Annotated in this window: 59 protein-coding genes, 1 tRNA gene and 1 pseudogene (2 of these 61 cut by a window edge); 39 read left to right on the top strand and 22 right to left on the bottom strand. The window is 64.8% G+C overall.

Annotated elements, in window-relative coordinates:
- On the bottom strand, positions 1-150 hold the 5' end (the start) of the coding sequence (locus I6F36_RS03535) for a zinc-binding alcohol dehydrogenase family protein (RefSeq protein ID WP_225132592.1). Its footprint begins 864 nt before the window's first position; the window shows 150 of its 1014 coding nt (coding positions 1-150); its start codon is at positions 148-150; the stop codon falls past the left edge of the window.
- A 123-nt stretch (positions 151-273) separates the two neighbouring features.
- On the opposite strand from I6F36_RS03535, the gene I6F36_RS03530 reads away from it, so the two are divergent.
- The gene (locus tag I6F36_RS03530) at positions 274-648 is read left to right on the top strand and encodes a helix-turn-helix domain-containing protein (RefSeq protein WP_057029641.1); all 375 of its coding nucleotides are present in this window, start codon (positions 274-276) and stop codon (positions 646-648) included.
- A 159-nt stretch (positions 649-807) separates the two neighbouring features.
- On the opposite strand, the gene I6F36_RS03525 is transcribed toward I6F36_RS03530, so the two are convergent.
- A complete protein-coding gene (locus tag I6F36_RS03525; protein WP_074448164.1) occupies positions 808-2421 on the bottom strand; it encodes an OprO/OprP family phosphate-selective porin in 1614 nt (537 codons plus the stop codon).
- A gap of 312 nt (positions 2422-2733) precedes the next feature.
- On the opposite strand from I6F36_RS03525, the gene I6F36_RS03520 reads away from it, so the two are divergent.
- From I6F36_RS03520 to blaOXA, 8 genes are all read left to right on the top strand, one after another.
- Complete coding sequence (locus I6F36_RS03520; RefSeq protein ID WP_036027581.1) at positions 2734-4140, top strand: DegQ family serine endoprotease; 1407 nt, start codon at positions 2734-2736, stop codon at positions 4138-4140.
- Entirely contained in the window at positions 4137-5471 is a 1335-nt protein-coding gene (locus tag I6F36_RS03515; protein ID WP_057029642.1) for a replication-associated recombination protein A, read from the top strand. The genes I6F36_RS03520 and I6F36_RS03515 overlap by 4 nt, the downstream gene beginning before the upstream one ends.
- Before the next feature lie 66 nt (positions 5472-5537).
- On the top strand, positions 5538-5855 hold the full coding sequence (locus I6F36_RS03510) for a HigA family addiction module antitoxin (RefSeq protein WP_057029643.1): 318 nt from the start codon (positions 5538-5540) through the stop codon (positions 5853-5855).
- Positions 5852-7066: an RluA family pseudouridine synthase gene (locus I6F36_RS03505; RefSeq protein ID WP_225132591.1), complete on the top strand. Its 1215-nt coding sequence runs from the start codon at positions 5852-5854 to the stop codon at positions 7064-7066. The genes I6F36_RS03510 and I6F36_RS03505 overlap by 4 nt, the downstream gene beginning before the upstream one ends.
- A 414-nt stretch (positions 7067-7480) precedes the next feature.
- The gene (locus I6F36_RS03500; protein WP_225132590.1) at positions 7481-8272 is read left to right on the top strand and encodes an ATP12 family chaperone protein; all 792 of its coding nucleotides are present in this window, start codon (positions 7481-7483) and stop codon (positions 8270-8272) included.
- Between the two features lie 56 nt (positions 8273-8328).
- Positions 8329-9915, top strand: coding sequence for a flagellar hook-length control protein FliK (locus tag I6F36_RS03495; RefSeq protein ID WP_225171030.1), 1587 nt, complete (start codon positions 8329-8331; stop codon positions 9913-9915).
- Entirely contained in the window at positions 9912-10175 is a 264-nt protein-coding gene (locus tag I6F36_RS03490; protein ID WP_225132588.1) for an EscU/YscU/HrcU family type III secretion system export apparatus switch protein, read from the top strand. Before I6F36_RS03495 ends, I6F36_RS03490 begins: the two co-directional genes overlap by 4 nt.
- Positions 10176-10249: 74 nt before the next feature.
- A complete protein-coding gene (gene blaOXA, locus I6F36_RS03485; RefSeq protein WP_036041463.1) occupies positions 10250-11068 on the top strand; it encodes a class D beta-lactamase in 819 nt (272 codons plus the stop codon).
- Positions 11069-11116: 48 nt separating this feature from the next.
- On the opposite strand, the gene I6F36_RS03480 is transcribed toward blaOXA, so the two are convergent.
- The 3 genes from I6F36_RS03480 to I6F36_RS03470 form a co-directional block, all read right to left on the bottom strand.
- Positions 11117-11551, bottom strand: a complete 435-nt coding sequence (locus tag I6F36_RS03480; RefSeq protein WP_225171029.1) for a hypothetical protein — start codon at positions 11549-11551, stop codon at positions 11117-11119.
- Between the two features lie 191 nt (positions 11552-11742).
- Positions 11743-12333 (bottom strand): hypothetical protein, encoded by a 591-nt coding sequence (locus tag I6F36_RS03475; RefSeq protein WP_225132586.1) that lies wholly within the window; start codon positions 12331-12333, stop codon positions 11743-11745.
- Between the two features lie 149 nt (positions 12334-12482).
- A complete protein-coding gene (locus I6F36_RS03470) occupies positions 12483-12884 on the bottom strand; it encodes a DUF4260 domain-containing protein (protein ID WP_225171028.1) in 402 nt (133 codons plus the stop codon).
- A 140-nt stretch (positions 12885-13024) separates the two neighbouring features.
- Between I6F36_RS03470 and I6F36_RS03465 the strand changes: the two genes are divergently transcribed.
- Complete coding sequence (locus I6F36_RS03465; RefSeq protein WP_025036964.1) at positions 13025-14557, top strand: acyl-CoA carboxylase subunit beta; 1533 nt, start codon at positions 13025-13027, stop codon at positions 14555-14557.
- A gap of 109 nt (positions 14558-14666) precedes the next feature.
- On the top strand, positions 14667-15014 hold the full coding sequence (locus tag I6F36_RS03460) for a hypothetical protein (protein WP_036011086.1): 348 nt from the start codon (positions 14667-14669) through the stop codon (positions 15012-15014).
- Positions 15015-15134: 120 nt separating this feature from the next.
- Here I6F36_RS03460 and I6F36_RS03455 read toward each other — a convergent pair whose 3' ends face one another.
- Positions 15135-15287 (bottom strand): hypothetical protein, encoded by a 153-nt coding sequence (locus I6F36_RS03455; protein WP_193374987.1) that lies wholly within the window; start codon positions 15285-15287, stop codon positions 15135-15137.
- A gap of 75 nt (positions 15288-15362) precedes the next feature.
- Positions 15363-16016, bottom strand: coding sequence for a glutathione S-transferase family protein (locus tag I6F36_RS03450; RefSeq protein WP_036027559.1), 654 nt, complete (start codon positions 16014-16016; stop codon positions 15363-15365).
- Positions 16017-16146: 130 nt separating this feature from the next.
- On the opposite strand from I6F36_RS03450, the gene I6F36_RS03445 reads away from it, so the two are divergent.
- Entirely contained in the window at positions 16147-16461 is a 315-nt protein-coding gene (locus I6F36_RS03445; protein ID WP_225132584.1) for a hypothetical protein, read from the top strand.
- Positions 16462-16485: 24 nt separating this feature from the next.
- Here I6F36_RS03445 and I6F36_RS03440 read toward each other — a convergent pair whose 3' ends face one another.
- Positions 16486-16719: a hypothetical protein gene (locus I6F36_RS03440; RefSeq protein ID WP_057029655.1), complete on the bottom strand. Its 234-nt coding sequence runs from the start codon at positions 16717-16719 to the stop codon at positions 16486-16488.
- Here I6F36_RS03440 and I6F36_RS03435 point away from each other — a divergent pair.
- On the top strand, positions 16622-16891 hold the full coding sequence (locus I6F36_RS03435) for a twin-arginine translocation (Tat) (RefSeq protein WP_225132790.1): 270 nt from the start codon (positions 16622-16624) through the stop codon (positions 16889-16891). The two genes, I6F36_RS03440 and I6F36_RS03435, sit on opposite strands and share 98 nt — an antisense overlap.
- A 150-nt stretch (positions 16892-17041) precedes the next feature.
- Here the strand turns inward: I6F36_RS03435 and I6F36_RS03430 are convergent, their stop codons facing one another.
- The 3 genes from I6F36_RS03430 to I6F36_RS03420 form a co-directional block, all read right to left on the bottom strand.
- Entirely contained in the window at positions 17042-17293 is a 252-nt protein-coding gene (locus tag I6F36_RS03430) for a GCG_CRPN prefix-to-repeats domain-containing protein (RefSeq protein WP_036011098.1), read from the bottom strand.
- 195 nt (positions 17294-17488) lie between these two features.
- Entirely contained in the window at positions 17489-18499 is a 1011-nt protein-coding gene (locus tag I6F36_RS03425; protein ID WP_225171027.1) for an alpha/beta fold hydrolase, read from the bottom strand.
- Positions 18500-18678: 179 nt separating this feature from the next.
- Positions 18679-19377 (bottom strand): winged helix-turn-helix domain-containing protein, encoded by a 699-nt coding sequence (locus I6F36_RS03420; protein ID WP_225132582.1) that lies wholly within the window; start codon positions 19375-19377, stop codon positions 18679-18681.
- 161 nt (positions 19378-19538) lie between these two features.
- Between I6F36_RS03420 and I6F36_RS03415 the strand changes: the two genes are divergently transcribed.
- Genes I6F36_RS03415 through I6F36_RS03405 form a run of 3 tightly spaced genes read left to right on the top strand, consistent with a single transcriptional unit; the run spans position 19539 to position 21083 of the window.
- A complete protein-coding gene (locus I6F36_RS03415) occupies positions 19539-19847 on the top strand; it encodes an NIPSNAP family protein (protein WP_036011128.1) in 309 nt (102 codons plus the stop codon).
- A 24-nt stretch (positions 19848-19871) separates the two neighbouring features.
- The gene (locus I6F36_RS03410) at positions 19872-20222 is read left to right on the top strand and encodes an antibiotic biosynthesis monooxygenase (RefSeq protein ID WP_036011104.1); all 351 of its coding nucleotides are present in this window, start codon (positions 19872-19874) and stop codon (positions 20220-20222) included.
- A gap of 51 nt (positions 20223-20273) precedes the next feature.
- Complete coding sequence (locus tag I6F36_RS03405) at positions 20274-21083, top strand: oxaloacetate decarboxylase (RefSeq protein ID WP_057029659.1); 810 nt, start codon at positions 20274-20276, stop codon at positions 21081-21083.
- Between the two features lie 159 nt (positions 21084-21242).
- Here I6F36_RS03405 and I6F36_RS03400 read toward each other — a convergent pair whose 3' ends face one another.
- Positions 21243-21632, bottom strand: coding sequence for a hypothetical protein (locus I6F36_RS03400; protein WP_225171026.1), 390 nt, complete (start codon positions 21630-21632; stop codon positions 21243-21245).
- A 163-nt stretch (positions 21633-21795) separates the two neighbouring features.
- On the opposite strand from I6F36_RS03400, the gene I6F36_RS03395 reads away from it, so the two are divergent.
- Positions 21796-22440 carry a trimeric intracellular cation channel family protein gene (locus I6F36_RS03395; protein WP_225132581.1) on the top strand — a complete coding sequence of 215 codons (645 nt, stop codon included), beginning with the start codon at positions 21796-21798 and terminating at the stop codon, positions 22438-22440.
- Between the two features lie 123 nt (positions 22441-22563).
- Here the strand turns inward: I6F36_RS03395 and I6F36_RS03390 are convergent, their stop codons facing one another.
- Positions 22564-23799, bottom strand: coding sequence for a cytochrome c (locus I6F36_RS03390; protein WP_225132580.1), 1236 nt, complete (start codon positions 23797-23799; stop codon positions 22564-22566).
- 284 nt (positions 23800-24083) lie between these two features.
- On the opposite strand from I6F36_RS03390, the gene I6F36_RS03385 reads away from it, so the two are divergent.
- The 8 genes from I6F36_RS03385 (at position 24084) to I6F36_RS03350 (ending at position 36959) form a co-directional block, all read left to right on the top strand.
- Positions 24084-27575, top strand: a complete 3492-nt coding sequence (locus I6F36_RS03385; protein ID WP_225132579.1) for an indolepyruvate ferredoxin oxidoreductase family protein — start codon at positions 24084-24086, stop codon at positions 27573-27575.
- A 966-nt stretch (positions 27576-28541) separates the two neighbouring features.
- Positions 28542-29699 (top strand): thiolase domain-containing protein, encoded by a 1158-nt coding sequence (locus I6F36_RS03380; RefSeq protein WP_057029662.1) that lies wholly within the window; start codon positions 28542-28544, stop codon positions 29697-29699.
- A complete protein-coding gene (locus I6F36_RS03375) occupies positions 29699-30088 on the top strand; it encodes a Zn-ribbon domain-containing OB-fold protein (protein WP_036011139.1) in 390 nt (129 codons plus the stop codon). Before I6F36_RS03380 ends, I6F36_RS03375 begins: the two co-directional genes overlap by 1 nt.
- A gap of 197 nt (positions 30089-30285) precedes the next feature.
- Complete coding sequence (locus I6F36_RS03370) at positions 30286-31146, top strand: MaoC family dehydratase (protein ID WP_036011141.1); 861 nt, start codon at positions 30286-30288, stop codon at positions 31144-31146.
- Between the two features lie 181 nt (positions 31147-31327).
- On the top strand, positions 31328-32206 hold the full coding sequence (locus I6F36_RS03365; protein ID WP_036027537.1) for an SDR family oxidoreductase: 879 nt from the start codon (positions 31328-31330) through the stop codon (positions 32204-32206).
- Positions 32207-32331: 125 nt separating this feature from the next.
- Positions 32332-33285, top strand: a complete 954-nt coding sequence (locus I6F36_RS03360) for a dihydrodipicolinate synthase family protein (protein ID WP_036027535.1) — start codon at positions 32332-32334, stop codon at positions 33283-33285.
- 4 nt (positions 33286-33289) lie between these two features.
- Positions 33290-34084, top strand: coding sequence for an NUDIX hydrolase (locus I6F36_RS03355; protein ID WP_225132578.1), 795 nt, complete (start codon positions 33290-33292; stop codon positions 34082-34084).
- A gap of 187 nt (positions 34085-34271) precedes the next feature.
- Entirely contained in the window at positions 34272-36959 is a 2688-nt protein-coding gene (locus tag I6F36_RS03350) for a PAS domain S-box protein (protein WP_225132577.1), read from the top strand.
- Here the strand turns inward: I6F36_RS03350 and I6F36_RS03345 are convergent, their stop codons facing one another.
- Positions 36960-37313: a GrlR family regulatory protein gene (locus I6F36_RS03345; protein WP_036011154.1), complete on the bottom strand. Its 354-nt coding sequence runs from the start codon at positions 37311-37313 to the stop codon at positions 36960-36962. It abuts the gene before it with no gap.
- 254 nt (positions 37314-37567) lie between these two features.
- Between I6F36_RS03345 and I6F36_RS03340 the strand changes: the two are divergent.
- A pseudogene (locus I6F36_RS03340) lies at positions 37568-38064 on the top strand (hypothetical protein).
- A 59-nt stretch (positions 38065-38123) separates the two neighbouring features.
- On the opposite strand, the gene I6F36_RS03335 reads toward I6F36_RS03340, so the two are convergent.
- On the bottom strand, positions 38124-38510 hold the full coding sequence (locus tag I6F36_RS03335; protein ID WP_036011159.1) for a VOC family protein: 387 nt from the start codon (positions 38508-38510) through the stop codon (positions 38124-38126).
- 181 nt (positions 38511-38691) lie between these two features.
- On the opposite strand from I6F36_RS03335, the gene I6F36_RS03330 reads away from it, so the two are divergent.
- The 3 genes from I6F36_RS03330 (at position 38692) to I6F36_RS03320 (ending at position 40170) form a co-directional block, all read left to right on the top strand.
- Positions 38692-39264: a hypothetical protein gene (locus tag I6F36_RS03330; protein ID WP_225132576.1), complete on the top strand. Its 573-nt coding sequence runs from the start codon at positions 38692-38694 to the stop codon at positions 39262-39264.
- A 161-nt stretch (positions 39265-39425) separates the two neighbouring features.
- On the top strand, positions 39426-39944 hold the full coding sequence (locus I6F36_RS03325; protein WP_225171025.1) for a hypothetical protein: 519 nt from the start codon (positions 39426-39428) through the stop codon (positions 39942-39944).
- Between the two features lie 149 nt (positions 39945-40093).
- Positions 40094-40170 (top strand) — tRNA-Arg (locus I6F36_RS03320).
- Between the two features lie 73 nt (positions 40171-40243).
- On the opposite strand, the gene I6F36_RS03315 is transcribed toward I6F36_RS03320, so the two are convergent.
- On the bottom strand, positions 40244-41206 hold the full coding sequence (locus tag I6F36_RS03315) for an AraC family transcriptional regulator (RefSeq protein WP_225132574.1): 963 nt from the start codon (positions 41204-41206) through the stop codon (positions 40244-40246).
- 325 nt (positions 41207-41531) lie between these two features.
- Entirely contained in the window at positions 41532-41816 is a 285-nt protein-coding gene (locus I6F36_RS03310) for a hypothetical protein (protein ID WP_225132573.1), read from the bottom strand.
- A gap of 247 nt (positions 41817-42063) precedes the next feature.
- Here I6F36_RS03310 and I6F36_RS03305 point away from each other — a divergent pair, with 247 nt between their 5' ends.
- Positions 42064-42474, top strand: a complete 411-nt coding sequence (locus I6F36_RS03305) for a DUF3775 domain-containing protein (protein ID WP_225132572.1) — start codon at positions 42064-42066, stop codon at positions 42472-42474.
- Between the two features lie 38 nt (positions 42475-42512).
- Positions 42513-42974, top strand: coding sequence for a host attachment protein (locus I6F36_RS03300; RefSeq protein WP_225171024.1), 462 nt, complete (start codon positions 42513-42515; stop codon positions 42972-42974).
- A gap of 24 nt (positions 42975-42998) precedes the next feature.
- Here the strand turns inward: I6F36_RS03300 and I6F36_RS03295 are convergent, their stop codons facing one another.
- Entirely contained in the window at positions 42999-43262 is a 264-nt protein-coding gene (locus I6F36_RS03295; RefSeq protein WP_225113203.1) for a hypothetical protein, read from the bottom strand.
- A 298-nt stretch (positions 43263-43560) separates the two neighbouring features.
- Between I6F36_RS03295 and I6F36_RS03290 the strand changes: the two genes are divergently transcribed.
- Positions 43561-44007 carry a hypothetical protein gene (locus I6F36_RS03290; protein WP_036011182.1) on the top strand — a complete coding sequence of 149 codons (447 nt, stop codon included), beginning with the start codon at positions 43561-43563 and terminating at the stop codon, positions 44005-44007.
- Between the two features lie 99 nt (positions 44008-44106).
- Positions 44107-44979: a DMT family transporter gene (locus tag I6F36_RS03285; RefSeq protein WP_128266314.1), complete on the top strand. Its 873-nt coding sequence runs from the start codon at positions 44107-44109 to the stop codon at positions 44977-44979.
- 121 nt (positions 44980-45100) lie between these two features.
- Here I6F36_RS03285 and I6F36_RS03280 read toward each other — a convergent pair whose 3' ends face one another.
- Both I6F36_RS03280 and I6F36_RS03275 read right to left on the bottom strand, forming a co-directional pair.
- Positions 45101-45391: a histone gene (locus I6F36_RS03280; protein ID WP_225132570.1), complete on the bottom strand. Its 291-nt coding sequence runs from the start codon at positions 45389-45391 to the stop codon at positions 45101-45103.
- 66 nt (positions 45392-45457) lie between these two features.
- On the bottom strand, positions 45458-46849 hold the full coding sequence (locus tag I6F36_RS03275) for a deoxyribodipyrimidine photo-lyase (protein ID WP_249788928.1): 1392 nt from the start codon (positions 46847-46849) through the stop codon (positions 45458-45460).
- 158 nt (positions 46850-47007) lie between these two features.
- Here I6F36_RS03275 and I6F36_RS03270 point away from each other — a divergent pair, with 158 nt between their 5' ends.
- Positions 47008-48738, top strand: coding sequence for a methyl-accepting chemotaxis protein (locus I6F36_RS03270; protein WP_225171023.1), 1731 nt, complete (start codon positions 47008-47010; stop codon positions 48736-48738).
- Positions 48739-48860: 122 nt separating this feature from the next.
- Here I6F36_RS03270 and I6F36_RS03265 read toward each other — a convergent pair whose 3' ends face one another.
- On the bottom strand, positions 48861-49520 hold the full coding sequence (locus I6F36_RS03265) for a peroxiredoxin (RefSeq protein ID WP_036011192.1): 660 nt from the start codon (positions 49518-49520) through the stop codon (positions 48861-48863).
- 393 nt (positions 49521-49913) lie between these two features.
- Between I6F36_RS03265 and I6F36_RS03260 the strand changes: the two genes are divergently transcribed.
- Entirely contained in the window at positions 49914-50486 is a 573-nt protein-coding gene (locus I6F36_RS03260; protein ID WP_225132568.1) for a hypothetical protein, read from the top strand.
- A gap of 1279 nt (positions 50487-51765) precedes the next feature.
- Complete coding sequence (locus tag I6F36_RS03255; RefSeq protein WP_225132567.1) at positions 51766-52212, top strand: hypothetical protein; 447 nt, start codon at positions 51766-51768, stop codon at positions 52210-52212.
- 1 nt (position 52213) lies between these two features.
- On the opposite strand, the gene I6F36_RS03250 is transcribed toward I6F36_RS03255, so the two are convergent.
- Entirely contained in the window at positions 52214-53056 is an 843-nt protein-coding gene (locus I6F36_RS03250) for a GNAT family N-acetyltransferase (protein ID WP_225132566.1), read from the bottom strand.
- 116 nt (positions 53057-53172) lie between these two features.
- Here I6F36_RS03250 and I6F36_RS03245 point away from each other — a divergent pair, with 116 nt between their 5' ends.
- The 3 genes from I6F36_RS03245 to I6F36_RS03235 form a co-directional block, all read left to right on the top strand.
- Entirely contained in the window at positions 53173-53877 is a 705-nt protein-coding gene (locus I6F36_RS03245) for an SDR family oxidoreductase (protein ID WP_225171022.1), read from the top strand.
- 89 nt (positions 53878-53966) lie between these two features.
- Positions 53967-54353, top strand: a complete 387-nt coding sequence (locus I6F36_RS03240; protein WP_225171021.1) for a helix-turn-helix transcriptional regulator — start codon at positions 53967-53969, stop codon at positions 54351-54353.
- Positions 54354-54355: 2 nt separating this feature from the next.
- Positions 54356-54490, top strand: partial view of an SRPBCC family protein gene (locus I6F36_RS03235; protein WP_036013486.1) — the beginning only. It continues 357 nt past the right edge of the window; the window shows 135 of its 492 coding nt (coding positions 1-135); its start codon is at positions 54356-54358; its stop codon lies beyond the right edge, outside the window.

Here is a 54490-nt window from a genome sequence, read left to right as displayed (position 1 = left end):
GCGCACTTTGTAGTCGACCGGATTGGCCGAGATCGCTTTCACCGCGACGCGGATGTCGCGCCCTTTGGGGTCGGGTTTAGCGGTCTCGAAATCGAACAGTGATTCCGCGTCCTCGATCGGAAGCGATTTCTTGTAGCCGACGGCTTTCATGGCGTGTCTCCATCAGATGGCTTTGTTCGCCCGCTGCCCTAACTGTCGCTCTGGCTCCGATTTGGCAAGTACTGTAAATTTGGGGATATAGTCCCTGTTTGGATACTATTGGGAAAAGGCCGCATGAAACGCCGTAATTTCGCCCGCCGTCCAGGCTGCTCGGTCGAGGCGACGCTGGACCTGATCGACGGCAAGTGGAAGGGCGTGATCCTCTACCATCTGCAGAGCGGCACCCAGCGCTTCGGCGAATTGCGCCGCCGGATGCCTGGCATCACCCAGCGCATGCTGACGAAGCAGCTGCGCGCGCTGGAGGAAGACAAGCTCGTCATCCGCAAGGTCTATGCCGAGGTGCCGCCGCGCGTGGAGTATTGCCTGTCCGAGCTGGGCGAGAGCCTGAGGCCCGTGATCGACATCCTGAAGGCCTGGGGCGAGAGCCACCAGGAGCGGTTGTCCTGCGCGCCGCCGCCCGTGGTCGTGAAGAAGAAGCGCGCGGCGTGATTTGGAGAACACAGGCGGTGCGGTTCGTTACCTCTCCCCCACGGGGAGAGGTCGAATTGCGAAGCAATTCGGGTGAGGGGGCGCCGTCATCCTCGATGGAACGTAACCCCTCACCCGCGCCTTCGGCGCGACCTCTCCCAATGGGAGATGTGTAGAGTCTCAGAACGCGAACTGCGTACGCATCGCGACCGCGTCGAACTTCGAGCCGACGTCGGCGGTCGAGATCGGCGAGGCCTGTCGCGACACCGTGCCGTGCAGATAGTCGAGCATGAAGCGCACGTTGCCGTTGACGTACCAGTTGAGCGCGAGCGTATAGACGGTCTGCCGGCCGCCTGCGACGCCGCTCGCGGTCGCGAGCTGATCGTTGAGGTCGATCGTCGAGAACCGTCCTGCGATCTCCCACGCGCCCCAGCCGCCGCCGTCGAGCGAGAACGGGTGCGCCGGCTTGACGCCGCTATAGGCCGCGTTCGCCGCATTGTATGAGCGGCCTTCGCCGGTCAGCACATAGCCGGCCTGCGCGTAGCCGCCTTGGAATTTCAGGCTCGGTGCACCCGTCAGCGGCACGGCCGTGTTGGCGGTACGATCGACATTGTACCAGAAATACTCGCCCTGGACGATGAACGGACCGTAGGTCGCCGCCGCCTCGACGCTGTAGACCTGCGCGCCCGAGGCATTGGCGATAGCGCCGGTCGAGATCAGCGTGGTCGGGTCGAGACGCAATTCCGGACGATCGCTGAGCGTGACCGTCTGGGTGTTGGCGATGAGATTGCGCGGCGGCTGGATCAGCCATTGCGCATTGGCGCCGATATGCACCGAGTAGTCCTTGGTGCTGATCGGATTGCCGGCGACGCGCGCCACGGCACCATATTGCTCGCTGGTGCCGGGCGGCGCCGCGCTCGAGGCGGAATGGATCGCACCGGTCGTCGGTCCCGTGACATAGCCGCCGATCCAGAGCTGGTCGTTGAACCAGCGCGCACCGGCTGCGGAACGGAAGTCACCGGCGGCGATGTTGGTCGCGATCACGCCGGGCGAGGCGCGCTCCATGAACATGATGTCGTTGGAGCTCGTGGCTTCATCCATGGTGTAGGGCAGGTCCATGATGCCGGCCTCGATCGCCATCTTGCCGCCGAACGGCTTCAGGCCGGTATAGCTGATATAGGCGTTCTCGACGCCGGAGACGCCGCCGCCGGGCAGCGATCCCGGCGCGGCGCCGCCAAATCCGTCGGACGAGCCGCCGAAATCGTAGACCAGCGCGAAATTCCAATCGTGGAAGAACTTGCCGGTGACACCGATGCGCGCGCGGCGGACGTTCTGGCCGCTGTCGAGCTTTTGCGGCACGGTCGCCGCGGTGTTGGGACGATAGTCATAGCCGCCGACATCCCAATGCAGGCGGCTGGTGATGGCGACGCAGTTGGCCTGGTCGGCGGTGCAGATCGTCGGCCGGTTGTTCGGCATCGTCACGACGACGCCGGACGCCGGCGCCGGCCCCTTGACGGGGATTGCCGCGTTGGCATTGGCCACCGCGGCCTTTGCCTCCGCGCGCGCCTCGGCCTTTGCCTCTGCCTTGGCTTCGACTTTCGCCTTTGCTGCGGCTGCCGTGTTCGCCGCGGTCTGGCTCTGCAGCTTGTCGAGCTTCTGCTCGAGCATCTTCAACTGCTGCTTCAACAGCGCGATCTCCTGCTCGCTGCTGCTTGCCGACTGGGCCTGGGCCTGCGAGGCCGCCAGCGCGCCGGCGAGACCAATCGCGGTGGCCGCAATTCTTGTTCTGCTCACGTTACGCTCCATCATCTGACTGTTTTCCCCAAGTCGCGAACGGAGAGCCTAGGTGTGATCGATGACTGCCCCGCGACGCTGCGAGCGGTTGCGTCGGTTCCTACTGATGCAAATTCGCCGCAACCGAATCCGCCTCACACCACCATGCAAGATGACGCACATCATGCCAATCCGCCGCTGGGCAAATTGCCGATTCGCACGGCACCCTTGCATCCCGGACACGGCTTCGAGGCGGCCGAATATTGCCCTCCGGCGCTCTTCTATTGGGGGGCGAACGCGCCTATATTCCGGCGTCATTTCCAAGAGGTAGGAATGTTTCGAGCGACCTGGACTGCCGCCCTTACGGCGCTGTGCATAGCCTTTTCGGCCACCTTCAATCCGACTGCAGCGCAGGACCGTCGGGTCCCGTCGTCGCCGGCCGAGCTGCGGATGTCCTATGCGCCGATCGTGCAGCGGGTGCAGCCGGCGGTCGTCAACGTCTATGCCGCAAAGGTGGTGCAGAACCGCAATCCGCTACTGGACGATCCGATCTTCCGCCGCTTCTTCGGCGTGCCGGGCCAACAGCCCGAGCAGATGCAGCGCTCGCTCGGCTCCGGCGTCATCGTCGATGCCTCCGGCCTCGTCGTCACCAACGTCCACGTCATCGAGGGCGCCGACCAGGTGAAGGTGTCGCTGTCGGACAAGCGCGAGTTCGAGGCCGAGATCCTGCTCAAGGATTCCCGGACCGATCTCGCCGTGCTGCGCCTGAAGGACAGCAAGGAGAAGTTCCCGACGCTGGACTTCACCAATTCCGATGAGCTCTTGGTCGGCGACGTCGTGCTCGCGATCGGCAATCCGTTCGGCGTCGGCCAGACCGTGACCCAGGGTATCATTTCGGCGCTGGCGCGCACGCAAGTGGGCATCACCGACTATCAGTTCTTCATTCAGACCGATGCGGCGATCAACCCGGGCAATTCCGGCGGCGCGCTGGTCGACATGGGTGGCAAGCTCGCCGGCATCAATACCGCGATCTATTCGCGCTCCGGCGGCTCGCAAGGCATCGGCTTTGCGATTCCCGCCAACATGGTGCGCGTCGTCGTCGCCTCCGCCAAGAGCGGCGGCAAGGCGGTGAAGCGGCCCTGGCTCGGTGCGAAATTGCAGGCGGTGACGCCCGACATCGCCGAGAGCCTCGGCTTGCGCTCGCCGACCGGTGCGCTGGTCGCGAGCGTGGTGTCGAACGGTCCGGCGGCGAAAGCCGGCCTGAAATCCTCCGACCTCATCACCGGGATCGACGGCCAGATCGTGGATGATCCCAACGCCTTCGACTATCGCTTCGCAACCCGTCCGCTCGGCGGCACCGCGCAGCTCGACGTGCAGCGCGGCGGCAAGTCGGTGAAGCTCACGGTAGCGCTGGAGACCGCGCCCGACACCGGGCGCAACGAGCTCGTCGTCACCGCGCGTTCGCCGTTCCAGGGCGCGAAGGTTTCGACCATCACGCCGGCCGTCGCCGATGAGCTGCGTCTGGATGCCGACACCGAAGGCGTCGTGATCACCGATATCGGCGGCGATACCGCGGCTGCGAGTGTCGGCTTCCAGAAGGGCGACATCATCCTGGCCGTCAACAATCAGAAGATCAGCAAGACCGGCGACCTCGAGAAGGCTGCAGGTGAACGGGCACGGATCTGGCGCATCACGCTGGTGCGTGGTGGCCAGCAGATCAACGTCACGCTGGGCGGATGAGTCCGAAGCGACCAACGGAGACACCGACTCTCTTTGCTGCGGCGGGGCTCGATCACGATGCGCCGCATCCGCTGCCGGACCGGCTGCGCCCGCGTGCGCTGTCGGAGGTCGTCGGCCAGGATCACATCCTCGGCCCGGATGGTGCGCTGACGCGCATGCTGGAAACGCGCACGCTCGGCTCGCTGGTGTTCTGGGGCCCCCCCGGCACCGGCAAGACCACGGTGGCGCGGCTCCTGGCTGACGCGACGGATCTGCATTTTGAGCAGATCTCTGCGGTGTTCTCTGGCGTCGCCGACCTCAAGAAAGCGTTCGATGCCGCGCGCGCCCGTCGCGAGATGGGCAAGGGCACGCTGCTCTTCGTCGATGAGGTGCACAGATTCAACCGCGCCCAGCAGGACTCCTTTCTGCCGGTGATGGAAGACGGCACTGTCGTCATGGTCGGCGCCACCACCGAGAACCCGTCCTTCGAGCTCAATGCGGCGCTGCTCTCGCGTGCGCGCGTGCTGGTGTTTCGCTCGCTCGATGCCGCCGCGATCGAAAAGCTGTTCGTGCATGCCGAAGCCGTCGAGGGCAGGAAGCTGCCACTCGATGCGGAGGCGCGCGCGGTGCTGGTGCGCATGGCCGACGGCGATGGCCGTGCGTCGTTGACGCTCGCCGAAGAAGTCTGGCGTTCGGCGCGGGCGGACGAGATTTTCAATGCCGCGCAGCTGCAGGAGATTCTGCAGCGCCGCGCGCCGATCTACGACAAATCGGCCGACGGCCACTACAATCTCATCTCGGCGCTGCATAAATCGGTGCGCGGCTCCGATCCCGATGCCGCGCTGTATTACCTCGCGCGCATGCTGGACGCTGGCGAGGACCCGCTGTTCCTGGCCCGCCGCGTCGTGCGCATGGCGGTCGAGGACATCGGGCTGGCCGATCCGCAGGCGCTCGTCATCGCCAATGCCGCCAAGGACGCCTTCGACTTCCTCGGCCATCCCGAGGGCGAGCTCGCCATCGCCCAGGCCGTGGTCTATCTCGCCACCGCGCCGAAATCGAACGCGGTCTACACCGCCTTTGGCAGCGCGATGCAGGTCGCCAAGCAGGCCGGCTCGCTGCTACCGCCAAAGCACATCCTCAATTCCCCGACCAAGCTGATGAAGTCGGAAGGCTACGGCTCCGGCTACGCATACGACCACGACGCGCCGGACGCCTTCTCCGGCCAGGACTACTTCCCGGAGGCCCTGGGACGTCAGACCTTCTACGACCCGCCCGAGCGCGGTTTTGAACGCGAGATCAGGAAGCGGCTGGATTACTGGGCCAAGCTGCGCAAGGAGCGGGGCGGGACTTAGGGCTACAGGGCGTATATTTACGGTTTACGTAACGCGTAAATCTTGCTACTCGCCGGGGAAACTCCCATGGCTCATACACCAACACATCCCGGTGAGCATCTCGCCGAAGAACTGCGCGAACTCGGCATTTCGGCCGCAGAGCTGTCGCGTCAGATCGACGTACCTGTGAATCGCATCACCGGCATCATCAACGGGCAGCGCGGCATCACCGCCGACACGGCGTTGCGCCTGGGTCACTGGTTCGGCACCAGCCCGCAATTCTGGATGAACCTGCAACAGCAATATGAGCTGCGGCTGGCGGAGAAGGAGGTGGGCGCGCAGGTTGCGTCGCTGCCCCGCCGCGCCAATGCGCAGTCGACGCGAAAGCTTGGAAAAACCGCATGAGTCGCCGCATCAAGAGAATGAACCCAAAGCCGCGTTCGCGTGACGAGCGCGACGACTCGCGGGCGCATCAGGCGCGTGGCGCGAAGAAGGCCGGGCCGCGTCCGGGTGGCAAGCCCGGCGGGAAGCCGCCGCGCTTTGTCGGCGAGCGCGCCGAGCGGCGTCCGCCCAAAGCGGTCCAGGAGAGGCCTGCGCCTGAAAAGTCGGTCGAGGCGCTGCTGCCGACCAAGGTGCAGACCGTCACGGTCACGGCCGACGAGAACAACATGCGCGTTGACCGTTTCCTGGAAGCGCGCTTTCCCGGCCTGTCGTTCTCCCACATCCAGCGTGTCGTGCGCAAAGGCGAGCTGCGTGTCGACGGCAAGCGCGTCGACAGCAAAGACCGGCTGGAGGAGGGACAGAGCGTCCGCATCCCGCCGCTCAAGCTCGATGCGCCGAAGGTCGTCGGCGAGCTCTCGGAGGCCGCGCAGAAGACGCTGAAGGCGCTGAAGGAGATGACGATCTGGGAGGACGACGACGTCCTCGTCCTGAACAAGCCGGCCGGCCTTGCCGTGCAGGGTGGCTCGGGGATGACGCGGCACATCGACCAGATGCTGGAGGTGATGCGCGATGCCAAGGGCCAGAAGCCGCGTCTCGTCCACCGTATCGATCGCGAGACCTCGGGCTGTCTCCTGATCGCCAAGACGCGCTTCGCTGCCTCACACCTGACCGGCGCGTTCCGCTCGCGCTCGGCGCGAAAGGTCTATTGGGCCTTGGTGCCGGGCCTGCCGAAGCCGAAGCAGGGGCGCATCTCGACCTTCCTTGCGAAGGAGGAGGGCGAGGACGACACCATCATGCGCATCGCCCAGCATGGCGATGAGGGCGCCAGCCATGCGGTGACGTACTACGCCGTGGTCGAGACCGCCGGTAACAAGCTGACCTGGGTGTCGCTGAAGCCGGTGACGGGCCGCACCCACCAGCTGCGCGCCCACATGGCCCATATCGGTCATCCCATCGTCGGCGATCCCAAATATTTCAACATCGAGAACTGGCAGCTGCCCGGCGGCTTGCAGAACCGGCTGCATCTGCTCGCACGCCGGATCGTCATCCCGCATCCGCGCGGCGGCGTGATCGACGCCACCGCGCCGTTGCCGCCGCACATGCAGCAGTCGTGGAACCTGCTGGGTCTGGACGCAACCAGATTTGATCCGATCGAGAACGCGCCTGAAGAATAGTGAGGTTGAATAGGGGCGCCTGGCGCACGACATGTTCCCCCATGAGACGATTGTCGATCTGCTTTGCGCTCTTGGCTACTCTGTTGGTAGAGCCGGCCGCCCGCGCGCAATATGTCTCGCCGGACGCGCGCGGCTCGCTCCACCGCTGCCTGCGCCGCCACCGCCGCCGAAGATCGAGGTGCCCAAGGTTCCGCAGTTTGACGCGCCGCCGCGCTACAATTACCAGCCGCCCCCGCGCAATTCGTTCAGCGATCGCGTCACGAAATGTCTTCACGACGGCGCAGCCGCAGGACTGGGGCCGGCCGATCGCGGCACGTACGCGCGCATGTGTGCGAACTAGCAGCACTCCTGGTCCTACTGGCGAGGTCGTGACGACACTGGTAATTCGACTGACGACAGGAACAAAAAAACGACATGCGCGAATTGTTCGAAGAAGCAGCAAGGCAGCCTGCGCCTGATCCCCGGGAATCGGCGCGCGCGTCCGCGCGCACGCCGCTGCGCAAGCGCTTCTACAAGGAGGCCGGCGTCGTCGATGCCGAGGGCGGCTTCGCCATTACGCTCGACGGCAAGCCGATCCGTACGCCCTCCGGCCGCCAATTGGTGATCCCGACGCGCGCGCTCGCAGATAGTGTCGCCGCGGAATGGTCCGCCCAAGGCGAGGCGATCGATCCCGTGACCATGCCGTTGACGCGCATCGCCAACAGCGTGGTCGAGGGCGTTATCGATCGCGTCGAGCTCGTCAGCGACGACCTCGCCAAATATTTCGAGTCTGACCTGCTGTTCTATCGTGCCGGCCATCCTGAGGGACTGGTCGCCCGGGAGGCCGCGCATTGGGATCCTGTGCTGTCCTGGGCGGCGCAGACGCTGGGTGCGCATTTCATCCTGTCCGAAGGCGTCATGCACGTGAAGCAGCCGGACGAGGCGGTGAAGGCCGCACGGGCCGCGCTGCCCGGCGACCCCTGGTCGGTCGCCGCGCTCCACATGGTGACCACCCTGACCGGATCGGCGCTGCTCGCGCTGGCGCTGGACCAGGACGTGCGCGATGCCGACCAGGTCTGGGCCGCCGCCCATGTCGACGAGGACTGGAACGTCGAGCAATGGGGCTTGGACGAGGAGGCGGCCGCCCGCCGCGCCGCCCGCCTGAAGGATTTCCAGGCCGCTGCGACGGTTCTGGCGGCGGTGAAGCCGCCGGCCGTGCCAGGTTAACGAGAGGTTTACGAGGCAGCGGTTACGGTAGCCAGCATTCCCCTAGGGCTGCCGAGATGCCGACGCCGGTCACCCCCATCGCTCCCGTCAACGCTGCCAGCCGCCCGGCTGATGCGGCGACGCCGGATCTCGTGCTGCAAGCCGGCAGTGTCGTCGATGCCAGGGTGGTCAGCGTGCTCGCCGACAATCTGGTGCGGATCGCGATCGCCAACCTGGCGATGGACGTGATGTCGGAGGTGGCGTTGACGCCGGGGCAGAATCTCCAGCTCGGGGTCTCGCAGAGCAACGGCACCATTCGCCTCGCGGTCATGGGTGGGGCAGGCGAGGCGGCGGGAGATCAGGTCACGCTGACGCCGCGCGCGGCCTCGCTGGTGGAGAGCCCGCCGCTGGCGCCGTCGGTGGCCACGGCACGGAACACCCTCACTCCGTCCGAGCAGGTCGCCGTTCAGACGGCCTCTGCCGACGCCGCGACCAAACAGGGCAGCCAGGCAGCGCTGTTCGCCAACCTGGCCTCCGTCGTGACGAACAGCAAACTGCCCGCAGGGCTGAAGCAGGCGGTGCTCGATGTGCTGGCGCAGCAGACGCCGCTCAACACCGCCCTCGACGGCGGCGATATCGAATCCGCGTTCCAGAAGTCAGGGCTGTTTCTCGAGGCGTCATTGGCCGCAGGCACAACGCCGTCCTCCGGCACGATCCCGGATTTGAAGGCCGCTCTGCTGGTGTTGCGCCAGACCCTGGCATCGACCTCCGGCGCGCCGCAAGCAACTGCGCCAGGTGTGGCGCTGCCGGCGAGTGCTGCGGCAACGACGCAGACCGCAGCCTCCGCGCTGGCGGGCGAAACGGCCCAACTCGCCCAACCGGCGCAAGCGTCGCGCGGTGCGCTCGCTGTCGCCGTGCTGGCCCATGCGGCGGGGAACAATCCGCAAGCCTTGGTGTCGCGCACCATGTCCGGGGGCCTTGCCGCGAGCCTGCTGCAGGAGGTCACGGAAAACCTGCCGCGCCTGACCGGCAACGTGCCGGGCTCCAACAAGTCCGTGCCGGACGCCCATATCTTCGGGGCGGCCGCACACCCGACACCTCCACCGGTCCGCGGTGCGCTGCCGGCGCCTCAGTCCATCGCCGCGCCGTCGCTCGCACCGGATACGCCGCTGGCTGCGACCGTGCATCGTCTGCTCGATGACACCGATGCCGCGATCGCGCGGCAGACGCTGTTGCAAATTGCCTCGCTTCCCGATCGCACCGACGCCAGCGGCCACCGCATCGATCCGGCCGTGCCGCAGTGGAATTTCGAGATTCCGTTCGCGACCCCGCAAGGTACCGCGATGGCGCAGTTCGAGATCTCGCGCGACGGCGGCAATGAGTCGGACGATCCCGCCAAGCGCGCCTGGCGCGCGCGCTTCTCGCTCGATGTCGAGCCGGCCGGACCCGTGCATGCGCTGATTACGCTGAACGGCGACAAGACCTTCGTTCGGATGTGGGCGGAGCGGCCGGTCACGGCGCAGCAGCTCCGCGCCGGCATCGGTGAGCTCAGCCAGGCATTGACGAAGGCCGAGCTCAAGCCCGGCGATATCGTGGTCCGCGACGGCACGCCGCCGGCTCCGGCGCCCGCTCGCGCCGGCCACTTCCTGGATCGCGCCACATGAGCAATCCCTCCAAGCTCGCGATCGCGCTGCATTACGAGAAGGGATCTGGCGCGCCCGTCGTCGTCGCCAAGGGCAAGGGCACGATCGGCGAGAAGATCGTCGAGATCGCCAAGGCCCACGACATTCCGATCGAGGAGAACGAGGTTCTGGCCGGCGCGCTGTCGAGGGTCGAGCTCGGCGACGAGATCCCGCCAGATCTCTACAAGGCCGTCGCCGAGGTGCTGGTGTTCGTGCTGCGGCTGTCGGGCCGGGGGCGGTAAACACAACCTGTCATCGTTTCAACACTTAGCGGCTGCATGGTCGCGCTGGTTTTCGCTGCTCACGGATATCGCTTTTGCTGACCCGCCGTTCCACCCTCGGCCTCCTCGCCGCAACCGCGATCCTGCCTCGACGCGCGCGCGCCCATGTCGCGCCGCCGCGCAATGAAATCCGCGACGCTCTTGCAAAGCGCTTCACCGACCTCGGCACGTCGGGCACCTTCGTCGGCTACAAGGTCGAGGACTATCTGATCGTCGCCAGCGACAAGGAGCGCTCGGGCGAGGGCAAGTTGCCGGCCTCGACCTTCAAGATTCCCAACTCGCTGATTGCGCTCGAGGCCGGTGTCGTCACTGACCCCGACAAGGACGTGTTTGCCTGGGACGGCGTCAAGCGGCCGATCGAGACCTGGAACAAGGATCACACGCTGCGCAGCGCGATCGCGGTGAGCGCGGTGCCGGTCTATCAGGAGATCGCGCGCCGCATCGGCGAGGTGCGTATGCAGCAATATGTCGACGCGTTCGACTACGGCAATCGCGACATCGGCGGCGGCATCGACCAGTTCTGGCTCACCGGGGCCTTGCGCATCGATCCGGTCGAGCAAGTCGATTTCGTCGACCGGCTGCGCCGCCGCGCGCTGCCGATCTCGAAGCGCAGCCAGGATCTCGTCGCCGACATCCTGCCGGCGACCAAGGTCGGCGACGCCGTCATCCGCGCCAAATCTGGTCTCCTGGGCGCCGAGCGCGGCGAGCCGTCGCTCGGCTGGATGGTCGGCTGGGCCGAGAAGGGCGAGGCACATACCGTGTTCGCGCTCAACATGGATTGCAAAGAGCCACGGCACATCGAGGCTCGCATGACGCTGACGCAAGCCTGCCTTGCCGAGATCGGCGCGATCTAGCGCGACCGTGTGGTTGATGGAGAAGCAACCCGATCCCACACGGTCAGCTTAAGCGCGCGGTTGCAGATCAGCCGGCACCTGAACCTCGGTCGTCGCAATCAGGCGCCAATCGGCGAGCGCGGCCAAACGGTGGGGCTCGGCCTCACGCTGGTAATCGGAGCTCAAGACGATCGCTCGAAAGGTCGCGAAGTCAGGGTAACGGACGATTGCGGCGTCGTGCCAGGCTTCGCCTTGCGCGGCCACCAGCAGAGCTCCGACAGATCCAAGCCAAGTTGGCCTGACCCCTTGCGGAGTCGCGATCTTGCGAAATGCGGGGACATAGCGCGTAAAATAGGCTTCGCGGCCGCTACAGGCCGGAAGCTCGGACTTGTCCCGGTACAAGGCCTCATTCCGATAACGGAGAAGATTGATCATGAAGATAGGTTGATCTCCGGGCAGGCTCGAGCCTGCCATCGCGAGTGATGCATTAATATCGACGAACATTGTTCTCTCCGGTCGTGGGTTCTTGCTGCGCTGATATCGCTTTCGAACGCCCGGCCTTGTAGTGGATTCGGTGTCACCGCTATGATGACGTCATGGCAACACCACGCAGCCATCGGCAACTCCTCGGCTATTCTGAGCGCCAACCCGGCGGTCCAGCTCGAGCTGAAAGTCGACGATTTCGGGGACGGAGTTCAGGCGTTGTCGGGTTTTGCCGTGAGCGCCCGGTCAATCGCAAAGCCGCCGATCTCGCTCATGGCCTGCGAGATCGGATCACCGCGCCGGGCAAAGCCGCTGGAGAGATAATCGAACTGCGTCCGCGCCAGCCGCAGCACTTCGATCGGCACCGAGACCGCGGTCTCGTTGAGGCTGTCGACGGAGGCGCGCAAGCTGTCGAGCTCCGTCGTGAGCTTGCCGATATGTCTCTCGGCATGCTGCATCAGCTCGAGCAGCTTGCCGCGCTCGGCATCGAAGGCGGCGCGCTCGGCTGCGGTCGCGGCGGTGAGCTCGGCGAGCTGTGCCCGCAGCGCCGCGATCTGGCCGACCATGGCGTCGGAGGCGAGTTCGGCGGACTCGCGCAGCACGGCGCTGCGCGTGCTCTCTTCCTGCGCCTGATGATAGAGCCGCTCGGCCGACATCGCCCGCTGGCTCAGCGTCTCGATCATGCTGGCTGCGCGCAGCAGCATCTCGCCGTTCCGCCCCGACACCATGCCGGCCATGCGGCGCAGGAAGTCGATCGTTTCGGACGCTGGGTTCGGCGGCAAGGGGACGACCGTCGCGGACATCTCGGTGATGCCAGTAGGTAGACGCTGGAGCCAGGGCAGATGATCACCGCCGTACCGACTGGGCTCACGCAACATTCGGCGCCTGATCTGACTCGGAGCAAGCCTGAATCGGTCGGCCCGGTCAACCTGCCGGGCTGCCAAATGTGAGGTCAGGAATCCTTCCGCCCAATCCGCCCCAGGTGGGTGAAGCCGAACCCGGCGGAATATTTCAGGCCGTAGCCGAGCGCCCGGTCGATGCCGATATGGGCAAGCCAGATCAAGGCGATGGAGAGGGTGAGGGGCGAGGCGAGGGCGAAGCCCAGCGTCAGCAGCGCCACCGGCACCAAGTAGCTGTGGGCGGCGTTGTAGACCATCGCGCCGAACCTGGCGTCGGACAGGTAGGCCAGGAAGCTCAGATCGGGTACGAAGAACAGCAGCGCAAACACCAGCCACGACCCGTCCCAGGCCGCATAGAGCGTCACCATCCCTGCAAACAGGGTGAGGCCCTCCAGCCGCAGCAGGATGTTGACGCCGCCTGTTGCAGCGCCCGTCTGGGCCGTTCCTTCACTCACGCTCGCCTCCTGGGCAAAACTTTGTAATTCCTTGCGCTTTCCCGCTGCGGCAGGGCAGCCCTGCGACGGCGAAAGCGGCTTTCCGGGCCGCAAAATGCCGTGTTAGAACCCGCCCATCACTTAAGAACTGGCGGGAGCAAATGAAACACATCCTGGACGCCCTTGAAGATCGTCGTGCCGGCGCAAAGCTCGGCGGCGGGGAGAAGCGCATCGAGGCGCAGCACGCCCGCGGCAAGCTGACGGCCCGCGAGCGCATCGAGCTTCTGCTCGACAAGGGATCGTTCGAGGAGTTCGACATGTTCGTCGAGCACCGCTCCACCGAGTTCGGCATGGAGAAGACCAAGGTGCCGGGCGACGGCGTCGTCACCGGCTGGGGCACCGTCAACGGTCGCAAGACTTTTGTCTTTGCCAAAGACTTTACGGTGTTCGGCGGCTCGTTGTCCGAAACGCACGCGCTGAAAATTACAAAACTCCAGGACATGGCGATGAAGGCGAGGGCGCCCATCATCGGCCTGTATGACGCCGGCGGCGCCCGCATCCAGGAAGGCGTCGCTGCGCTCGCCGGCTATTCCTACGTCTTCCGCCGCAATGTGCTTGCCTCGGGCGTGATCCCGCAGATCTCCGTCATCATGGGCCCCTGCGCCGGCGGCGACGTCTATTCGCCTGCCATGACCGACTTCATCTTCATGGTGAAGAACACCAGTTACATGTTCGTCACCGGTCCCGACGTGGTGAAGACCGTGACCAACGAGGTCGTGACGGCCGAGGAGCTCGGCGGCGCCTCGGTGCACGCGACGCGCTCCTCGATCGCCGACGGCGCTTTCGAGAATGACGTCGAGACGCTGTTGCAGATGCGCCGCCTGATCGACTTCCTGCCCTCCAACAACACCGACGGCGTGCCGGAATGGCCGAGCTTCGATGACATCGAGCGGGTCGACATGTCGCTCGACACGCTGATCCCCGACAATCCGAACAAGCCCTACGACATGAAGGAGCTGATCCTGAAGGTCGTGGACGAGGGCGACTTCTTCGAGATCGCGGAAGCCTTCGCCAAGAACATCGTCACTGGCTTCGGCCGCATTGCGGGGCGCACGGTCGGGTTCGTCGCCAACCAGCCGATGGTGCTGGCCGGCGTGCTCGACAGCGACGCATCGCGCAAGGCGGCACGCTTTGTTCGTTTTTGTGATGCCTTCAACATCCCGATCGTCACCTTCGTCGATGTGCCGGGCTTCCTGCCGGGCACCGCCCAGGAATATGGCGGGCTGATCAAGCACGGCGCCAAGCTCCTGTTCGCCTACTCGCAATGCACCGTGCCGCTCGTCACCATCATCACCCGCAAGGCCTATGGCGGCGCCTTCGACGTCATGGCCTCCAAGGAGATCGGCGCCGACATGAACTACGCCTGGCCGACCGCCCAGATCGCGGTGATGGGTGCAAAGGGCGCGGTCGAGATCATCTTCCGCTCAGACATAGGCGACCCAGACAAGATCGCCGCCCGCACCAAGGAATACGAGGACCGCTTCCTGTCGCCGTTCATCGCCGCCGAGCGCGGCTATATCGACGACGTCATCATGCCGCACTCGACAAGAAAGCGCATCGCGCGGGCGCTGGCGATGCTGAAGGACAAAAAGACGGAAATGCCGGCGAAGAAGCATGACAATTTGCCGTTGTAATAGGAGGTAGCCCGGATGAGCGCAGCGAAATCCGGGTCTTTGCCGAGGTCCCGCATGTCCCTTTGCTCATGCGGGCGACAGCTCCTTCTGATTTGGCACGCTCGATCCAATGACCGAAGACGATCCGACCGATGAAATCTCCGATATCGAAGATCGGATCGAAGAGCTCGCCGAGATCGCTGAGCGGTGCCGCAAGTACATCCTCGCGTCCAAGATCGCGATCGGTGGCGGGGCGGCGCTGCTGCTGGTGACGATCCTCGGTCTGTTCGGATTTGATCAGACCGCGGCGCTCGGATCGATTGCGCTGGTGCTCGGCGGGATCGTCTCGCTCGGCTCGAATGTCTCGACGTTGCGGCAGACGGACGAGGCCATCAGTGCTGCGGAGGCGCGGCGTGCGGCGTTGATCGGCAGCATTGACCTCAGGGTCGTTGCCGATGCGCCGCTGAAGCTGGTGTGAGGTGTAGGGTGGATTAGCGAAGCGTAATCCACCAAGGTGTGCGTCATCGGATGGAGAAGTGGCGGATTACGCTATCGCTAATCCGCCCTACGCATCAGACGCCTCCAGCGCCAGCAAGCCTCACGCGGCCTGCTTGACTGTCAGCTCCGACAATTCGGCGCGGCATTCGGCGGCGTAGGCCTGGAGCCGGTCGGCGGTCTGCCGGTCGAGGATGGCCTTGGCCAACCGCTCGGCGCGGGCGATCTGTCGCTTGAGATATTCGATGCGGACCATGGGTCACCTGTCGAATTGAATCGTTCCGATGCCGGCGACTCTATGCCAAGCACAGCATCGATTATGTGAGGTGCATCACGCCCCACGCGCCTTATCCGCCGCGGCGAAATGCGCCAGCTGGTCGGCGTGGGCCTTGGCGAACGCCGGACGTCCGGTGGCGCGCGCGACGTAAGCGCGGCAGGCAGGACTATCCGTCAGCCCGTTGAAACCATCGACGACGCGCAGCACGTCCGCCATCAGGATGTCGGCGACGGAGAAGGAGCCCGCCAACCATTCGCGGCTGGCCAGCACCGCCTCGAGATGCTTGAGCCGAAGCTTGAGGAAGTCGTCCACGAATTTCCATGCTGCCGTGTCGGTCGGATGTCCCATGAATTTGGACATGCCCCAGGGCAGGCTGGCCATCTCCACCGAATTGAGCGCCGCGAACACCCACTCCGCCGCTTCAGTGCGGCCGCGCTGGTCCTTTGGCATCAGCCTCTCGCTGAGGCCGCCGAGATGCAGCAGGATCGCGCCGGTCTCGAAGATCGAGAGGTCGCCGTCGGTCAGCCACGGAACCTGGCCGAACGGCTGGTGGGCGAAGTGCGCGGGCCCGCGGTCGTCGAATGGCACGCTGGCGACGCGATAGGGCAAGGCGGCTTCTTCTAGGGCCCAGCGCACGCGGAAGTCGCGCACGAAGCCTCGCGGCGCTGCGGGAACCCAATCGAAGGTGGTCAGGGTGAGGTCGGCCATTTGCTGTCTCCGTGTGCCGGTTCAACGCAAAGGACGAACGAAGGGCGCCCATTCCGACACCGGCGGCGACTCCTTTTGTCGCCGGCGGCTTAACCGGCTAGGCTCGCGCCAAACAACAGGAGGAAATCCGATGCCAGCAGCCTTCTTCGTCGTTCGCGCCGTCGTCTCCGACGCCGCCAAGCGCGCTGCTTTCGACCGTTGGTACGAGACGGAACATCTGCCCGACGCGGTGCAGGCCTTCGGCGTGAGCAAGGCGTGGCGATTCTGGAGCCTCGACGATCCCTCACTGCACCAGGCGATGTATCAGTTCGACGACGAGGCCAAGCTGAACGCGATGCTGAAAGGTGATGCGCTGAAAAAGCTCGTCACCGACTTCAACCGCGACTGGCCCGACGTGAAGCGCTCGCGCGAGACGCTGGTGCTGGCGCAGGAGTTCGCGACGTAGCGAGATTCTGTAACCCGGACGGAGTTACGAATTCTTCATCTCGGCTCGCATGAATCTGAACGCCGGCTTCAGCTTCGGTTCATGGCGTTGCAGCGACATTCCTTCCGCATCACGGGTACGATGATCCAAGAAGGAAGAAACGATGGAGCGCCGGAACTTTTTGAAACTTGCCTTGGGATTGACGGCGGGCGCCGCTGCCTTCGCCGCGACCGCGGCACAGGCCGCGCCGCTGTCACCGCAGCCGCTCGCTGATCCCACTCACGCGCCGCAAGGCAATCCCGACGCTCATCCCGCTGTCACGACCAGTGAGGAAGCTGCGCAACTCGCTCCTGAGCAGGTTCACTGGCGTGGGCGTGGCCGCCACTGGGGCTGGCACCGCCGTCATTGGCGCCGGCATCGCCGGCGCTGGCGCCGCCGCCATTATTGGTAAGCTCGCGACCATTCGCGGACTCAACGGGGATCGCCGCTGGCGGTCCCCGTTTCGATTCTGGAGACGCCCGGCTCCGTGGGCGAAAGTCAGAGCCCCAAAAGAAAATGGCCGCAGCGGATGCCGCGCGGCCATTCTGGAGTGCGAAGAAGATCAGTAAGGACGGCAGCGGCCGGCGTACCAGCGGAAGCCGTAGGGGCAGACGCGCGCGCGGGGCACCACGACGACCGGCGGGGCGACCACCACGGGGGCGGGGCGCACGACGACTGCGCCACGCATCGGGCGGCACTGACCATAGGGGCCGCGATAAAACCCTCGGCCGCAGCCCTCGGCGGCGCTGGCCGCCTCGCTGAAACCGACGACGGCCGCGCTGGCGAGCATGACGGCGGCTAACAGGTATTTCATTTTTGATCTTCCTTCTCGTCCTGGGGGCAGGCTTAGGGGGATGGCGCTTGTGGCGCACAATGAATCAACAGACACGATTCGACACGTTAAAATTGGAGAAACGTGCCGGCACGTCGCGATCCAAACCTGCCAATCATGACCTGAATGCGGCATGAACGTTCCCCGCATCTGGTCCCGGACGACACGCTGGTGTCGCTAGCGGCCGAGAAAGCCCAGCACCAGTTCCTTGTACGTCTCCGGCGCCTCCAGGAACACGAGATGGCCGGTGCCGGGGATCACCTCGGCCCGCGCGTTCGGCATCTTCGCGGCGAGCTGCTTCGCAAGCTCTGGGTTCTGCCCCATCTTCGCCCGCAGCGCCTCCGGCGCGAGCGGCCGGCCCGGCGCGTTGTGGTCGTCCGCGCCCATGATGAACAGAGTCGGTGTCGCGATCAGCGGGATCTCGTGCGCCACCGGTTCACGATAGATCATCTGGCCGGAAGAGACGAAGGCGCGCAGCCAGCGCGGATAGTCCGGGCTGCCCTTGATATTGAAGCGGGCCTCGATGAACGGCGTGATCGCCTCGGCCGGCAGCTTGATTGCGTAATTGGTGTGGAGCTGCTTGCGATAGCCGTCGGCGGTGAGCTTGTCCTCGGTCTCGATCATCTCCTCGGTCGGCGTCGGCGGCACGTAGAGGCGGTAGTCCTCGAGCCCGATCGGCGCGGTCAGCACCAGATGGGCGAGGCGGTCCGGATAGGCGCGAGCGATGCGCACGCCGAGCATGCCGCCGAGCGAATGCGCGACGATCTCGGCCTTGTCGATTTTGAGGTGATCGAGCAGCGCAATGGTGTTGCGCGCCAGATTGTCGAAATGCAGCTCGCCCGCCGGCTTGGAAGACTTGCCGAAACCGACCTGGTCCGGCACCACGACACGAAAGCCGGCCTCGCTCAGCATCTTGATCACGGGCGCCCAATAGCTCGACGGAAAATTGCGCCCGTGCAGCAGCACGACGGTGCGGCCGTTCGGCCGTGCCGCGGCGACATCCATATAGGCCATGCTGAGCTGCTCGCCGTCGTTGACGACGGGGAGCAAGTGCACGGGGTAAGGATAGGCAAAGCCTTCGAGCGCGATGCCATAGGGCTCGCGGGGCGTGGCATCGGCGGCGCGGGTCGATGTCAGTTGGGAAACGAGAAGGGCGGCGGCAAGCGCGGCCAGGAAGATGCGGTTCATCACGGTCTCCGTCATGCCCCGGGCTTGTCCCGCCTGCGCGGCCGAAGCCGCTTCGGCGAGGCGAAGGCCCGGGCATCCACGTGCCAGCCGCAATAAAGACGTGGATGGCCGGGTCAAGCCCGGCCATGACGAGAGTGCACATTCACACGCAAACGTGCGATCTCACAGAGCTTGTGTGATCAGTCCTTCCCATTCGCGAACAGCGCAGCGAACTGCTTCTCGCCGGTACGGGTGAAATTCACGATACGGCTGCCGGGCGTGGGATCGCGCGCGGCCCACTTCAACTCGGCGAACCGTTGCATCATGGCCGCGCCCAACGTGCCGGCGAGATGGTGCCGCCGCTCGCTCCAGTCGAGGCAGGCCTTGCAGACCGGGCGGCGCGGATGGCTGAGCATGTCGGGCGAGATCTGCAGGTGCTTCACAAGAAAGCGCTCGCCTTCGGCGGTCAGCTCGATCTCCTGCTTCCTCTGCCTGACCAGATGTCGCTCGCGCAAAGAGTCCAGCATCTGCACGCCGAGATCGCCGGCGAGATGGTCGTAGCAAATCCGCGCGCGCCGCAGCGCAGGGTCCTTCGGCCCGGTGCGCACGCGCATATGGCCGGTCCGCGCGGCAAGGCCGGCGAGCCCCTCGAGCACGCCGGCGACGTCGTCGTCGGTGAGGCGGTAATAGCGGTGGCGGCCCTGTTTCTCCGGCTCGATCAGGCCGCCGGCCTCGAGCTTCGACAGATGCGAGCTTGCGGTCTGCGGCGTGATGCCGGCCTCCTGAGCCAGCTCGCTCGCCGTGAGCGCACGGCCGTTCATCAGCGCCGTGAGCATGTTGGCGCGGGCGGGATCACCGACCAGCGAGGCGACCATGGCGATGTCGGGTCCTGATTTCATGCTTCGATGGTAACCGAAGCGTTGGTGTCGGGCAAGGGCGTAGCGTGTTGTCACGAACACGTCATTGCGAGCGAAGCGAAGCAATCCAGACTGCGTCCGCGGAGGGACTCCTGGATTGCTTCGCTACGCTCGCAATGACGGCGAAAACAAAGGAGCCCATCATGTCCGTCACCGTCTTCATCCGCTATCAGCTCGATCCCTTCAAGCGCGCGCAGTTCGAGGAATATTCGAAGCGCTGGCTCACCATCATCCCGAGATGTGGCGGCGAGTTGATTGGCTACTTCATGCCGCATGAGGGTACCAACAACATTGCGTCCGCCCTGATCTCGTTCGAGAGCCTGGCCGCCTATGAAGCCTATCGCAAACGGCTGCGCGCCGATCTCGACGGTATGGCAAACTTCAACTTTGCCGAGGCGGAGAAATTCATCCTCGCCGAAGAACGCACCTTCCTGCGCAAGGTGGTATTGTAGGCCCACCAACAGCAGGAGACGCCCATGATCGCCGTGATCTTCGAGGTCTGGCCCAAGCCGGAACACCGCCAGACCTATTTCGACCTTGCAGCCGATCTGAAGCCGCTGCTGCAGACCATTGACGGCTTCATCTCGGTCGAGCGCTTCGAGAGCCTGACGGAGAAGGGCAAGATCCTGTCGGTGTCGTTCTGGCGGGATGAAGCGGCCGTCCAGGCCTGGCGCAACACGATGGAGCACCGCCGCACCCAGGCCAGGGGCAGGGCGCAGATCTTCGCCGATTATCACTTACGCATCGCCAGCGTCATCCGCGACTACGGCATGAACGACCGCGACGAGGCGCCGAAGGACAGCCGCGCCGTGCATGACGCGCACTAGCGGACTCGAAAACGCAGCCTTATCTCTGCGCGGCTAACAAGGGAGAGAAACATGCACGTGACGACCGCTGACAAGCGCGCGACGTTCAGGAAGATGCACGAGAGCGGCTGCTTCATCCTGCCCAATCCGGTTGATGTCGGCAGCGCGAAAGCCTTGCAGCATCTCGGTTTCAAGGCGATCGCGTCATCGAGCGCGGGCTTTGCCTGGACCATTGGCAAGGCCGACAATCACGTCACCGTCGAGGACGTCTGTCAGCATCTGGCAGCATTGAGCTCGGCTGTCGACATCCCCGTGAACGCCGATTTCGAGGGTGGCTTTGCGGTCGAGCCCGACAAGGTCGCGGACAATGTCGAGCGCGGTGTGCGCACCGGCGTTGCGGGCCTCTCGATCGAGGATTCCACCGGCGACAAGGACAAGCCGCTCTACGATCGCGCGCTGGCCGTCGAGCGCATCAAGGCCTCGCGCAAGGCGATCGGCGACAGCGGCACGCTGCTGGTCGGCCGCTGCGAGGCCTATCTGTGGGGCGTGACCGATCTCAAGCTCGTCATCGACCGGCTCACCGCCTATGCCGATGCCGGCGCCGACTGCCTCTATGCGCCGGGTCTGAAGAGCCGCGAGGACATCGCCGCGGTGGTCAAGGCGGTCGCACCGAAGCCGTTCAATCTTCTGATCGGCGGCTCCGGCCTGTCGCTGCAGGAAGCCCAGGATCTCGGCGTGCGCCGCATCAGCGTCGGCGGCTCGCTCGCCCGCGCCGCCTGGGGCGGCTTCATGCGCGCGGCCAAGGAGATGGCGGAGAAGGGGACCTTCACCGAGCTCGGCGGCGGCTATCCCGGCGGCGAGCTCAACAAGATGTTCGGCTAGAGCATGATCCGGAAAAGTGCGTGGCGGTTTTCCGAGAAGATCATGCTCAAACAATAACCTAAAGCGCGATGACGATTCATCCTAATCCCATCGCGCTTTAGCCAAACGAAGAGCGGCGGGATGTTGCATCCCGCCGCTCTCGCGCATCATTACGAAATGTTACTTCGCGCCGTCGGACGGAGCTGGCGTATTCGGGGCCGGCCTGTTCGGCGCTGCACCCGTGGTCACGCCCGGCTCGGTGTTGCTGCGCGGCGTCACGTCACGCATGCCGGGAGGTGCGGCCGGATTGGTCGGCTGCGTCTGCGCAGTCTGCGAGGCCGGTGTGTTGCTGGCCTCGTTGGTGGTGCTGGAGTTGTTAAAGCCGTAGAACACTGCGCCCAGCACCAGGGCGACAGCGACCGCAAACAACGCGATCTTGCCGCTGGAGGCGGGGCCTTCCCCGAGCTCGGGATCGGCCTGCAGGTCGGCATCCCGGCGCGCCGCGCGAGAGTACTCATCGTCGGCGAGGTTCGGGCGGTACGGATCGTTGGGAAAACGGTCGTCTGCCATCGATTTGGTCTCCTCGGTTATGACCCCGGGACAACCCTCAGGTGCGAGATTCTGTTCCGCCGCCTTGATGCTTTCGTCGCATGTTGCCTCGGTGTGGGGAATCGGGAACCTGTTCCATGGGAACCCGCGCCTGAGTTCGAGGGCCACGGAGAGGGAACACGCGATGTGGAGCCTGCCGCCTACCGATAGCGTGCTGCATTTCTTGTCCCTGGCCGCGGTGGCCGCGCAGGGCATGACGGCTGCGCTCGCTGCCGGACGCCGCAGCATGGATTGGCTGGGCGTCTGCTTCCTCGGCTGCATCACCGCGCTAGGCGGCGGCACGTTGCGCGATCTCTTCCTTGGACATTATCCGCTGGCCTGGGTGCAGAACCCGATCTATCTCGCGCTCGCCGGCGGCGCCGCCTTCCTCACCATCCTGTTTGCGCGCCTCGTGCACCGGCTGAAGGTCGCCTTCATCGTGCTCGATGCCATCGGTCTCGTCGTCTTCACCATGGCCGGCTGCGACGTTGCCTGGCAGATGGATGCCTCGCTGCCGATCGTCATCGTCTCGGGCATGGTGACGGGCTGCGCCGGCGGCGTGCTGCGCGACGTGCTCTGTAACGACGTGCCGCTGCTGTTTCGCTCCGAGCTCTATGCCAGCGTCTCGGTGGTGACGGGACTGTTCTATGCGACCGCGTTCGGTCTCAAGCTCAACGCGGAGCTCTGGACCATTTTGACATTTGTCCTCGGCATCAGCTTCCGCCTGCTTGCGGTGCGCTACAAATGGGAGATGCCGAAGTTTGTCTTTACGGGGGATGAGGAGAACTAGTTGCGTCCCGCGCTCTATCCACGTCGTCATTGCGAGCGCAGCGAAGCAATCCAGAATCTTTCCTCGGACGGACTCTGGATTGCTTCGCTGCGCTCGCAATGACGAAAAGGAGGCAGCGGTGAGCTACGGCTCCTTCCTCGCCTTCGCCACCTGTGCCGGTGTCACCAGCGGGCCTGCATTGCCCCAGGAATTGCGGATGTAGTTCGTCACCGCGGCGATCTCGGCGTCGGACAGCTGCTCGGCGTAGGCTGGCATCTCGCCGGTGTTCGGCGCGCGCGGCGTCGTCACGGTGTGAGCACCGTCGAGGATGATGCGCAAGGTCGAGGACGGATTGATCGATTGCAGCAGCGCATTGCCCGGCAGCGGCGGGTAGATGCGCGGGCTGCCTGTGCCGTCGGCCTCGTGGCAGGCGATGCAGAGCTTTGCGTAGACCGCCTGGCCGGCCTTCATCTCGGCAGCGTCCGGCGGCGTCACAATGGTCTCGCGCCGGGCCGGCGGCAGGCTCTTCAGATAGGTCGCGATCGCGCGCACGTCGGCATCGCTCATCTTCGAGGTCGAGTTGACGACGACCTCCGCCATCGGCCCGCCGGCGTGGCTTTTGGCGTTGCGCCCGCTTTGCAGGTACTCCGTGATATCGGCCTCGCTCCAGGATTTCAGCCCGGTGCGGGCGGCGCCATCGAGCCGCGGTGCGAACCAGCCGCCGACCGCGTTGCCGGACAGCGCCTGCGCATCCCAGTCGGCGCCGAAATAATTCTTGGGCGTGTGGCAGGCGCCGCAATGGCCGAGCCCGGTGACCAGGTAGCCGCCTCTGTTCCAGGCCGCGCTCTTGGTCTGGTCCGGCTCGAACAGGCCGGGCTTGAAATAGATCGTGTTCCAAAGCCGCATCAGGCCGCGATAGCCGAATGGCCAGCGCAGCTCCGGCGGCTTGTTGCGGCTGGTGACGGGCGCCAGCGTGGCGAGATAGGCGCGGATCGCCAGCGTGTCGTCCTTCGTCATCTTCGTGAAGTAGGGGTAGGGGAACGCCGGGTAATAGTTCGAGCCGTCGGGCGCGACGCCGGTGCGCAAGGCGCGGGTGAAATCGGCATCCGTCCAGCCGCCAATGCCAGTGTCACGGTCCGGCGTCAGGTTCGGCGCATAGATCGCGCCAAAGGGCGTGTCGATGCGCTTGCCGCCCGCGAACGGTTTGGCCGGATCGGCGGTGTGGCAGCCCGCGCAGTCGCCGGCCTCGGCCAGCGCCTTGCCATAGGCGATCAGCTCGGGCGATGGTCCGGCGGCGCCGGCCGCGCTTGTGACCGTACTTGCAACCGCACTGCACAACGCCAGGCCCACAAGCGCCAGGCCCGTCAGAATCGTCCGCATCGACCGCCTCTCCTGCGACCCATCGACCCTACCTGCGTGAAGGGAAGCGTCGATTCATTTCGCAACGATGGGGGTATGGTGACACAAACTGAAAATCGCCAACGTGTTTCAGGCCACGAAATTGCGATTTTTACCCGAGGCCTCCTTTGGTCCAGAATTGTGATGCGGATCATGAAATATCCGACATAGAGTGGCGGAGGTGGTCGGCGCGCCCTAGCTAAAAACAACGGGCAGGCAACGACTTAAGTCAGCAAGACCTGAACAGGGCGCGAAGCGAGGACAGCATGGGCATCAACCAGGGTCCGATCAGTCTCGATCAAAAGTACACCCAGCAGACCGGACACGTCTTCACCACGGGCATCCAGGCCCTGGTCCGCTTGCCGATGGCCCAGATCCGGCGCGACCGCGCCAACGGCCTCAACACCGCGGGCTTCATCTCCGGTTATCGCGGCTCGCCGCTCGGTGGCTACGACCAGCAGCTGTTCGCCGCCCGCAAGCATCTCGAGCAGTACAACATCAAGTTCCAGCCCGGCGTGAACGAGGACCTCGCCGCGACCGCGGTGTGGGGCTCGCAGCAGCTCAACCTCTCGCCCGGCGCCAAATACGACGGCGTGGTCGGCATCTGGTACGGCAAGGGCCCGGGCGTCGACCGCTGCGGCGACGTGTTCCGTCACGGCAATGCCGCGGGCTCGGCCAAGAACGGCGGCGTGCTGTGCCTTGCCGGCGACGACCACGGCGCAAAATCCTCCACCGTCCCGCATCAGTCCGACCATGCTTTCATGTCGGCACTGATGCCGTATCTCTATCCCTCGAGCATCCACGAGATGATCGAGATGGGCCTGCTCGGCATCGCGATGTCGCGCTATTCCGGCTGCTGGGTCGGCATGAAGGTGATCACGGAGACGGTGGAGACCACCGCCGAGATCGACCTCACCGACGAGATGAAGCCGTTCATCATTCCCACCGATTTCGAGCTGCCACCCGGCGGCCTCAACCTGCGCTGGCCCGACGACCGCTTCGAGCAGGACCGGCGCCTGCAGGACTACAAGGGCTTTGCCGCCATCGCCTTTGCCCGCGCTAACAAGGTCAACCGCGTCACCATGGATTCGCCGAACGCCCGTTTCGGCATCATGGCCTCTGGCAAGAGCTACGAGGACGTTCGTCAGGCGCTGCGCGAGCTCGGCATCACCGAGGAGGTCGCCGCCAAAATCGGCCTTCGTCTCTACAAGATCGGCATGCCCTGGCCGCTCGAGCCGGAAGGCGTGCATGAATTCGCCGTCGGCCTGGAGGAGATCTTCATCGTCGAGGAGCGGCGCGAGATCGTCGAGAACCAGGTCAAGCAGGTGTTGTTCAACTGGCGCGACGATGTGCGCCCGCGCATCGTCGGCAAGATGGACGAGCACGACAAGCGCTTCCTGACCTTCGCCGCCGAGCTCAGCGTCGCCTCGCTCGCGACCTCGCTGACCGAACGCCTGCTTCGACTTGATCTCAACCCCGAAATCGCGGAGATGCTCCGCGCCAAGGCCGACTGGTTCAACGGCCGCCAGGCGACCCAGATGCAGGCGGTCGCCCCTGTCTCCCGAACCCCGTATTTCTGCTCCGGCTGCCCCCACAACACGTCGACGAAAGTCCCCGAAGGCAGCCGCGCGCTGGCCGGCATCGGCTGCCACTTCATGGCGCTGTGGATGGACCGCTCGACCGAGACGTTCACGCATATGGGCGGCGAGGGCGTGCCCTGGGTCGGCATCGCGCCCTTCACCAACGAGAACCACATCTTCGCCAATCTCGGCGACGGCACCTATTTCCACTCCGGCATTCTCGCCATCCGCCAGGCGATTGCCTCCAAGGCCAACATCACCTACAAGATCCTCTACAACGATGCGGTAGCCATGACCGGCGGCCAGCGTCATGACGGCGATCTCTCGCCGCAGCAGATCACCCAGCAGCTGTACGCCGAAGGCATCCGCGAGCTCTATCTGGTCTCGGAAAACCCCGACGCTTACCCCGCCGATACCATCGCGCCCGGCGTGAAGAAGTATCACCGCGACGAGCTCGACAACGTCATGAAGATGTGCCGCGAGTTCAAGGGCACCTCGGCGATCGTGTTCGTGCAGACCTGCGCCGCCGAGAAGCGCCGTCGCCGCAAGCGCGGCCTGATGGAGGACCCGGCGCGCCGCGTCATGATCAATCCGGCCGTCTGCGAAGGCTGCGGCGATTGCTCGGTGCAGTCGAACTGCATCTCGGTCGAGCCGCTGGAGACCGAGTTCGGCCGCAAGCGCGCTATCAACCAGTCATCCTGCAACAAGGACTATTCCTGCCTGAAAGGATTCTGTCCGTCCTTCGTCACTATCGACGGCGGCGCGCCGCGCCACCGCGCGCCAGCCGAGCTCGCTGAGATCGGCGCGCTGCCCGAGCCGGCCTCGCGTCCGACGCTCGACAAGCCCTATAACATCGCCGTCGGCGGCGTCGGCGGCACCGGCGTGCTCACCATCGGCGCGCTGCTCGGCATGGCCGCCCACATCGAGGGCAAGGCCTCGATGATCCTGGATATGTCGGGCCTCGCGCAAAAGGGCGGGGCGGTGCTCAGCCACGTGCGGCTATCAGATCATCCGGCCGAGGTGACCTGCTCGCGCATCGTCACCGGCACGGCCGATCTCGTGCTCGCCGCCGACGAAGTCGTCGCAGTCGCCAAGGACACGATCACCCTTTGTGACACCAGCCGCACCCACGGCATCATCAACAGCCACGTCATTCCCACGGCCGATTTCATCCTCAACCGCGATTTCAATTTCCAGACCCGCAAGCTGAACGGGCTCCTGGAAACGGCGCTGCACAAGGATTCGGTGTTCTTCGACTTCACCAAGCCTGCCGAGCAGCTGCTCGGCGATGCCATCGCCACCAACATGATGATGATGGGCTATGCCTATCAGAAGGGTTTGTTGCCGCTCTCCGCGGAAGCGATCGAGCAGGCGATCGAGGTCAATGGCGTCTCGATCAAGATGAACAAGGAAGCCTTCAGCCTCGGCCGCCTCGCAGTCGCCGACCCCAAGCGCCTTGCCGACATGCTGAAGGGCGGGGACGAAGTGGTTGCGCCGAAGGCGCTGGAGGCCATGACGCTGGATGAGGTCGTCGAGCACCGCGCCAAGCATCTGACCGCCTATCAGAACGCTCGTCTCGCCAAGCGCTATCGCAAGCTGGTCGACCAGGTCCGCGATGCCGCCGCGAAGGGCGGTTATGGCGATGCACTGCCGCGCGCGGTCGCCGTGAACTATGCAAAGCTCCTGGCCTACAAGGACGAATACGAAGTCGCGCGCCTCTACACCGACGGCGCCTTCGAGCAGCAGCTCCGCGACCAGTTCGAGGGCGACTTCAAGTTCAATTTCAATCTCGCGCCGCCGATCCTCAGCAGCGGTGTCGATGCGCTGGGGCGCCCCAAGAAGCGCGCCTTCGGCCCGTGGATGCTGAAGGTCTTCCGCGTGCTGGCCAAGTTCAAGTTCCTGCGCGGCACGCCGTTCGACATCTTCGGCCGCAGCGCCGACCGCAAGCTCGAGCGCGACCTGATCGCCGGCTACGAGAAGGACGTCGCCACCGTGCTCGGCCTGTTGTCGCCGCTCACGATCGACACCGCGGTCGAATTGCTCTCGCTGCCCGACCGCATTCGCGGCTACGGCCCCGTGAAGGAGAAAGCCGTACACGACGCCAAGGCCCGCTACGCCCAGCTCGCCGCGGATTTGACCAACCCGCCGCCGGCGCCCCGGCAGATCGCGGCGGAGTAGGCGGTCCCGTAGGGTGGGTTAGCCTTGTGAATGCGCGAAGCGCGTTCGCGGGGCGTAACCCACCGCTTCTGCCGCCGCTGAGAGCGAAGCGGTGGGTTACGCCTTCCGCTAACCTACCCTACGACACCACCCCTAGCACTACGCGTCGGGCAAAACACCCGCGCCATGGGTCAAGCCGGGCGCGTAAAAAAGTTCCGCTTTACCGAAATTCGGAATTGTCGTATCTCTCCGCCACCTCATCCCTCTCAGAGGGGCGTATCGCGATCGTCACGAAACGCGGGGTGAGCGGCGGTGGACGCGGGCTGCGTCGCGCGAGTCTTTCGCGCGCACGACGGGCGCGGTCTCGCGTACGGCAAAATCGTGTGGTCCTGACGCCCGGGGTCTGTGCGTCAAGTCTTGCGGGTCTCTCTCGCAAGGCGACGGGGGCAATAGTGCATCGCTCCCCGGGGAGAGCGCGACATAAGCCCGTAAAGCCACTGCGCAGGGAAGGCCGGATGTTTGGCCGCACCTGTATGCCGCTGTGCATCTGTTTTTCGCGCAATTCGCGCACAGCGGACCGTGGGTGCCCAGCCGGCACCCGGTCTTCCCTGCGCCCTCTGTCTTCGGAGGGAGCAAGACGGGAGCAAAACTCGGGCGAGATGTGCCGCGAGGATGCGGGCGTGTGTCTGCGAGCGAGTCTTGAGTTGAAGCAGCGCCATCAGTGGCAACAAACTCCGTCATTGCGAGCGTAGCGAAGCAATCCAGAATTCCTCAATGGAGGGGCTCTGGATTGCTTCATCGCAAGGGCTCCTCGCAATGACGACGCGGCGGGCAGGTTCGCTTACTATCCGAGGCCCGGATTTCGGATGTGCTCCACTTGCGCCGACCCGTCACCCTCTCGCGGGGCGGAATATTTCCGCGCTTGCCAATCAGCCCGGTGCGGTTCAGAAAAAAGCACCAAGACAAGACGCGAGCGGAGATCGAAGTTTGACCATCAAGGGCAAGGCCTACATTGCCGGGATCTACGAACACCCGACCCGGCATGCGCCGGACAAATCCACCGCCCAGCTCCACGCCGAGGTCGCCAAGGGCGCGATCGAGGATGCCGGGATCAGCAAGGATGATATCGACGGCTATTTCTGCGCGGGCGACGCGCCCGGCGGCGCCTGGCCGATGGTCGATTATCTCGGCCTGAACACCAAGAAGCTTCGCCACATTGATTCCACCGAGACCGGTGGCTGCTCCTACATCATCCATCTCGGCCATGCCGCCGAGGCGATCGCCGCGGGCAAATGCTCGATCGCGCTCGTTACGCTCGCCGGCAAGCCGCGCACCGGCGCGATGCCGCCGCGCGCAGCCGGCGCCGAGGTCGATTTCGAAACCGCTTACGGGGCGACAACGCACAATGCCTATGGCATGTGTGCCATGCGCCATATGCACGACTACGGTACCACCAGCGAGCAACTCGCCTGGATCAAGGTCGCGGCCTCGCATCACGCGCAATACAATCCGCATGCTATGCTCAAGGACGTCGTCACCGTCGAGGACGTCCTGAACTCGCCGATGATCTCCGATCCCCTGCATCGCATGGATTGCTGCGTCGTCTCCGACGGCGGCGGCGCGCTGATCGTGACGACGCCCGAGATCGCCAAGAGCCTGAAGAAGCCGCTGGTGCGCCTGATCGGCCATGGCGAGGCTATGAAGGGCCCGCGGGGCGGCAAGGATCTCGATCTCACGTACTCCGCCGGCGTCTGGTCCGGCCCGCGTGCGTTCGAGGAAGCCGGCATCACGCCGAAGGACATCAAATACGCCTCGATCTATGACAGCTTCACCATCACCGTGCTGATGCAGCTCGAAGACCTCGGTTTCTGCAAGAAGGGCGAGGGCGGCAAGTTCGTCGCCGACGGCAACCTGATCTCGGGCGTCGGCAAGCTGCCGTTCAACACCGATGGTGGCGGCCTCTGCAGCAACCACCCCGTCAACCGCGGCGGCATGACCAAGATCCTCGAGGCCGTCAGGCAGCTGCGCGGCGAGGCGCATCCGAAGGTGCAGGTCAAGAACTGCGATCTCGCCATCGCCCACGGCACCGGCGGCCTGCTCGGCGTCCGCCACGCCGCCTCGACCGCCATTCTGGAGCGCGTGTGATGAGCGAAGTGAAAAAGTATCCGGCCCCGGTGACGAATCCCGAGACATCAGCGTTCTGGGACGCCGCGAAAGAGGGCAAGTTCATGATCAAGCGCTGCACCGCCTGCGGCGAAGCGCATTACTTCCCGCGCTCGATCTGCCCGTTCTGCTACTCCGACAAGACGGTGTGGGAGCAGGCCTCGGGCGAGGGCACGATCTACACCTACAGCTTGATGCGGAAATCGCCGACCGGCCCTTACGCCATCGGCTACGTCACGCTGAAGGAGGGGCCGTCGGTGCAGACCAACTTCGTCGACTGCGATCTCGAGAAGCTCAAGATCGGCCAGAAGGTGAAGGTGGTGTTCAAGCCGACCGACGGCGCCCCGCTGCCGTTCTTCACGGTGGCTTGATTGCTTTCTTCCTTCCCCCCTTGCGGGGGAAGGTGGCGCGAAGCGCCGGATGAGGGGTTCTCTCCACGGAGAGAATCTTCAACGTGGAAGCAACCCCTCACCCAAACGCGTATGTGGCCGGCACCTCGGAGCCCTCTCCCGCAAGGGGAGAGGGCGCATCAGTAAGCGCCGGTGAAATCCCGGGAGAAACCAGAAGAATGTCCGCCAGATACGAAGAGCTCAAAGGCCTGAAAAATCTCGGCCAGAAATACGCCTACACCGATCGCGAGGTGATGCTCTACGCCTACGGCATCGGCCTCGGCGCCGATCCCATGGACGAGAACGAGCTCGCCTTCGTCAACGAGGGCACGTTCACGCCGCGGCCGCTGAAGGTGGTGCCGACCTTTGCTTCAGTCGCGGCCTGGGGCTCGGGCCCGGGCGAGATGAATCTCAACCGCGTCATGGTGGTCGACGGCGAACGGGACATCACCTTCCACCAGCCGCTGCCGGTCGCCGCCAACATCACCGCCGACTCCTCGGTGCTCGAAGTCTACGACAAGGGCAAGGACAAGGGCGTGGTCATCGTTCACCAGACCGTGCTGAAGAACGAGAAGGGCGAGAAGCTGGCAACGCTGGTCGCCTCGCGCTTTGCCCGCGGCGATGGCGGCTTCGGCGGGCCGAACCTGACCCAGCCCGATCCGCACAAGATCCCATCGCGCGAGCCGGACAAGACCATCGACATCACCACGCGCCCCGACCAGGCGCTGGTCTATCGCCTCTGCGGCGACCGCAACCCGCTGCACTCCGATCCCGAGTTCGCCAAGAAAGCCGGCTTCCCGCGTCCGATCCTGCACGGCATGTGCACCTACGGCATCACCTGCCGCGGCGTTCTCCAGACCTATGCCGACTACGATGCGAGCGCCTTCCGTCAGCACGTCGCGCGGTTCTCCTCGCCGGTCTATCCCGGCGAGACCGTGACCATGGACCTCTGGAAGGACGGCAACGTCATTTCGTTCGAAGCCAAGGTGAAGTCGCGCGGGGTGACGGTGATCAAGAACGGCAAGACGGTGCTGGGTTAGGCGGGCACCGGCGTCTCACTCCCTCGCCCCGCTTGCGGGGAGAGGGCGGGGTGAGGGGCTCTCACCACGAGTCGGGACGGTGTTGAGACCTGTACCCCCTCACCCGGATCGCAAGAGCGATCCGACCTCTCCCCGCAGGCGGGGAGAGGTTAGAAAGAAAACAAAACAGGGAGACGCCACCATGGGACTACTCGACGGCAAGGTCGCGCTGATCACCGGCGCGGGCGGCGGGCTCGGTGAGGCCTACGCAAAACTGTTTGCGCGGGAAGGGGCCTCGGTCGTCGTCAACGACCTCGGCGGTCCCCGCGACGGCTCCGGCGCCGACGTGTCCATGGCGCAGCAGGTGGTGGATGCGATCAAGGCCGAGGGCGGCAAGGCGGTCGCCAACGGCGCCGACATCTCCACCATGGAGGGCGGCCAATCGGTGTTCGACGACGCCATCAAGCACTTTGGCCGCGCCGACATCCTGGTCAACAATGCCGGCATTTTGCGCGACCAGACCTTTCACAAGGCCAGCGAGGCCGACTGGGACAAGGTCATCAAGGTCCATCTGAAGGGCACCTTTTGTTGCACCATGCCGGTGTTTCGCTGGATGCGGGAAAACGGCGGCGGCGTCATCGTCAACACCTCCTCGACATCAGGGCTGATCGGCAATTTCGGCCAGACCAATTACGGCGCGGCCAAGGGCGGCATCTGGGGCCTGTCCAACGTGCTCGCGATCGAGGGCCGCAAGTACAACATCCGGATCTGGACGTTGGCCCCGGGCGCCCTGACCCGCATGACCGCAGACCTGCCCCGCTATAAGGAGAACCCCGGCGCCGCGCTCGGGCCGGACGGCATCGCGCCGGCCGTGCTATACATGGTCAGCGATTTGTCGGGCGACCAGACCGGCAAGGTGCTGGGCGTGTCCGGGCCCCGCGGCGTGCGCGAGATGCGGATGATGGAAATGGAAGGCTGGAAGCCGCCGCACTCGGGCTGGAACGCCCAGGACATTGTCGATCATGCCAAGGAGATCTTCTTCTCCGAGGAGCAGATCAAGATGGGGGCACGGCGGTTTTAGAAGGCCGTCATCTCGGGGCACGCGAAGCGTGAGCCCGGGATCCATACTCCGGATCGTGGTTATGGATTCCGGGCTCGCGACTGCGTCGCGCCCCGGAATGACAGATTAGAGAAAGACGAGGACCGATGAAACTCACCGCCGACGCCAAGGGCACCTTCGCAATCGCGCCGACGCCGTTCCACGACGACGGCCGGATCGACGAGCGCTCGATCGACCGCCTGACCGATTTCTACGAGGAGGTCGGCTGCGACGGCGTCACGGTGCTGGGCATTCTTGGTGAAGCCCCCAAGCTTGATGCCGTCGAGGCCGAGCAGGTCGCGGTGCGCTACGTCAAGCGCGCCAAGAAGATGCAGGTGATCGTCGGCGTCTCCGCGCCGGGCTTTGCCACCATGCGTTCGCTGGCCAAGGCTTCGATGGATGCGGGCGCGGCCGGCGTCATGATCGCGCCGCCGCCCTCGCTTCGCACCGACGACCAGATCATCGGCTATTTCAAGCAGGCGGCGGAAGCCATCGGCCCTGATGTGCCCTGGGTGCTGCAGGACTATCCGCTGACCTTGCAGGTGGTGTTCACCCCCGCCGTGATCCGCAAGATCGTCATGGACAATCCGAACTGCGTGATGCTCAAGCACGAGGACTGGCCGGGCCTGGAGAAGATCTCGACACTACGCGGCTTCCAGAAGGACGGCTCGCTCCGTCCGCTCTCGATCCTCTGCGGCAATGGCGGCACCTTCCTGGACTTCGAGATGGAGCGCGGCGCCGACGGCGCCATGACCGGCTATGCCTTCCCGGAGCTCCTGATCGACGTCGTGAACCTCTCCAAGGCCGGCAAGCGCGACGCGGCACATGACATCTTCGACGCGCATCTGCCGCTGATCCGCTACGAGCAACAGCCCGGCGTCGGCCTCACCGTGCGCAAATACGTGCTGCAGAAGCGTGGTATCATCGCTTCCAGCGCGCAGCGCAAGCCCGGTGCGACGATGACGGCGACGGCGAAGGCCGAGGTCGACTATCTCTTGTCGCGGGTCGCCCGTTTCGACAAGCGCGCCAATCTCGGCCCGCAATCCAGCGCCGCAGGCTAGTTGCATGGCCGAGACATCAGCATCACGCCCGGCCTCGACGATCCTCCTGCTGCGCGACGGCACTAAGGAAATCGAAGTCTTCATGATGGTCCGCCATCATCAGATCGAGTTCAACTCGGGCGCGCTGGTGTTTCCCGGTGGCAGCGTCGATGCCGGCGACAACGAGATCGTCGCCCGCGCCGACCTCTATTCGGGCGGCGAAAGCCTCAGCGAAGCGGACCGCGGCTTCCGGATCGCCGCGATCCGCGAGACCTTCGAGGAGAGCGGCATCCTGCTGGCGCGATCGAGGCAGACTGGCCTGGCGGTCGATGCCAACCGCGCCGGCGAGATCGCTGACGCGCACCGCGTTGCCCTCAACGAGCACAAGATCAGCTTCCTGAAGATCCTCGACGACAATGGCCTCCAGCTCGCGCTCGACACGCTGGTGCCTTACGCACACTGGATCACGCCGGAGGGCATGCCGAAGCGCTTCGATACCTGGTTCTTCCTCGCGGCCGCGCCGCCCGACCAGCTCGGCGCACACGACGGGCGGGAGTCCACCGATTCGATCTGGCTGTCAGCGCGCGAGGCGGTGGAGGGCGGCGAAAGCGGCCGCTTCAAGCTGCCGTTCCCGACCACGCGCAATCTGATCCGGCTCGCCAAGCAGGGAAGCGTGAGCGCGGCGCTGGAGCACGCCCGCGGCCTCTCGATCGTTACGGTGATGCCGGTGATGACCAAAACCGAAACCGGCCGTCAGCTCCGCATCCCCCGCGAGGCCGGCTATGACGGCGAGGTGTTCGAGGTCGGCCCCGTCGGCTAGCACACTTCGACAGGCGGCGAAGTATCGATGAATCCCGGCGCGCGGGGCAGCCAGCGTCAAACTGTCGTAAAGCTGAAGCGGGCGGCAGGTCCCGATATTAACGATATTCCGCGTCCCGAGGCATGTTCCCCCCGGGCAGCATTACGTCGTATATTGGACCTCCAGCAGTCCGGTCCTCAAACCACCAATGTCCGCCGAATTGAAGCCGTCCCCTGAGAAAAGGCGAACTTTCTCGCTCTCCATCGGCCAGCTCACCTTCGGTAGCTTCCTGTTGGTGCTGGCGGTGATCATTGTCACCTCGACTGCGAGCGTGATCGCGATCCGGCACATCGATACGACATTCGCTGAGCTGCAGCGGCTGCAGAGCGTCGGCGACCTCGCCGAGGACATCGATCGCCGCATGAACGAACTGCGTCTTGCCGCGCGCGACTTCGTCACAGATCCCGGTGCCGGCATCCAGTTCCAGCAGGTCGGCGAGGCGGCCTCGACGCTCAGCGACATCCTGAAGAAGACCCGCATCGAGCTCGCGCCCGAGCAGCAGGACATGATCGACGGGGTCAGCGAGCGGCTCGCGACTTATCGCACGGGCCTGGAGCGGATCTCCACCCTGATCGACCGCCGCGCCCAGCTGCTCGCCGGCCTGCCGCCGCTGCGCGAACAATTCGACGCAGCGGTCGAAGGCACCGCGGACCGCGAGCTGGCGTCCCGCCTGTCCGAGGCACAGGGCCGGATCGCGATCGGGCTGCTCGCGCGCAACCCGTCCGCAGCCGAGCAGGCTGCACAGGGAATGCGGGGGATCGATATTGCCGATGCCAAGCTGAAGTCGGCGGTGAACGACTATGCCGAGGCGATCATGGCTGTCGCCGTCCGCGAGCGGCAGATCGCCGACATCGATCGCGAGGTGCTGGGAACCGAAGGACGGCTGATCGGCCGCGTCACCGAATTGCTGCGCGAGGTCAGCTCCCGGCGCGGCCACGTGCTGTCGCGCGATTTTGCCCGCACGCTGACCGAGGCGCGATGGCAGAGCATCGTGCTCGGCACGGTCGGCGTGCTGATCGGCATCGGCGCTGCCTGGTTCGTGGTGCGCAGGACGGTGCGTCCGCTCGCCCAGATCGCGCGATCCATTCGCGCGCTTGCCGCCGGCCGGAAAGATGTCTCAATTCCGTCCGCCGACCTTGGCAACGAGATCGGCGACATTGCGCGGGCGGCCGAAGTGTTTCGCCGCGCGCTGGAGGAGGCCGACACCGCGCGCGAGGCGGCGGTGCGCGCGCTCACCGAGCAGCGGCTCGCCGAGGAGAGCTATCGAAAACTGTTCGAAGGCTCCATCGACGGCATCTACGTGACGACCCCGGCCGGTGACCTCCTCAACGCCAATCCCGCGCTGGCGCGCATGATGGGCTACGACAGCCCGCAGCAGCTGATCGACAGCATCAGCGACATCGCCCACACGATCTACGTCCACCCCGAGGCGCGCGCCGAATACCAGCGGCTGATGGCGCGCGACGGCATGGTGCGCGAGTTCGAGTATCAAGTGCGCCAGCGCAGCGGCGACATCCTCTGGCTCTCCGACAGCGCCACGGGCGTGCGAGACGAAGCGGGCAACATCATCCGCTACGAGGGCACGCTGCGCGACATCACCGACCAGAAGCGGGCGGAGGAAGCCATCGCCGAAGGCCGGCGCCTGCTCCAGCAGGTCATCGACACCGTGCCGGCGGTGATCAACGTCAAGGATCGCAATCTGCGCTACGTGCTGATGAACCGCTACATGGCCGGCATCTTCGGCATCGAGCCCGGCGAGGCGCTCGGCCGCACCACGGCCGACCTGATGTCGCGCTACGGCGCATCCAAGTCGGACGAGAGCGACAAGCGGGTGCTCAAGCTTCGAAAAGGTCTCGGTTTCTACGAGGAGGAGTATCAGGACGCCTCCGGCAATATGCGGCAATGGCTGGTCAACAAGTTGCCGCTGCTCGACGCCGAGGGCGAGATCGAGCGGATCGTGACCGTTGCGCTCGATATCGGCGAGCGCAAGCGGGGCGAGCAGGAGATGCGCAAGGCCAAGGAAGCCGCCGAAACCGCGCTGCGCAATCTCCGCGAGACCCAGGCCTCCCTGATCGAGGCCGAGAAGCTGGCCGCGCTCGGGCGCCTCGTCGCCGGCGTCGCCCACGAGGTCAACAATCCCGTCGGCATCAGTCTCACCGTCGCCTCCGCGCTGGAGCGCAAGACCGCCATGTTCACCGCCGAAGTCGAGCGCGGCGAGCTGCGCCGCTCCACGCTCAACGACTTCCTCAGCACCAGCCGCGATGCGTCCTCGCAGCTCGTCTCCAATCTCAACCGCGCCGCCGAGCTGATCCAGTCGTTCAAGCAGGTCGCCGCCGACCGCAATTATTCGGATCAGCGTACTTTCGATCTCGGTGACCTCACCGAGCAGGTGGTGATGAGCCTGCGGCCGGGCCTGCGTAAGCACAATCTGACGCTCAACGTCGAGTGTCAGCCGGACCTGACCATGAACAGCTATCCCGGCCCGTACGGCCAGGTGCTGACCAATCTGTTTCTGAACTCGGTGGCGCACGCCTTCCCGGACGGCCGGCCCGGGACGATCGAGATTCAGGTGCGCGAGTCCGGCAAGGACAACGTCGAGATCATCTTCTCCGACAATGGCTGCGGCATGTCGCTCGACGTCCGTCGCCGCGCCTTCGATCCGTTTTTCACCACGCGGCGCGACCAAGGCGGCACCGGCCTCGGGCTGCACATCGTCTACAGCATCGTCACCAACCGGCTCGGTGGCCGGCTCGATCTCGATTCCGAACCGGGTGGCGGTACGCGCATCCAGATGATCCTGCCGCGTGTGGCGCCGCTCGAACAGGCCGCGGAATAGCTAATCGACGTCTGCAAGCTTGTGCAGCGTCGCGCCGAAGATCTGGCTGGCCTTGCCGACCAGCGCGGTGCCGGTCATCTGTCCGCGCGTGTCGGTGAACGTGCCGGTGACGCCGATGCCGACCGGGGCAGGGCCGCCGAACAGCGGATTGTCATCACCTCGAGGCGAGGTGTGCCGTTGCACCAACACCTCGCCCTTGAAGCTGTTGTTGTCCTTCACGGTGTAGCTGCCGGTGTAATACAGGTAGGCATCGCCGCCGAGAATCTTGCCGTCGCGGAAGAGAATCACGCCGCTGCCCTTGCCGACTCGACCATCGAGCAGGGTGACGTGAATTGAATAGAGGCCGTTTTTCATAACGTCCCGTAGGCCGGCCGCCATCGCCCAATGGCGCAACCGGTCCCGCTTTTATGCCAAAGCCCATCCCTGCGCGCAACGAGGCAGTTTGCCGGCCGGTCGCGGCGGCTGCGAGCCGTAGTTGTTCCGGTTTGTCCATGACACCGTCGTGACGCTCTGATGGTGAGGCGAGGCCCGACGTTGCGAATCAGAGTTGGCCCGCGAAATGCATAACCATTGTTGCACTGGCCGCGGGGTGCTGGAGCAAGACGAACGTGACCAACTGGATCGATTCCGGCGGCAATGAGCCGCGTCTGTGCAGTGCGCGTCCCACGAATTGCAAAAGCGAACAACGGCGGATTGGCGATGCGATACGCCGGGCAAACCTGACGAGGCTGGCGCCCGCGTTGGCTTTGATCGCGCTCGCAGCCCCCTCGGGCACGCGCGCGACCGCGGGCAGTTCGCCAACACCAATCCCGAATTGAAAGCTTGGTTCGACAGTCTGCGCAGCGGCAAGGGGCCTTGCTGTTCCGATGCCGACGGTTCGGCGCTCTCGGACTCCGACTGGGACAGCAAGGACGGGCATTATCGCGTCCGCGTCTCGCGCTATGGCTATGCGCTCGATGGCCAGCAGCAGGAGCTCGTCTGGGTCGACGTGCCCGCGGAGGCCGTGATCTCGGAGCCGAACCGGGTGGGACGCACCATGGTCTGGCCGATCTACGGCTACATGGGTGTCACCATCCGCTGCTTTATGCCCGGTAGCATGACTTAGCCTTCGGGCGTGACGTCGTCGCCGGCTCGGATGCCTGGACGGCGGGGCGCCCCGTCGCGTCAGGTATATTTCTTGTCGCGCTCGAGCAGCTCGATCGAGATGCCTTCAGGCCCGCGGATGAAGCAGATGCGTACGCCGGGACGAATGGTCGTCGGCTCGCGCGTGAACGTGACACCCTTGGCCTTGATCTCGGCGGCGACCGCGTCGATGTCCTTCACCGTCAAGCCGAAATGGTCGAGGCCCTGATGCGGGTGCGGAGGTGGCGGGCTGACGGCGCTGTCGCCCTCGAGTGGCGCGATGAAGATCCTGGCTCCGCCGAGGTTCACGTCGATTCGTCCCGGCGCGCGCACGATCTCGCCACCAAGGATGTCCTGCAGCCAGGCCGCGGTGGCCTCCGGATCGGGGCTGCGCAGATGGACGTGATCCCAAGCGACGGCAAACGGCATTTCATAATCTCCCAACGGGTCTTTTCGATGCTATGGCGCATGCTAGCAGTATCGCCGGTGGCCACCACCGCCGTTGCCGACTCGCATGACGTTGGGGGAACCTTAGTTCGTCGCCCGAATTAAGGTAAGCTGTGACTAAATCCATCTTCGATGGTGCTGCGGTCGCGATCGGTGTGCAACCATGAATGCGAGGCTCGACCGACTCGGATTGGGGCGCTTGGCCGGCACCGGCGAACGACTGGCGCGGGCGGTGACGATTGCGAGCGTCTCATTTGGCCGAAGCCTTCTATGGCTGCTGGCGGCAATCATCGTCGGTTGCGGCATTTGGATGCTGCTACCTCTCTCCAACGGCAACAGTGCTGAGCCGGTGAGGCCTGAGCTGGCGGCTGTTGAAGCGCCTCCCTCCGGCGATGCGTCCAAAGTAGCCTCGCCAGTGTCCGAAGCTCAGGTGCCGGCGACAGCGGAACTTGGTCGTCTCAGGATTTCATCACAGACCTGGCGTCGCGGCGGCCTCGGCTCCAAAGCCCTGGTGACGTTCACGCTGCGAAACGACAACGACTATGCCGTAAAGGATGTCGAGATCGTCTGCGCCTTCGCGCGGCGCGATGGAAGTCATCTGACCGACCGCAGCCGCGTGCTGGCGGATCCGGTCAGCATGAAGAGCCGCAAGACCTTTGTGCGTATCCCGATCGGCTTCGTTAACGTGAATGCCGATCAGGCAAAATGTTCCCCGGTTGCAGCACGCCGTGCTTGAAGGCGACTTGTCCCGGTAGCTGAAAAGTTACCTTCTGCAGTCCTTGGCCGAAAACTATGCATCACCATTTGAACCGAACGGCTGGGCCAGGAACCAATTGGAAGATCGCCTGTTGAGGCGAGCAGAGCCCACGCGGGGATGCGGGGGGCGGAGCGCGGCCAATGCCCATCTTAAGGTATTTCATCTTTGTCGGTGGAGCTTTGCTCACACTGCTGTTCGCGGCGGATTTCGTTCTCCCGGCGGCGCCCGTAGCGCAGGCCGTCGCGACCGCAAGCAACGAGCAGCCGCTGATCCGAATCCGGTCCGACCGCCATCTGCCTGAGCGCGTCGTCCTCGACACGAGCCAGCCGACGATTGTCGCACCCGCGGTTCAGACTGCCGCAGTTGCGGCTCCCCAGCCACCGGTACAGGAGAGCCTGTCGCCGGCTTTGGCCGAGATGTCTGCCAAGACGCGGGTGCGCGAGACCTTCGCCCAGTTCACGCCAGAGCCGAGGGCCGGGACCGCCGCAGCGAGGAAGTCCGACGCGGGCCAGCCCCAGACGTTCCAGGCCCAAGCGTCTCCTGTCCAGGCTCAGCCCAAGCGTAAGATCGTCAGGACGCAACCGGCGCATCAGCCGGGCCGCCCCATGATGCTGGTCGCTCAGCAGCCGCATTTCGGCCTCTTCAACACGACCTGGTAACAGCGCCTTCGGCTGCCTCGATCGAGGTGGGAAGGGCTTTTTATTGGCCGGCCTCTCTGCTAATTCGAACCAATCCGACCGCCGTCGGGTGTACTGGCTCCTCGCCAGTGCCGGCCGGCGGATCTCGGTGGCCCGCTACTCGGGCCAGGGCGCTCGTAGCTCAGCTGGATAGAGCATCGGATTTCGATTCCGAGGGTCGGAGGTTCGAATCCTTCCGAGCGCGCCAGTCCTCTTTGTTCCATATATGTTCTAAAGCGGCGAGGATGCCGGGTCACCGCCGCGAGGGCTTGCGGCGTCCATCAGCCTGCCGGGACACCGCTTTGCCGGCCGCGTGCCAGCGTGTCGGAGGGCGCCTCGTGGAAGATCGCGCGGTAGGCTGCGGCAAATTCGCCGAGATGATGGAAGCCTTGGGCACGTGCGCAGGTGGCCACGGTGACGCCGCCCTTGAGGAGGCGGGCGCGGGTCGCCCACAGCCTCTTCAGGCGAATGTACTGGTGCAGGCTCATGCCCCGCACCTTGCTGACGGCGCCGCCGAGCGTACGGATCGAGACGTCGAACTCGCGGGCGAGATCGGCTGTATAGATCGGCGCGGTCGGATAGGTAGCGACGTAGTCGTCGATGCGCTGCACGAGCTTGATCGCCCGCTCGCTGTGGACCGAGGTGCTCCGATCCGACGTCGAATCGATTCGAAACAAATCGTCGAGCGCGAGCAGCAGGCCTTCTTGCAGATGGGCCGCAACCTCGGTCGTCTCGAACAGGCCTGGCTGCACTGACGCGGTGCGCAGGATATCGAGCAGGAGCTGTCGGGTGTGGAGCAGGGCGGGCCGGTTCGCGACATGGGCGCGCAAATGGTCGGCGCGGTCGAACCAGCCCCGGTCTCTCAGCTCGGGGGAGAAGATGATCATGGCGTGATGATTGGTCCGGGGCTCGACGAAATGGCACTCATCGTTGCCGTGGAGGGCAGCGAAGAAGCGGGCGTCGAGATCCACACCTTTGAAGTTGACCTGAAGATCGTCGCTCATCGACAGGATCACCATCCCGCTCGGCATGCGATAAGCGGTATCTAGGATCCGCGCGAACGATCTCATCACGATGATGCGGCACGCCGGCAGGGAGACGATGGCTCGGGCCGCCGCGAAGTTCGGGATGTCGAGCGGAATGCTCCTCGCATCCTCCATCGTCTCAATCGGCCGAAACGCATCGACATCGGAGAAGCCGATCAGTTGAAGCGCAGAGGAGGGAGCGAGGTCGTCGAACAACATGATTCTGGCCGGCCGCTGAAATGAGACAATCAAAGGAACATCGCTGCATCATCAATGGCGAAGCATCGAGTTTCAGTAAACCGAATTTCAGGGCCGTAGTATTGCGGACATCATGCCATGAGGTACGTTGGATCATCGCCGTTTCTCAACGCTCTGCACCTTCATGTTGACAGCACCGAAACACGATCGGTTAAATCGTCATAAGTGTCCTTTTCGGCTGATCTCATCTTTGATCTAGATCAAACATGAACGGCTTGGGGCCAGTGATCCACTGCGCAAGACATGATCTCGCAAAAGCGAAGGGGCCCGAAGGCCCCTTCAAACGTCACCAGCGGCGATAGCCGTAGTACCCATAATGGCGCGGCCCGTAATAGCGCGGCGGCCCATAGTACCGCGGGCCGTAATAATATGGCCCCGGCCTGTAGTAGTAGCCATAATAGTTCGGCCGCCACCAGCACCGTCCCCAGGCGTCGCAGACCATGCGGACCTGCTCGACGCCGGAGACCTGCGGTGTCGCAGGTGCAGGCGCGATGGGCATGGCGGATGCCGTCGACGATGCAACGAGGGCGCCGAACAGGAACGCGGCCAATCGGCCAGTCGTGAGGTTCATGATGTCTTCCTTCGCTTACGCGATGCAGGATATCGAGGTTGTTCTGATCAAATTGTGGCCGAACCGAAATGTAATACAGATGAACAGGCGAGCTGACCCTTACGTCACGGCTCGGCAGCGGGCCGTAGGCCGGGCAGGCCGTGTCGTGACTTGAGCTTGATCCTGCGCAATTCGCAAGTTTGCCTTGGCTCTTACTGTCGCCGTCATGGCAGCGGCGTGGTGCCTGCTGCCGGGCAAGGTGAGCTGAATGCGAGTCATTCCAGATCTGTCGATCTCGCCGGAGAAGGTGTTCTTCGTCATCTCGAAATCGCGCCGGTCCGACAGCGAAGCGGGCGGGGGTGGCGTCGTCCTGGACTTCGGCGACGACGACATGAGCTACGGCCGCGGTGGGCGCGGCGAAAGCACCGACCGTGCCGAGCTCGCGAGCTTCATCCGCGCTCTCAATGTTGACGAGCAGATCGATCTCGTGGCGCTGACCTGGCTTGGCCGCGGCGACGGTGATCTCTCCGATTGGCGTCAACTGCGCGCCCAGGCCGCCCAGGCGCACAACCAGCGTACCGCCTCATACCTGATCGGTACGCCAATGCTCGCCGACTATCTGGAGGAGGCGATGACGCAATTCGGCAAGTCCTTCGAGGAATTCGAAGAACAGCTCTGATGCCGGATGCGGCGTCTGCAAGTGAAGGAGAAGTTGCGATGGACAAGATGAGAATGGACAAGGGTGACTGGCTGGTCGTGTGCGACGGGCGCAAGGCGCTCATTCTGGAAAACCTCGGCGACGAGATGTTTCCGAACCTCCACACCAGGGAGGTGCACGAGCAGCCCAATCCCGCGACCGCCGCTCAGGGGGCCGACGCGCCGGGCCGGTTACATGGCGCAGCCGGCAGCGCACGCAGCTCGGTCGAGCAGACCGATTGGCACGACGAGGCCGAGCGCGCCTTTCTGCGGAGCCTGGCCGGCCGGCTCGATGCCGCCGTCAGCTCCGGTGAGACGACGGCCCTGACCATGGTGGCCTCGCCAGGTGCGCTCGGCATGATCCGCGCCGACTATTCGGACGGGCTGCGCAAGGCGCTTCAGGGGGAGGTCGGCAAGGACCTCGTCAAGCTGCCGGTCTACGAGATCGAGAAGCAATTGCTGCGGTCGGGCGCCGCCAAATAGATGAGTCGCAGCGGCCGCGGCGCCTCAGTAGCAGGGGTGCCGCCGGCCGTCCTGACCAATATAAGCGGCCGCGCTGCGGTAGCAGTGGTTGGTCGCCGGGCCGTCATAGTAGGCGAAGGTGCCGGGGGTGATACCCGGGCCGTAATTGTGCAGGTAGCTGATCGGGTAGGGCAGCGGGCTCGCGTAGGAGCGGTGGTACCGGTGGCGGCCGTTCGCCTCCGCGAGGGCGGGGGCCAGGACCGCAGCCGTCAGGGCCGCAACCGCGGCGACACGAGTCAACTTGCTCATCTCGATTCTCCGGAACCCGCTCGAATGGGTCAGCCTGTTATAGCAATTTCGAGCGGCCAAGCATCGCTCCGGAGGCCAGAAATCAAGGGCAATCCCGCAGATTTCCGGGTGGGTGTGACAGAATTGCCGGACATGCGGCCAAAGCTGCCCATTTTTGGCCTTTTCGGGATGCTTAACGAATTCCCCACACAAGTATGACCAAAGACTATTCGGTTCAGAATTCTTCCGCCGGCCCGGGGGGCATTTGCCGGCCCCTCGAGTCCGGTACATTCCTGAAGGCCTTCGCCGTCATCTCGCCATGCGCATCACGCTTCCGAGTCTGCTGTTGCTCTGCCTCGCCGCCGCCACGCCCGCGCGCGCCGAGCTGCACATCACGCGCGACCACGGCGGCTATGTCGAGGAGTACAAGGCCAAGTACAAGCGGGTGCGCGAAAAGGGCGAGCGGGTCATCATCGACGGCATCTGCAATTCGGCCTGCACGCTCGTGCTCGGCATCGTGCCGATGAACAAGATCTGCGTGACGCCGCGCGCGAGCCTCGGCTTCCACCAGGCCTATTACGACAAGGCGTTCACCTTCGGCATCAAGGTCACCAGCGCTGAGGGTACCTCCGATCTCATGTCCTACTACCCCGACACGGTGAAGGACTGGATTCGCCGCAATGGCGGGCTCACCACGGACATGAAGAAGATCAAGAACGGGGTCGAGCTCTGGAAGATCGTCAATCCCTGCCCGGACGAATGGTGAGCGGCTGAGACGGACCGCGATCCTCCGTCGCAGCGCAGCATATCGTCACCACGAAATTCGCATTGCCGCATGGCCGAGGGTCGGGCAATGAGGGCGGCAATGAACCATAATCAAGAAACCCTGGCCGCCCGCGCCGCGCCGATCCTGTTCGTGCTGCTCTGGAGCACCGGATTCATCGGCACCAAATACGTCGTCAACAATGCCGATCCCTTGACCTATCTCGCCATCCGCATGGCGATCGTGGTCGGGCTGATGGCAATCATCGCAGGAATCGCCCGGCCGAAATGGCCTGATAGCGCCGGCATCGCGCACAGCGCGGTCGCCGGAATCCTCGTCCACGGCTTCTATCTCGGCGGCACCGCGATTGCGATCGCGCATTCGATTCCGGCCGGCCTGTCGGCGCTGATTCCAGGTCTGCAGCCGATCCTGACCTCGACCATCGCTAATCGCTGGCTCGGCGAACGGGTCACGCCGCTGCAATGGGCCGGGCTCGTGCTCGGCCTCGGTGGGGTGGTGCTGATCCTGCACAACCGTCCGATGACCGGCGAAGCCGGGCTCGGCTGGCTCGCCTCGGTGGTCTCGCTGGTCAGCATCACGCTCGGCACGCTCTATCAGCGCCGCTATTGCAATCACATCGACTGGCGCGCCGGCAATCTCGTGCAGTACGTGGCGGTCACCATCTTCTTCGCGGTCGGCGCCTTCCTGTTCGAGGATCGCGTGGTGCACTGGACGCGGGAGTTTGTGCTTGCGCTCGCCTGGCTCGCGGTCGCGCTCTCGATCGGATCGATCGGGCTGTTGTACTGGCTGATCCGCCACGCCGCGGCGACCTCGGTCGCGAGCCTGTTCTATTTGGTTCCGGCCGTCACGGCCCTGATGGCCTATCTGCTGTTCGGAGAAAAGTTGGATGCGATTGCCATTGCTGGCATGGCGCTCTGCGCCGCGGCGGTCTTCGTCGTCAATCGGCGGTCCTGACGGCGTGCACAGCCGCAATCCTGAGAGCAAGCGTCATCCTGGCCGGCGCGCAGCCAAGCGGCGAGGATAGGCGCGCGCCGTCTCCGGGCGCGCCCGCACCCGGAGACGTCTTCCGGTGCGATCAGCGCTTGGCCTTCTTGGCCTTCTTTGACTTGCCGGCTTTCTTGGTCGCCTTTTTCGCAGACTTTTTCGCGGCCTTCTTGGACGACTTCTTTGCGGCCTTCTTCGTCGTCTTCTTCGCAGCCTTCTTGGCTTTCTTCTTGGCCGGCTTCTTCGGCGCTACCTTCTTCGCGACCTTCTTGGCGGCTTTCTTCACCTGCTTGACTGCGGTGACTGCCGCGTCCTTGGTCGTTTCCACGGCAGTGGTGATCGTCTCCATCGCCTGTTCGGTGATCGGCTTCTCGTCGTCCATATCGTCCCCCACGGTTTGTATGGAGCGATGACGATAGCGGGTTTCGAAATCGTGTCAAAGCGACGCTCAACCTTTGCGGATCTTTGCGTAGGCGGCGAGCGCGCGTTCGCGTGCCCTGGCATGATCGACGATCGGTTGCGGATAGGTCTTGCCGATCGTGATGCCCGCGCTCGCAAGCTCGATCGGCGTTGCCTGCCAGGGCCGGTGGATCAGCTTGGCGGGCAGGGCCTTCAGCTCCGGAACCCAGCGTCGAACATAGGCTCCATCAGGATCGAACTTCTCGCCCTGGAGCTGCGGATTGAACACGCGGAAATAGGGCGCAGCGTCCGCGCCGCAGCCGGCGACCCATTGCCAGTTGGCAGGATTGCTGCCGGCGTCCGCGTCGACCAGCGTGTCCCAGAACCAGGCCTCCCCCTCGCGCCAGTCGATCAGGAGGTGCTTGACCAGGAAGGAGGCCACCACCATCCGCACCCGGTTGTGCATCACGCCGGTGTGCCAGAGCTCGCGCAGGCCGGCATCGACGATGGGATATCCGGTGCGCCCGCGCTGCCAGGCGGTGAGCGCTTCTTTGTCGGGCTGCCAAGGGAAGCCATCGAAGTTCGTCTGCAGGTTTTGGGTGGCGAGCTGGGGATGATCGTGGAGCAGGTGGCGGCAGAATTCGCGCCAGCCGAGCTCGCTCAGGAATTTATCCACACCCTGCCCGAGTGCTGGATCTTCCGCCGCGGCAAACCGGGCGGCGTGCCAGAACTGACGCGGGCTGAGCTCGCCGAAGCGCAGATGCGGCGACAGCCGTGAGGTGCCCTCTCGGTCCGGACGGTCGCGGTCGCCCACATACATTCGAACAGTGTGCTTGAGGAAGTCGCGCAGGCGCAGATGGGCAGAGGCGGCACCGGGGCTCCATGCCTCGCGCAGGCCGCCCGCCCAATCGGGCGTGGTCGGCTCGAGCTTCCAGCTCTCCAGTCCATCGCTCGCGATGCTCGGTGCAGGGCGCAGCTGCTTCGGCGCGGGCAGGGGCTTTGGCGGGTCGCCGAGGGCCAGTACGCGGCGCCAGAACGGGGTGAACACGCGCAGGCCCCGGCCGTCCTTGGTGCGGATCGCCGCGGGCGGGACCAGCAAGTCGCCCGGAAAGCTTTGCGCGTGCATGCCGAGCTTCGCAAGGGCCGCTTGGAGCTGTCGCTCAACCGCCTGATGAGGCGCCTGCGCGATCTCGTTCCAGTAGACGGCGCGGGCACCGCTCTGTCGCACCACCTCAGGGATCACCTTGGCCGCCGGTCCTCTGCGCAGGACGAGCGAGCCGCCGCGCGCGGCGATCTCGGCTCCGAGCGCCCGCAGCGACTGCGCCAGCCACCAGCGTGCCGCGCCGCCCGGCGCTCGCCCCGCCGCCTCGTCCAGTACGTAGAGGCAAAGCACCGGCGCTCCGGACTTGGCGGCGGCGTGGAGGGCGGGGTGGTCGGACAGGCGGAGATCGTCGCGAAACCAGACGATGACGGGCGGGGTCAGGGAAGGCCTCGTTTACCAATTGGAAACCGTACGGCGTGCGGCGGTGGGAACCCGTCGTTAATGCGGCTGTAAGTCAATTGCACCAATATGCAGGAATTACGGGGGTCATTCCATCCATGTCCAATCTTCTAACGGCGAAGTTCCTGCCGCGGTTCAAGCTCGGCACCAAAGCGGTCCTGTGCGCGGTGCTGCTGATCGCAATGAACACGGCGCTCGTGGTCGGCGCCGGCTATTGGTCACTGACATCCGCCTTCACTGACCGCGCCCTGCGCGACATCGAGGTCAATCTGCGCACGCTGGGGCTGGCCTTTGCGGAGACCGTTCCCGAAGCCAAGATCACGATCCGAGACGGCGCGGTGGTCCGCGCCGAAATCCCCAAAATGCCCGACTTCAGGGATCACGCCATCGTCGACCGGGCGGTGTCCTATGTCGGCGGCAACGCGACCCTGTTCGTGTTCGACGCGGCGAGCGGACAGTTCATCCGCCGCTCGACCAACGTGAAAAAGGAAAACGGCGACCGCGCCGTCGGGACCCAGCTGGCCGCCGATCATCCGGGGCAGGCCCCGCTGCGCCGTGGCGAGGCCTATAAGGGGCCGGCCACGCTGTTCGGCAAGACGTTCATGACCGCCTATTTCCCGATCGCCGATGGCACCGGCAAGGTCGCCGGCATTCTCTATGTCGGCATCCCCATGGTGCAGTTCGAGGGCATGCTGTCCCAGGCGATGGAGAGCATGGCGGCCGCTGCCGGGCTTGCCGCGCTTCTGGTGCTGGTCCTGACCCTGCTGGTCGTCCGGCGCATCACCCGGCCGCTGACCTCGGTGACGCATTCGCTCACCGCGCTTGCCAACGGTCAGAGCGACGTCGCGATCGAATGCGAGGACCGTGCCGACGAGATCGGCGAAATCGCCCGCACGGTCGCGGTGTTCAAGAGCAACTCGCAGGAGCGGGCGCGCCTGCGCACTGAGCAGGCAGCGGCAACCGCTGCCGCAGCCGAGCAGCGCAAGGCCGAGCTGCGCAACTTCGTCGAGGGGTTCCGCGGCAGCGTCGGCGGCATTCTCGACAAGGTGCTGGCATCGTCCGGCGAGTTCGAGCGCGCCGCGCGACAACTCACCGACGCCGCGCGCTCCACGGCAGATCTGTCGGCGCAGTCGGCGGGAGCATCCGAAAGCGCCTCCGAGCATGTGCGTTCGGCTGCGTCCGCTTCCGACGAGCTGTCTCAATCCATCTCCGAGATCACCCGCCGGGTGCAGGAATCGAACGAGATCTCCGCCGAGGCGGTGCGGCAGGCCGAAGCGACGGACCAGCGCATCGCGCAGCTCTCGGAGGCCGGCTCGCGCATCGGCGACGTCGTCAAGCTGATCACCTCGATCGCCGAGCAGACCAATCTGCTGGCGCTGAATGCGACCATCGAGGCTGCACGCGCGGGCGATGCCGGCCGCGGCTTCGCGGTGGTGGCTCAGGAGGTCAAGACGCTCGCCGGCCAGACCGCGAAGGCGACCGACGAGATCTCGAACCAGATCGAGAGCATGCAGCTTGCGACCGAGGAATCGGTCGCAGCCATCAAGGCGATCAGCCAGACCATCGAGCGCATCAGCGGCATCGCAGGCTCGATCTCGGCGGCGGTCGAGCAACAGAAAAGCGCGACGCACAACATCGTGGCCAGCGTGCGCGCCGCGGTGTCAGGCACGGCCGATGTCGCGGTCAATGTCCGTCACGCCGCCAAGGGCGCCAGCGAGACGGGCGAAACGTCGAGCCGCATGTTTGCTTCCGCCCAGGCGCTGTTGGGCGAGAGCCTGCATCTGAAGGCCGAGGTCGAGAGCTTCCTCGACCGCGTGCACGCGGCGTGATTCTGGGTCATCATCCCGGGATGGTCCGAAGGACCAGCCCCGGGATCTCGAGATCTCGGGTTCGATGCTGACGCATCGCCCCGGGATGACTTTTTGGGGCCGCTATCCGCGACCGCCAAAAGTCATCTGGGCTGCGGGACGATGCGGATGTAGGGCTTCGGCTCCTTCCAGCCCTGCGGATAGATCGTCTTGGCCTCGTCGTTGGAGACCGAGCCCGCGATGATGACGTCGTCGCCCTGCGACCAGTCGGCCGGGGTGGCGACGCGATGCTTGGCGGTGAGCTGGAGCGAGTCGATGACGCGCAGGATCTCCTGGAAGTTCCGGCCCGTCGTCATCGGATAGACCAGCACCAGCTTGATCTTCTTGTCCGGGCCGATGATGAAGACGTTGCGGACGGTTTGGTTGTCGGCCGGCGTGCGGGTGAGGGGATCGCCAGAGGTCGAGGCTGGCAGCATGCCGTAGAGCTTGGAGACGTTGAAATCGGTGTCGCCGATCATCGGGTAGTTCGGCGCGGCGCCTTGGGTCTCCATGATGTCTTCCGACCATTTGGCATGACGGTCGACCGGATCGACCGAGAGGCCCATCAGCTTGACCCCGCGCTTGTCGAATTCCGGCTTCAGCTTGGCGAGGGCGCCGAGTTCGGTGGTGCAAACCGGCGTGAAATCCTTCGGGTGTGAGAACAAGAGGGCCCAGCTGTTGCCGATCCAGTCGTGGAATTTGATCTTCCCTTCGGTGGTTTCGGCTTCGAAGTCAGGGGCGGTGGCGCCGATCGGAAGTGTCATGATCTTACCTCATCTCATTGAATCTAATCGAGAATTCGTCTCCGGCCGTCACATCCATTATAAGGGCTTCGCCGGCCTAAGTGAACGCCAACTGAACCGGCTCAAGTAAAATGTGAATTCCTTCTTTGAAGAGCCGATTTTCTAGCAACTTATTGTTACAGCGGCAGCTGCGGCGAAACAGCTCCACCCGGGGTCACACGGTCTCGCTCGCCCCGATAATGCCTTTTATGACTTTCATCACGCTCGCCCGGCGCGTTCTAGAACCAGATTGGTCCTGATAGCGACCAATTGGCAACCATCTAGAAAAGTCGCGATCCCCGTATCGAATCGTTAACCACCCCTTTACGCCGGCATGGAAATGCTGGTCGATCAGAAGAAGTCTGGAAGTGAACTATGTCCGCCGCTGCGCCTAAGCCCACCGAGCCGTCGTCCCTCGTGCCGTCCTGCCGTGATACTGCAGCTTATGCCCTTTCCGTCGTGCGCGACGGTGTGATCACGGGCGAAGGCCCGACCACCAAGGGACGGGTGCATTTCTCCCGCTCGCTCGACGCCGATGACACCGCCTGGTGCATGCGCATCCTTACCGCCACCGCCGTCAACGACCAGCCGGTCAGCCGCGCCGAGGCCGAAGTTCTGTTCGAGATCAACGAGGCCGCGACCGAGCGCACCGATGGCGGCCGGTTCGACGACCTGCTTGCCAAGGCGGTCGCCCATTATGCCGCGAGCGCCTCGGGCCTGAAGGTGCCGCCGCGCAGCGTCGCGCTGTCGGCCGACACCGAGATCGAGAGCTGGGCGCCGTCCTATGCCTCCAAGGTCAACAGCGAGATGCTGGAGTGGATCGCCGGCCAGATGCGCGGCAAGCGCCAGAACAACCGTCGCCTGATGGCGATGGTGGCGACCTTCCTCGGCGCCACCGCACTGCCTCTGGCGGGCCAATTGCCGAACGTGTTCGACATCGGGATGTAAGGCAAATGGGCCGCGGTCGCGGCTCACAGCGTCGTTCGGTTTCCTCCTGTCCCGGACGCGGCGCAGCGCGTAAGCGGTGCGGCGCAGAGCCGGGACCCAGGACGCCGCGCGGTTCGCTGTGACATGGGCCCCGGCTCTGCAGCGCATCGTCCAAGAGACGCCGCGCTGCGTCCCGGGCACGAGACCTGAGTTTCAGGCAAACAACTGTCTCAACAGCGTCATTGCGAGCGCAGCGAAGCAATCCAGAATCCCTCCGCGGATACATTTCTGGATTGCTTCGCTGCGCTCGCAATGACGGAGTGTGTGGTGGGCAGCGCCGTTCTTCAATTCGCATTTCGCTCGCGGACACGCTTCCGCATCCTCGCGGCTCATTTCGCCCGAGCTTTGCCTGTCGTCCGACCCTCAATTGAAAGAGGGCGCAGGGAAGACCGGGTGCCGGCCGGGCACCCACGGTCCACTGTGCGAAAGGTGGCAACGAAGAATTTGCACAGCGGCATACAGGTGAAGCCAAACATCCGGCCTTCCCTGCGCAGTGGCTTTACGGCTTATGTCGTGCTCTCCCCGGGGAGCGATGCACTATTGCCCCCGTCGCCTTGCGGATGGCTGATGCGCATCGCCCGGTCGGGCAACCACATCACCGCAAGACTTGGCGCACAGACCCCGGGCGCCAGGACCACACGATTTTGCCGTACGCCGATGACACCGGTCGTATGCGCGAGGTCTTTGCTCACGGCTCTCCGCCCTGCAAACCCTTTCGCGCCAACGCCATCAGCGTCCACCGCCCCCCGGCCCGCGTTCGTGACGATCGCGATACGCCCCTCTTCCTTGGGCCGGGTTGCGCGACACATAGGCGATTTCCGAATTTCGGTAAAGCGGAATATTTTGGGCCGCGTGCGTTGACCTAGCGCTCGCGTGTTTTGCCCGTCGGGCAACGCAAGGGAGTGGTGGTCGCAACTATTCAATCCGGCGCGGTCTGCGCCCGTGGATTCGGACCAAGGGCTTGCGCCGGCTTCGTCGCGGCCGGATAGAGTTCGGTCTCCAGATCGGCGACACGAACACGGGAGCAGTGTGCTCGACTGACTGCGCAAGCTGCAGGGCCGCTGACGCACGAAGCCGTTGAAATGAGATGGGAATTCCGGGCGTTCTGCCACCCTCTTGTTCCCGGTTATTCGCGTGCCTTAACCAATAATTAATTATACGTTTGCGGGTGGGCGACAGCCCGGCCTAGCCTCCTTTCGGGGAGCTGCTTTCGCGAAGCCAAACGAGTGTGGTGCGTATCATGATTGCCAGATCATATGGGGCGTTATTCGCCTCGCTCAGCGCAGCTGCGCTGCTGCTTAGCTCCAGTGACAGTCCTGCCGGACCGGCCGCCGCCGCCCCAGGCGTCGCAACGGCAGCTGCCCCGCCGGTTGCGGCACGTCCGCCGATCGGGCCGGGCGCCCGGTTCCACCGCCGCAGTGCTCCCTGGGTCTATTGGCCGGGCGGCGGCAGCTACTTCTACGACGGCGCCGGCTACAGCCAGCCCTTCGCCGATGTGAACCAGTCGCTCTCCGCCGATGTGCGCTACACCTACACATATGATGTGCCCTGGGACTGGACGCATCGCTATCCGCCGAACGTCGTGCCGTCCAATCGGCCCTACGTGCCGAGCTGCCCGACGGAGCAGGTGACGGTGCCCGGCCGTGGCGGCAGCGAGCACACCGTCAACATCATGCGCTGCTACTGAGTTAACCCAACTCGAAGCTGGTGACGCCGAAGACGCGGTCGAGCCGCAGCGACGCGATCGGCCCCGTATACATCCGCGCCGTCTCGAACACCGGCTCGAGGCCGAGCGCCTCGGCGAGCGCGATGGCGGCGGGATTGACGGCGGGGACGTCGAGGAAGACCTCGCCGGCGCCCGCGCTTCCCATTAGCGCCTGCACGACTTGATCCGCGGCTGCGCGATCGTCGGCGACGAGCGGGCCGATCTTGTAGCCCGTCCGGCAGAGCCGGATCACACCCCATGCAGCGAGCCTGCCATCGCGCAGCAACGCGCGGCCGACATGACCTCGCGTGTTGATCCAGGCGCGCAGGAAGGCGCTGCGCGCGGCGGGGAATACACGGGCGTCATCGGCTTCCATCAGCGCAAACGGGACCTTGTCGAGCGCAACGACATCGGCGGGCGGCTTCGCCGATCCCGCGACGGTGCCGCCATAGCGGATATTGGCGTAAGCGAGCTGGAAACCCGACTTCTTGTAATTCTCCTGCTGCGCCACCACGCCGTCGAGACCGATCACGCGCGCGCCTGCATGCGCGATCGCGGCATTCCAGATGCGCAGGCCATGGCCCGCGCCGCGAAAGCGCTCGCGCACGATGTAGAAGCCAAGGAAGGCGAAGCGGTCGTCGTAATTGACGCAGGAGACGGTCGCGACCGGCTCGCCGTCGATCTCGCCGACGAAGAAGCCTCGGGCATCGGGGATCGCGAAGCAGGCGGCATCCGCCAGCCCCGGATTCCAGCCCTCCGCCGCGGCCCAGTCGACGGCGAGGGCGATTTCGTCGGGGCGCAAATTGCGGATCTGCAGATCACTCATTTCAAGCGCCTCATGATGGATGCCTTCGGCCATGGACCTGCCGACGGGTCTGGCTGTAGAAGGCCTCATGATAGGCCGAGGCTGCGGCTCGCCTCAACTAAAGGGATCATCGGATCATGGCAGTAGAGAAGGTTGCGCTCGTCACCGCCGGCGGCAGCGGCATGGGGGCGGGGGCTGCGCGGCGGCTGGCGGCGGACGGGTTTCGGGTCGCGATCCTGTCGTCCTCGGGCAAGGGCGAGGCGCTGGCCGCCGAGCTCGGCGGGCTCGGCGTTACCGGCTCGAACCAGTCGAACGACGACCTGAAGCGCCTCGTCGAGGCTGCGATGGCGAAGTGGGGACGGATCGACGTTCTCGTCAACAGCGCGGGGCACGGGCCGCGTGCCCCCATCACCGAGATCACCGACGAGCAATGGCACACCGGCCTCGACACTTATCTCTTGAACGTGATCCGTCCGACCCGGCTGGTGACGCCGCTGATGCAGGCGCAGAAGGGCGGCGCCATCATCAACATCTCGACCGCCTGGGCGTTCGAGCCCAGTGCGATGTTCCCGACCTCGGCGGTGTTCCGCGCAGGGCTCGCCGCCTTTACCAAGATCTTCACCGACACTTACGCGGCCGACAATGTCCGCATGAACAACGTGCTGCCGGGCTGGATCGACAGCCTGCCGCAGCAGGACGCGCGGCGCGACAGCGTGCCGATGAAGCGCTACGGCAAGGTCGAAGAGGTCGCGGCGACGATCTCGTTCCTCGCCTCCGACGGCGCCGCCTACATCACCGGCCAGAACATCCGCGTCGACGGCGGGCTGACGCGCTCGGTCTGAGCGGCCGCCGCGCGTCAACGAAGATAATTACTTAGCTTTTGAGCTAACAATCATTGACGCCGCGTCGCCCTGCCCTTATAGTTAGCTTCATGGCTAACCAATTATCCAACCTCGACCAGATCTTCGCCGCGCTCGCCGATCCGACGCGGCGGGCGATCGTGATGCGGCTGTGCGCGGGCGAGGCGTCGGTCGGCGAGCTCGCCGGTCCCTTCGACATGGCGCTGCCGAGCTTCATGAAGCACATCCATGTGCTGGAGACGAGCGGGCTCGTTCAGTCCGAGAAATCGGGACGCGTGCGCACCTGCCGTCTCAGCGCGGATGCGCTGGTCGGCGCCGAGGATTGGTTCCAGCAGCAGCGCGCGGTCTGGGAAGCGCGGCTCGACCGGTTCGAGGCCTATGTGATGAAGCTCAAGAAAGAGAAGGAAAGGGCGGGCGCCAAGCGGCCGTCCCGAACAACCGAACGGAAAGGTTCCTGACAATGACTGGTTTTGCCAACCCCGCTCTGTCGCAATGGTCGCTCGACCGCGAGATCGTGATGTCGCGCGTGATCGACGCGCCGCGCGATCTGGTGTTCGAGGCATGGTCCGACCCGAAGCATCTGCCGCAATGGTTC

It is taken from the genome of Bradyrhizobium sp. BRP19 (genome assembly GCF_020194195.1).
Taxonomy (GTDB): domain Bacteria; phylum Pseudomonadota; class Alphaproteobacteria; order Rhizobiales; family Xanthobacteraceae; genus Bradyrhizobium; species Bradyrhizobium yuanmingense.
The sequence above is the reverse complement of the archived record's forward strand: the minus strand, read 5'-3'. Positions and strand labels throughout refer to the sequence as shown.

What these genes read in the sequence shown, in the direction of transcription:
- I6F36_RS03530 (WP_057029641.1), top strand. Translation starts at nt 274, where the DNA reads ATGAAACGCCGTAATTTCGCCCGCCGTCCAGGCTGCTCGGTCGAGGCG.
- I6F36_RS03520 (WP_036027581.1), top strand. Translation starts at nt 2,734, where the DNA reads ATGTTTCGAGCGACCTGGACTGCCGCCCTTACGGCGCTGTGCATAGCC.
- I6F36_RS03515 (WP_057029642.1), top strand. Translation starts at nt 4,137, where the DNA reads ATGAGTCCGAAGCGACCAACGGAGACACCGACTCTCTTTGCTGCGGCG.
- I6F36_RS03510 (WP_057029643.1), top strand. Translation starts at nt 5,538, where the DNA reads ATGGCTCATACACCAACACATCCCGGTGAGCATCTCGCCGAAGAACTG.
- I6F36_RS03505 (WP_225132591.1), top strand. Translation starts at nt 5,852, where the DNA reads ATGAGTCGCCGCATCAAGAGAATGAACCCAAAGCCGCGTTCGCGTGAC.
- I6F36_RS03500 (WP_225132590.1), top strand. Translation starts at nt 7,481, where the DNA reads ATGCGCGAATTGTTCGAAGAAGCAGCAAGGCAGCCTGCGCCTGATCCC.
- I6F36_RS03495 (WP_225171030.1), top strand. Translation starts at nt 8,329, where the DNA reads ATGCCGACGCCGGTCACCCCCATCGCTCCCGTCAACGCTGCCAGCCGC.
- I6F36_RS03490 (WP_225132588.1), top strand. Translation starts at nt 9,912, where the DNA reads ATGAGCAATCCCTCCAAGCTCGCGATCGCGCTGCATTACGAGAAGGGA.
- I6F36_RS03480 (WP_225171029.1), bottom strand. Translation starts at nt 11,551, where the DNA reads ATGTTCGTCGATATTAATGCATCACTCGCGATGGCAGGCTCGAGCCTG.
- I6F36_RS03475 (WP_225132586.1), bottom strand. Translation starts at nt 12,333, where the DNA reads ATGTCCGCGACGGTCGTCCCCTTGCCGCCGAACCCAGCGTCCGAAACG.
- I6F36_RS03465 (WP_025036964.1), top strand. Translation starts at nt 13,025, where the DNA reads ATGAAACACATCCTGGACGCCCTTGAAGATCGTCGTGCCGGCGCAAAG.
- I6F36_RS03460 (WP_036011086.1), top strand. Translation starts at nt 14,667, where the DNA reads ATGACCGAAGACGATCCGACCGATGAAATCTCCGATATCGAAGATCGG.
- I6F36_RS03455 (WP_193374987.1), bottom strand. Translation starts at nt 15,287, where the DNA reads ATGGTCCGCATCGAATATCTCAAGCGACAGATCGCCCGCGCCGAGCGG.
- I6F36_RS03450 (WP_036027559.1), bottom strand. Translation starts at nt 16,016, where the DNA reads ATGGCCGACCTCACCCTGACCACCTTCGATTGGGTTCCCGCAGCGCCG.
- I6F36_RS03445 (WP_225132584.1), top strand. Translation starts at nt 16,147, where the DNA reads ATGCCAGCAGCCTTCTTCGTCGTTCGCGCCGTCGTCTCCGACGCCGCC.
- I6F36_RS03430 (WP_036011098.1), bottom strand. Translation starts at nt 17,293, where the DNA reads ATGAAATACCTGTTAGCCGCCGTCATGCTCGCCAGCGCGGCCGTCGTC.
- I6F36_RS03425 (WP_225171027.1), bottom strand. Translation starts at nt 18,499, where the DNA reads ATGAACCGCATCTTCCTGGCCGCGCTTGCCGCCGCCCTTCTCGTTTCC.
- I6F36_RS03420 (WP_225132582.1), bottom strand. Translation starts at nt 19,377, where the DNA reads ATGAAATCAGGACCCGACATCGCCATGGTCGCCTCGCTGGTCGGTGAT.
- I6F36_RS03415 (WP_036011128.1), top strand. Translation starts at nt 19,539, where the DNA reads ATGTCCGTCACCGTCTTCATCCGCTATCAGCTCGATCCCTTCAAGCGC.
- I6F36_RS03410 (WP_036011104.1), top strand. Translation starts at nt 19,872, where the DNA reads ATGATCGCCGTGATCTTCGAGGTCTGGCCCAAGCCGGAACACCGCCAG.
- I6F36_RS03405 (WP_057029659.1), top strand. Translation starts at nt 20,274, where the DNA reads ATGCACGTGACGACCGCTGACAAGCGCGCGACGTTCAGGAAGATGCAC.
- I6F36_RS03400 (WP_225171026.1), bottom strand. Translation starts at nt 21,632, where the DNA reads ATGGCAGACGACCGTTTTCCCAACGATCCGTACCGCCCGAACCTCGCC.
- I6F36_RS03395 (WP_225132581.1), top strand. Translation starts at nt 21,796, where the DNA reads ATGTGGAGCCTGCCGCCTACCGATAGCGTGCTGCATTTCTTGTCCCTG.
- I6F36_RS03390 (WP_225132580.1), bottom strand. Translation starts at nt 23,799, where the DNA reads ATGCGGACGATTCTGACGGGCCTGGCGCTTGTGGGCCTGGCGTTGTGC.
- I6F36_RS03385 (WP_225132579.1), top strand. Translation starts at nt 24,084, where the DNA reads ATGGGCATCAACCAGGGTCCGATCAGTCTCGATCAAAAGTACACCCAG.
- I6F36_RS03375 (WP_036011139.1), top strand. Translation starts at nt 29,699, where the DNA reads ATGAGCGAAGTGAAAAAGTATCCGGCCCCGGTGACGAATCCCGAGACA.
- I6F36_RS03370 (WP_036011141.1), top strand. Translation starts at nt 30,286, where the DNA reads ATGTCCGCCAGATACGAAGAGCTCAAAGGCCTGAAAAATCTCGGCCAG.
- I6F36_RS03365 (WP_036027537.1), top strand. Translation starts at nt 31,328, where the DNA reads ATGGGACTACTCGACGGCAAGGTCGCGCTGATCACCGGCGCGGGCGGC.
- I6F36_RS03360 (WP_036027535.1), top strand. Translation starts at nt 32,332, where the DNA reads ATGAAACTCACCGCCGACGCCAAGGGCACCTTCGCAATCGCGCCGACG.
- I6F36_RS03355 (WP_225132578.1), top strand. Translation starts at nt 33,290, where the DNA reads ATGGCCGAGACATCAGCATCACGCCCGGCCTCGACGATCCTCCTGCTG.
- I6F36_RS03350 (WP_225132577.1), top strand. Translation starts at nt 34,272, where the DNA reads ATGTCCGCCGAATTGAAGCCGTCCCCTGAGAAAAGGCGAACTTTCTCG.
- I6F36_RS03345 (WP_036011154.1), bottom strand. Translation starts at nt 37,313, where the DNA reads ATGAAAAACGGCCTCTATTCAATTCACGTCACCCTGCTCGATGGTCGA.
- I6F36_RS03335 (WP_036011159.1), bottom strand. Translation starts at nt 38,510, where the DNA reads ATGCCGTTTGCCGTCGCTTGGGATCACGTCCATCTGCGCAGCCCCGAT.
- I6F36_RS03330 (WP_225132576.1), top strand. Translation starts at nt 38,692, where the DNA reads ATGAATGCGAGGCTCGACCGACTCGGATTGGGGCGCTTGGCCGGCACC.
- I6F36_RS03325 (WP_225171025.1), top strand. Translation starts at nt 39,426, where the DNA reads ATGCCCATCTTAAGGTATTTCATCTTTGTCGGTGGAGCTTTGCTCACA.
- I6F36_RS03315 (WP_225132574.1), bottom strand. Translation starts at nt 41,206, where the DNA reads ATGTTGTTCGACGACCTCGCTCCCTCCTCTGCGCTTCAACTGATCGGC.
- I6F36_RS03310 (WP_225132573.1), bottom strand. Translation starts at nt 41,816, where the DNA reads ATGAACCTCACGACTGGCCGATTGGCCGCGTTCCTGTTCGGCGCCCTC.
- I6F36_RS03305 (WP_225132572.1), top strand. Translation starts at nt 42,064, where the DNA reads ATGCGAGTCATTCCAGATCTGTCGATCTCGCCGGAGAAGGTGTTCTTC.
- I6F36_RS03300 (WP_225171024.1), top strand. Translation starts at nt 42,513, where the DNA reads ATGGACAAGATGAGAATGGACAAGGGTGACTGGCTGGTCGTGTGCGAC.
- I6F36_RS03295 (WP_225113203.1), bottom strand. Translation starts at nt 43,262, where the DNA reads ATGAGCAAGTTGACTCGTGTCGCCGCGGTTGCGGCCCTGACGGCTGCG.
- I6F36_RS03290 (WP_036011182.1), top strand. Translation starts at nt 43,561, where the DNA reads ATGCGCATCACGCTTCCGAGTCTGCTGTTGCTCTGCCTCGCCGCCGCC.
- I6F36_RS03285 (WP_128266314.1), top strand. Translation starts at nt 44,107, where the DNA reads ATGAACCATAATCAAGAAACCCTGGCCGCCCGCGCCGCGCCGATCCTG.
- I6F36_RS03280 (WP_225132570.1), bottom strand. Translation starts at nt 45,391, where the DNA reads ATGGACGACGAGAAGCCGATCACCGAACAGGCGATGGAGACGATCACC.
- I6F36_RS03270 (WP_225171023.1), top strand. Translation starts at nt 47,008, where the DNA reads ATGTCCAATCTTCTAACGGCGAAGTTCCTGCCGCGGTTCAAGCTCGGC.
- I6F36_RS03265 (WP_036011192.1), bottom strand. Translation starts at nt 49,520, where the DNA reads ATGACACTTCCGATCGGCGCCACCGCCCCTGACTTCGAAGCCGAAACC.
- I6F36_RS03260 (WP_225132568.1), top strand. Translation starts at nt 49,914, where the DNA reads ATGTCCGCCGCTGCGCCTAAGCCCACCGAGCCGTCGTCCCTCGTGCCG.
- I6F36_RS03255 (WP_225132567.1), top strand. Translation starts at nt 51,766, where the DNA reads ATGATTGCCAGATCATATGGGGCGTTATTCGCCTCGCTCAGCGCAGCT.
- I6F36_RS03250 (WP_225132566.1), bottom strand. Translation starts at nt 53,056, where the DNA reads ATGAGTGATCTGCAGATCCGCAATTTGCGCCCCGACGAAATCGCCCTC.
- I6F36_RS03245 (WP_225171022.1), top strand. Translation starts at nt 53,173, where the DNA reads ATGGCAGTAGAGAAGGTTGCGCTCGTCACCGCCGGCGGCAGCGGCATG.
- I6F36_RS03240 (WP_225171021.1), top strand. Translation starts at nt 53,967, where the DNA reads ATGGCTAACCAATTATCCAACCTCGACCAGATCTTCGCCGCGCTCGCC.